Below are 57,671 nucleotides of genomic sequence, written 5' to 3'. Positions count from 1 at the left end.
CCGCGCCGCGCCTGGCGCAATTTGTCGAGGAACTGCTGGGGCTGTTGCAGCAACGTGCCGACGCCATGGCCACGCGCCTGGTCCAGCCGGGCGCCAGCGGCGCTGCGGAGATTGCCGACTTCCTGCTGCTGCAACTGCTCAACCGCAGCGAGCCGCTGGTACGCCACCTGGCGGGCATGAGCGGCCTGCACCCCGAGGCGCTGTACCGGGAACTGACCCAGCTGGCAGGAGAGCTGGCCACCTTCACCGACACTGAAAAACGTGCCAGCCGTTACCCGGCGTACCGCCACGATGCCCTGGCCGAAACCTTCGCACCGCTGTTGCTCGACCTGCGCCGCACCTTGGCCACGGTGATCGATGCGCGGGCCATCCAGATACCGCTGGAAGAGCGCCAGTTCGGCATTCGCGTGGCCGTGCTGCCCGAGCGTGCCTTGCTCGGCTCGGCCACCTTCGTGCTGGCGGTGCACGCGCAGATGCCCAGCGAGGCCCTGCGTGCCGGCTTCCCGCCGCAGGTCAAGCTGGGCTCGGTGGAGAAGATCCGCGACATGGTCAACCTGCAATTGCCCGGCATCGGCCTGCGGCCCTTGCCGGTGGCGCCACGGCAGCTGCCGTTCCACGCCGGCTACAGCTACTTCGAGCTCGACCGCAGCAGCGAGTACTGGCAGCAACTGAACCAGTCGGCCGGCTTCGCCCTGCACGTGGCCGGCACGTTCCCGGGGCTGCAGATGCAGTTCTGGGCTATCCGCAACGCCTGATCGACCCCACAGGTACACGACATGAACGACTCCCTGGACCTCGGGCACGACCCGGACCACACCGTGGTGCTGCTGCCCACCCCCGGTGGTCGGCGCGTGGAGGGCGCGCGGGCGGCGCAGGCTGGCGACGCCCCGCCGCAGGCCCCGCTGGTGCGTGGCGAGGGGCTCAACCCGCTGGTGCGCGCCGCCAACCCCTTGCTCGACCTGGTGGTGCCTCTGCGCAGCCTGACCCAGGCCCCGGACATGCAAGCCCTGCGCGAGCGCCTGGTGCAGGCGATCCAGCAGTTCGAGGCGCAGGCCCGCGCCAGCCGGGTCGACCCGCAGACCCTCGCTGCGGCGCGCTATGCGCTGTGCACGCTGATCGACGAAACCATCTCCAGCACACCCTGGGGCGCTGGGGTGTGGAACAGCCGTAGCCTGTTGGTGACTTTCCACAACGAGGCCTGGGGTGGCGAGAAGTACTTCATGATCCTGCAACGCTTGAGCCTGGATGCGCGCACCCACCTCGACGTGCTGGAACTGATGTACCTGTGCTTGGCCCTGGGCCTGGAGGGGCGCTACCGGGTACTTGAGCGCGGCTTCGACCAGCTGGCGGTGCTGCGTGAGCGCCTGCTCGAGATGATCCGCCAGCAACGTGGCGAACGCGAGCAGGACCTTTCGCCACACTGGCGCGGCGAGGCGTCGGCGCCTGCCTCGATGCTGCGCGGGGTGCCCCTGTGGGTGGTGGCGGCGCTGGCCGCCGTGCTGCTGGCGCTGCTGCAACTGACCGGCAACTGGCTGCTCAACCGCACCTCGGACCCGGTGTTCGCGCAGATGGGCGAGGTTCGCCTGGCCTCGCCATTGAAGGTCGCAAGCCCCGCTGGGCCGCCACCGGTGCGGGTATCGGGGTTCCTCGCCGAAGAGATCGCCCAGGGCCTGGTCAGCGTGCGTGAGACCGCCGACCGCTCGGTGATCACTTTGCGCGGCGATGGCGTGTTCGCCTCGGGCAGTGCCGAGGTGTCGAGCAACTTCCAGGGCCTGATGGCACGTATCGGCGAGGCCCTGGCGACCGTGCCGGGCGAGGTCCTGGTGGTCGGCCACACCGACAACCAGCGGCCTTCGCCGACGGCCAGGCTGTCGTCCAACTTCGACCTTTCCAAGGCCCGCGCCAACAGCGTGGCGCGCCTGCTGGGCGAGCGCGCAGGGCCTGCCGCGCGCTACCGCAGCGAAGGGCGCGGCGAAAGCGAGCCGCTGGTGGCCAACGATTCGGCGGCCAACCGCGCACGCAACCGACGCGTGGATATCACCGTGCTTGTTCCTGCCCAACCGCAATGAGAGCCCAGCCATGTCTTTGCTGATTTCCCTGTTCGATGGTCTCAAGCGTGGCCTGCGCTGGTTGGCGCGCTCCTGGCTGCTGTCGCTGCTTGGCGTGCTGTTACTGGCGTTGTTGGTCTGGTACGAGGGGCCGCTGCTGTCGTTCGATGGGCGTGAGCCGCTGGCCTCGGAGCGCGCGCGTGGCTGGGCGATCGCGGTGCTGGTCGTGTTGTGGCTGGGCTACTTCGGCTGGCGCGCGTTCAGTGCCTGGCGGGCCAACCGCTTGCTGATGGCCGGCGTCGCCAACGCGCAGACGCCCGAGCAGCAGGCGGCGGCCCGCCAGTCGCAAGCCGATGTCGCGCAACTGGGCGAGCGCATGCGCCAGGCCATGGCCGTGCTGCGCAAGGCCAGCCCTGGCTGGTCGCTGGGCGGCCAGTACCTGTACCAGTTGCCCTGGTACATGTTCGTTGGCGCGCCCGGCAGCGGCAAGACCACCGCCTTGACCCATTCGGGGTTGCAGTTCCCGCTCAGCGACACCCTGGGCAGCACCGCCATTGGCGGTATTGGCGGCACGCGCCATTGCGACTGGTGGTTCACCGACGAGGCGGTGCTGCTGGACACTGCTGGGCGCTACACTACCCAGGACAGCGAGCACGAGGTGGACAAGGCCGCCTGGGGCGGCTTCCTCGAACTGTTGCGCAAGCACCGCCGACGTAGCCCGGTCAACGGCGTGATCGTCACCCTCAGCGTCAGCGACCTGTTGCAGCAGAACCAGGCCGAGCGCCTGGCCCAGGCCAAGGCCATTCGCGCCCGTATCGATGAATTGCACGAACGCCTGGGCGTACGCTTCCCGGTCTACGTGGTGGTGACCAAGTGCGACCTGCTCGCCGGTTTCGCCGAGTTCTTCGAGCATTTTGGCCGCGAGGAGCGCGGGCAGGTGTGGGGCATGACCTTCCCGCTGCAACAGGAGGGGCAGGCGGATGTGGCGCTGGCGCGCTTCCCCGCTGAGTTCGATGCGCTGGAGCACCAGTTGCAGGCCCGCGTGCTCGACCGCATGCAGCAGGAACGTGACTTGTCGCGGCGTGCGCTGCTGTATGGCTTTCCGCAGCAGTTCGCGAGTATCCGCGAGGTGCTCGGGGGCTTTCTTGGTACGGTGTTCGAGCCCAACCGCTACCAGGCACCGACCCTGGTACGGGGTGTGTACTTCACCAGCGGCACCCAGGAGGGCAGCCCGATCGACCGCGTGCTGGCCTCGCTGGCCGCCTCGTTCGGCCTGGGGCGCCGGGTACTGCCCAGTGGCTATGCCAGCGGACGCAGCTATTTCATCACCCGCCTGCTGCGCGAGGTGATCTTCAAGGAAGCCGGCCTTGCCGGGGTCAACCTCAGGCATGAGCAGCGGCGGCGCCAATGGCGGCGCGCGGGGCGTGTGCTGATTGCGATCGCAGCACTGCTGGTGGTAGTGGGCATGGGCATCAGCTACCAGCGCAACCTGGCGCTGGTCGAGCGTTCGTCGCAGCGCACCGCCGAGGTGGCGCAACTGGCCAAGGCACTGCCGCGTGAAGGCAGCGTGCTGTCGACCCTGGCGTTGCTCGATGCGGCCCGGGCATTGCCCGCAGGCTTCGCCGAGCGTGGCGACAGCGTGCCGTTGCTCGAACGCTTCGGGCTGTACCAGGGCGACAAGCTGGGTAGCGGCGCGGTCACCTTGTACCGCCGCCTGCTGCGCAGCACCTTGCTGCCGCATATCGTCGGCAACCTGGAAAGCGCCTTGCGCCGTGGCGATGCCAGCAACCAGGATTTTCTCTTCGAAACCCTGCGGGCCTACCTGATGCTCGGCCAGCGCGAGTTCTTCGACGCAGCCTCGGTGCAGGCCTGGGTCGATGTCGACTGGCGTCGTGAGCTGCCGCAGGCCAGCGAAGCGCAGCGCCAGGCGCTGTGGGCGCATGTCGCGGCCTTGCTCGAGGACGAAAGCCTGGAGCCGGTGCAGCTGGATGAGCAACTGGTGGCCAAGACCCGCCTGACCCTGGCCAGCATGTCGTTGCCCCAGCGTATCTATAACCGCCTCAAGCGCCAGGTGGCGCAACAAGGGCTGGCTGAAACCAGCGTCAATGGCGAAGCCCGGCGCGATGTCTCGTCGCTGCTGGTGCGTCGCAGTGGCGCGCCGCTGTCGCGCGGGGTGAGTGGTGTCTACAGCGTGGCGGGTTACCGCGCGTTGCTGGCAAAAAGCGAGCGCGCGGTGCTCGAGATGGCCAAGGAGGGCTGGATTCTCGATCGTCAGGAGGCGCAGGTCAGCCAGGGCGACAGCGCGGGCATGGCCGCGGCCGTGCTGGAGCTGTACTACGCCGACTACATCCGCCAGTGGGAGGCGTACCTGGAGGACGTGCAGCTGGTGCCATTGACCAGCTTGGGCCAGGCCGCCCAAGTGAGCAATGCCCTGGCGGCCGCCGACTCGCCGCTGCGTGCGTTCCTGCAAGCGGCCGCGCGCGAAACCACCTTGCAAGACAGCGCAGCGCAAACCCCGGGTAACCCGGTCGAGCAGCAGTTGCGCGAGCGCCTCGACAGCGCGCGCAAGCGCCTGCAAGGTGCCTTGGGCGACACGCCCCCCTCGGTGTCCGCCGAGCCTGCGGCCAACCCGGTGGACCAGCACTTCGCGGCGCTGCACGCGTTGGTCGGACGTGAAGCGCTGGCGCCGCTGGATGCCACCCTGGCCTTGCTCAAGGACGCGGCGCAGTTCTTCGACGGCGCCGAGGCCGCCCGCCGTGGCGGCCTGCCGGCGCCGAGCGGGGACGTGCTCGGGCGCATCAAGCGCGCAGCCGACGAGCAACCGGCGCCACTGGCGGCGATCTTCAAGGACATCGAGGGCAGCGGCAGCGCCTTGACCCTGGGCAACGAGCGCGAGCGCCTGAACGCCTTGTGGCAGGCCAGTGGCGCGCCCTTCTGCCAGGCGGCCATCGCCGGGCGCTACCCGTTGTCGCGCGGTGCCAGCCGCGACATCACCGCCGATGACTTCGGCAAGTTCTTCGGCCCAGGCGGCTTGATGGACGCGTTCTTCAGCCAGCACCTGGCACCCTACGTGGACATGAGCGCCAGCCGCTGGCGCTGGCGCGACACCGGCGGTGCGGCGCTGAACATCCCCCAGGGCGTGCTCGACCAGTTCCAGCGTGGCGCCCGCCTGCGCGAAATGTTCTTCGCCAGCGGCGCGCGCCAGCCTTCGCTGCGCTTCGACCTAAAGCCGCTCAGCGCCGACCCGGCGCTGGGCAGCGTGACCCTGGACATCGCCGGCCAGCCGGTGGTGTTCGAGCCAGGTGCCAACCCAGGCTTCACGCCAATTGTGCTGCCCAGCGGCAAGGGCAGCGACCTGGTACAGTTGCAAGCCGGCCAGGGCCTGCGTAGCGACGGCCCGTGGGCCTGGCTGCGCTTGCTCGACCAGGGCCAGCTCAGCGCCGAGGGCGAGCGTTTCGTGCTCAGCTTCAGCGTCGGCGGGCGCAAGGTGAGCTATGCCTTGCAGGCCAGCAGCGTGATCAACCCCTTCCGCCGCGATACCTTCGAGCAGTTCAGCTGCCCGACCCGTTTGTAAGGTGCACAGGATGGAACAGCAAGACTCGCGCACCGGCTTTTTCGGCAAGCTGGTGAGCCATGGTGATTTTCTCAGTCGCCGCCTGTCGCCAAGCTTCGTGCGTGGCTGGGATGAGTGGTTGCAGGCGGGCCTGCGCGCCAGCCAGCAACGCCTGGGCCAGGGCTGGCAGCAGGCCTACCGGTGCAGCCCGATCTGGCATTTCGCGTTGTCCGCCGGGGTGTGCGGCGAGCCGGCCTGGGCCGGGGTGATGATGCCCAGCGTGGACCGGGTAGGGCGCTACTTTCCCTTGACCTTGGCCTACGGCGGCCCCGATGTGCCGGTGCTGGAGCGCCTGCGCCACGATGGCCGCTGGTACGCCGAGCTTGAGCGCCTGGCGCTGTCTTCGTTGCAGGAGGGGTTTGCGCTGGCGCCGTTCGACCAGGCGCTGAGCCGCGTTCCAGAGCCTTCGCGCCATGCCGTAGGCGATTGCGCGCCGGCCTGGGGCCAGCCTGCGGCCGCGCCGATGTGGCTGGAACTGGCGGGGCAGGAGGGGCTGGAGCAGGCGATGAGGCAATGGTGCGACATGCTCGAAGGCTTCGCTGGCCAGCGCTCGCTGGCCGGGCATGCGCTGTTCTGGACCGAAGGCTCGGCGCAACTGCCGCCAACCTTGGCGGTGAGCCAGGGCTTGCCGAGCACACAGCAGTTCATCGAGATGCTCGGCGCCTGAACGCGCGGTTTCAGTCGTACTGGACCAGCACCACAGTGGCGTTGTCGCGCCCGCCATAGTCGGCTGCCAGCTGGATCAACTGCTGGCTGGTGGCTTCCAGATTGTGGCGGCACACTCCCTGCAGCAGGCGGGCGATTTCATGGTGCGGCACGCAGCCATGGATGCCGTCGCTGCACAGCATCAGCACGTCCTGCGCACGTACCGGCTGCACGCGGATTTCCGGTTCCACCCGTGGCGACGGCCCGATGGCCTGCAAAAGCACGTTGCGCGCCGGCAGGCGGTCGAAATGGCCAGCGTCCAGGGCCTGTTGGTACCAGGTCTGGTCATGGCTCAACTGTTCCAGGGCGCCGTTGCGGTAGCGATAAAGGCGGCTGTCGCCGACGTGGAAGGCCAGCAACGGGCCGTCGGCATGGGGACGCCAGATACCGGTCAGGGTAGTGCCCATGCCGCTGCCCTCGCTCATGCGTCGGGCACTGTTGTGGGTGTACAGGTGGGCATTGACTGCCTCCAGGGTGTCGTGCAGCACGCCTAGCGCCTGCATCGACGGCGCCTGGCAGGTGGCGTCGGGGTCGTTCGAGGCGTGCTCGATATGGGGCATCTGCCCGGCCAGCCCATCGCGCAGGGCTTGCAGGGCCATGGCGCTGGCCTGCGCCCCAGCCTCGTGGCCGCCCATGCCATCGGCCACGGCCAGCAGTTCGAGCTGGCCGTCGAGCAGGAAGTGGTCTTCGTTGTGCTGGCGCACCGGGCCGGTGTCGCTGTGGCCGAAGGCGAGGGCGCCGCGCAGCGGGCAGGGGGCCGTGGCCTTGTGGTTCTGCGGTTGGCTCATGAGGGCTCACTTGGCTGCAGGAAAGCGCTGCGTTGCGCGGCATCGTCGATATGCTCGGCCAGGGTGTGCAGGAAGGCCTGGCGCGAGGTGCTGGTGGGTAACGCGCGGCGTACGACGATGCGGGCGATGGGGCCGATGGCATAGGTCAGCCGGGTTTCGCAGGCCTGTACGAAGGCCTCGTCCAGGGCCTGGGTGTCGGCCAGGCTGGCCTCGGCGAGGGTGCCGGGCTGTGTGGTCGGCAACGTGGTTTGCGAGGTTTCCAGCAAAGCCTCGGTGGCGGCGCTGAACTGCGCCCGACCACGTTCGGAAGGAATGTGCGGCAGCAGCGCGCTGCGCAGGCTGGCGAAGTCGTCGGCCTGGGCCAGGCTGCGCTTGACCAGCAGGCGTGCCAACGGGCCGATCTGCTGCGACAGCAGTGACTCGAGCTGCGGCCTGACCTGGCGTTTCCACGGCGTGAGGGTGTCGAACGCCTCGCTGCTGGCACTCGCTGCGCGGCCTTGGCTGGGCAGCTCGGCCTGGCTGAACGAGGCCGGCAGCATCAGCCGCGTACAGTCGTCGTCCAGCTCCACGCTGGCCAGTGTCTGTGGCCCGGACAGCGCTTCGAGGGCGACGAGGAACGCCCGGGCCGAGGCGAAGCGCTCGTCCGGGCGCTTGGCCAGGGCCTGGCCGATCAGTAGGTCGAATTGCGGATCCAGGGTTGGGTTCAGGCTCGACGGCGGCACCGGCGACTGGTTGAGGATCTGCTGCATGACCATGGTCGCCGAGCCTGAGAACGGCCGTTCGCCAGTGAGCAACTGGTACAGCACGATGCCCGCCGAGAACACGTCCGAGCGGCCATCGACCAACTCGCCGCAGAACTGCTCCGGCGACATGTAGCTGGGCGTGCCGATCATCGAGCCGGTCTGGGTCAGCACCGAGGTGTCGAGGCGGGCGATGCCGAAGTCGGTGACCTTGACCTGGTCGTCGCTGGTGATGATCAGGTTGGCCGGCTTGACGTCGCGGTGGATCACCCCTTTGGCATGGGCATAGTGCAGCGCCTCGAGCAACTGGCGCATCCAGCCGATGACCTGGGCCAGCCGGCGTGGCTGCTGGTTTTGCAGGCGGGTGTTGAGGGCAATGCCGTCGACGAATTCCATGGCGATGTAGGCGACGCCGTCGTCTTCGCCGTAGTCGTAGACCGCGACGATGTTCGGGTGGCTCAGGCGCCCGGCGGCCTGGGCCTCGTTCTGGAAGCGGCTGACCATTTGCTGCTGCTGGCTGTCGCCGAGCAGTTCCTTGCGGATCGTCTTGAGCGCCACGACCCGCGCGATGTGCGGGTCGAAAGCCTTGTACACGGTGCCCATGGCGCCTTTGCCGAGCACACTGTCGATGCGGTACTTGCCGACGCGTTCGAGCATGATGGCTTCCTGTCAGGCTTCGAGCATTTTCATGGCGCTGACCAGGCTGGTGCGCATGCGTGCGAACGACTGGCCCAGGCGCGCCAGTTCGTCATGCCCATCAAGGTCCATGTCCGGCACGTCGTCCTCGCCGAGGCTGACCCGATTGGCGATGTCGGTCATGGTCTTCAGGCGCCGGGTGACGAACAGGTGGACCATGATGTTCAGCGCGCAGAACAGGAACACGAACACCCCCAGCAGCGAGAGCATGAAGGTGTGCAGCAGTTCGCTGGCCCGTTGCAATGGCACCGCCAGCGGCACCGAGACCAGGCGCGCACCGATGATCTCGTCAAGCTTCCAGCCAAAGCCATTGTGCGGCCCGTAGAGGTCGACCACAGTCTTGGGCGCAGTCTCTGGCGAGGTATGGCAGGCCAGGCAGGCCGGGTCGGTGATCTGGATCGGCTGGGCGACGAACAGCGCCGGGCCGCTGCCGTCGCTGCGCTCGCCGATCAGTTCCTTGGTCTGGGGTTGGTCGCGCAGTTGGTTGACCACCTCGGTTTCCCAGCCGGTGGCCTTGTTGCGTGGGTTGGTGGGGTTCAGCGTGGCTTCCTTGTAGAGGAAGTCCGGGTAGGCCTTGAGCAGTTGCTGCAACTGCTCGGTAGCGGCGAACGAGGGGATCGATTGCGGCAGGAACTCGAACTTCAGGCGGTTCTCCAGCAGCGGCACGATCTGTTCGGAGGTATAGCGGCTGCTGGCCGCTGCCGTACCCATGAGCATGCGGGCCTGGTCCAGGGACTGCTCGCGTGCGCTGTTTTGCAGCAGGGAGTTGGCGAACAGGCTGCTGGCGATGAAGCCGACGACGAAGACGACCAGGAACACGACGTTGAATTTGATGGCCAGTGACGATTTCATGGGGGCTTTTCCTTCGGTGGGCTCAGCGCGTCGCGCCCTTGCGCTCGAAGCGGTACAGCTCGGCTTCCCAGGGCAGCGTGCCGCCGAAGCGCTGCACGATGGCCTGGCGGAAGGCGGGGTCGGACAGGCGCGGCGAGAAGCGCAGGGCCAGGGCGCGGCTGTCGAGCTTCACGGGGCCGAGCAGCAGCGGCGAGACGTCGGCGAAGCTCACCTCGCGGACCTTGTCCAAGGGGTCGCCGGCGCCCTTGCCGGTGGCCACGGCGGGCAAGGGGTCGAAGAACGCTGCGGGCATCGCGCGGATGAACTCGCTGCTGGGGCGGCCAATGGCGGCAGGCGCAGCCTGGCCTTTGAACTGGGCGTATTCCTCACGCGTCAGTTCGGTCTTGCGGTTGTCGTGACGTGCCTCGAGCACACTGACCTTGCCGTCCTCGACGAATACCTCGGTGCCGCTGGCATCGGCGTGGATCACACCAGCGGCCTGGCTGGCATCGAGTTCCAGGCCTGCGGTGCTCAGTAGCAGGCGGCTGGGTCGAGCGCCCTTGAGCGGTTGCAGCTTGAGCCAGCCTTCGAGCAGGGCGATGCGGGTGGCGTTGCCTTTGCGCTCCAGGTAGATGCGTGTACCGGGCCCCAAGGCAACGCGGGTGCCGGCCAGTTGGTCGAGCAGCACGCCTGCGCTGCCTGAGGCGAGGTAGTCGCTGCCTTGCAGGCGGGTACCGGCAGCGGCGTCGTAGAGGGTGGTCGCGCGTATCAACCGAGCCGGTTGCTCGGCCACGGTGATCACCCCAGTACCTGGAGCGGCGAGCAGTGGCGGGACGTTGAGTACGCCCACCAGCAGAACAAGTAGCGAAATTCTGTTCACGGTCTGGCCATCGTATGCAGGTGACGGGCAGTTCAAAGCCCTTTGGTGACCGCAGGGTAACCACCTCAAGGCGTTCTGGAACGTCAATTTTCTCTATGTATTTCAATGGGATGGATTGAACGAAATCATGGAATAAAAGCGTGGCTTGGGGTGTTCTCGTGATAAGCGCGCAGTGATTGCGCCAATGAATAGGTGCGTACGTGGGGGCCGCAACAGTGATCGTTCATGCTGTTTAATTGGAATTGCCTTGGCAGGCGTTAAGGGCTTTATTAATGTATTTATTCCAGTGATGTAACAGATCATGTCTTCATTGCGCGAATAGCAAACTCCCGTCGCCAGGTACTATTGTCTTTTGTTAATAGTCGACATCACCTTGATTAATTAAAATATTTCAAGACCCCGGGGCTAGAATTGACCCCGATGAAGCATTGCTGTGGCCAGGGCCCTGATGTTTAAGCGGTTTCCTGGCTGCGCTCCACTTCATCACCCTTTGGTTTTTTAGCCGCCTGCTTGCAGGCGGCTTTTTTTTGTGTGCGCGATGTAGTTAATCGCCATTGCCTTGTGCGAATAATTCAAACCCCGTGCATGGGTAACTTTCAGCGGCCTGAAAACAACGATGCCGGTGACATCACTGTCACCGGCATCGTTGTTCAGCGCGGCTGTCGATTGGCGATCAGGCCAGCACCTCGCGGGTCTTGCTGGCGGCCTGGGTGTGCCGCAGGGTCGGCAACAGGAAGGCGATGGCCAGCAGGCAGGCGCCGATCAGCAGCACGAAGCCGCCGTCCCAGCCGAAGTGGTCGACGGTGTAGCCCATGGCCGCGCTGGCAGCGACCGAGCCACCCAGGTAGCCGAACAGGCCGGTGAACCCGGCGGCGGTACCGGCGGCTTTCTTCGGCGCCAGCTCCAGCGCCTGCAGGCCGATCAGCATGACTGGGCCGTAGATCAGGAAGCCGATGGAGAACAGCGCGATCATGTCGACGGTCGGGTTGCCCGGTGGGTTGAGCCAGTACACCAGGGTGGCGACGGTGACCAGGGCCATGAACACCACGCCGGTCAGGCCACGGTTGCCACGGAAGATCTTGTCCGACATCCAGCCGCACAGCAGGGTGCCGGGGATGCCCGCCCATTCGTAGAAGAAGTACGCCCAGGAGGTGGTGTCGACGCTGAAGTGCTTGGCTTCCTTCAGGTAGGTGGGCGCCCAGTCGAGCACGCCGTAGCGCAGCAGGTAGACGAAAACGTTTGCCAGGGCGATATACCACAGCATTTTGTTGCGCAGTACGTACTGCACGAAGATCTGCTTGGCCGAGAACTCCTTCTCGTGGCTTTCGTCGTAGCCTTCCGGGTAGTCGTTCTTGTACTGCTCGATCGGCGGCAGGCCCACCGACTGCGGGGTGTCGCGCATCGTGGCGAAGGCGAACATGGCCACCGCCACGGCCACGGCGGCGGGTACGTAGAAGGCGGCATGCCAGTCGTTGGTCCAGCCCAGGCCCAGCAGGAACAGCGGGCCGATCAGGCCGCCGCCGACGTTGTGCGCCACGTTCCACACCGACACCACGCCGCCGCGTTCTTTCTGCGACCACCAGTGCACCATGGTCCGCCCGCTCGGCGGCCAACCCATGCCCTGGGCCCAGCCGTTGATGAACAGCAATACGAACATGATGGTCACGCTGGACGTGGCCCAATGTGCGAAACCGAACACGAACATCACCGCTGCCGACACCAGCAGGCCGAAGGGCAGGAAGTAGCGTGGGTTGGAGCGGTCCGAGACCAGGCCCATGAGAAACTTCGACAGGCCGTAGGCAATGGCGATGGCGGACATGGCCACGCCCAGTTGCCCGCGGGTGTAGCCTTCTTCCTCGATCAGGTAGGGCATGGCCAGGGAGAAGTTCTTGCGCAGCAGGTAGTAGCCGGCGTAGCCAATGAAGATACCGGCGAAGATTTGCCAGCGCAGGCGGCGGTAGGTGCTGTCGACACGCTCCTCGGGCAGGGGCGCGCGGTGTGCGGCAGGGCGGAAGAAGGCAAGCATGGAGTGAAGCTCCGACGTTGTTGTAGGTATGCGAAAGCGAATATTACATTTTCATTACAGAAAAAATATCGCTTTTTGTCGGAGTGGGTGTTGTTTATCGAACTTTGGGGGTGGTTTTTCTGGCCTATTCGCGGGCAAGCCCGCTCCTACAGGGTCAGTGCAATCCTGTAGGAGCGGGCTTGTCGGGACGCCGAACCGCCGCGAACACCGGCGCAGCCGGTGCCATTCAGCTTCAACGGTTTGGCGTTACCCGCCAAATGGTATTGGCCAGGTCATCGGCAATCAGCAGCGCACCTTTCGGGTCGACTGTGACCCCCACCGGGCGCCCTCGGGTCTTGCCGTCTTCACCCCGGAAACCGGTGGCGAAATCGACCGGCTCGCCCGCCGGGCGACCATCGCGGAACGGCACGAAGATCACCTTGTAGCCCACCGGGTTGGGACGGTTCCAACTGCCGTGCTCACCCACGAACACGCCGTCGGCGAAGCGCTCGCCCATCGACGCTTCTGAGAAGTCCACGCCCAGCGCCGCCACGTGCGAACCCAGGCTGTAGTCCGGGGTGATGGCGCTGGCCACCTTTTCCGGGTTCTGCGGCTGGGCGCGGGTGTCGACGTTCTTGCCCCAGTAGCTCCAGGGCCAGCCGTAGAAGCCGCCTTCGCGCACCGAGGTGAGGTAGTCCGGCACCAGGTCCGGCCCCAGTTCGTCACGCTCGTTGACCACCGTCCACAACTGCCCGCTGCCTGGCTGGATAGTCAGCGCCGTAGGGTTGCGGATGCCGGTGGCGTAGGGCTTGTGGGCGCCGCTCTGGGCATCGATCTGCCAGATCATCGCGCGGTCGATTTCCACTTCCATGCCGCGCTCGGTGACGTTGCTGTTGGAGCCGATGCCCACGTACAGGTAGCGACCGTCGGCGCTGATGGTCATGGCCTTGGTCCAGTGGTGGTTGATCGCCGAGGGCAGGTCGGCGAGCTTGCTCGGCGCGCCATTGGCCTTGGTCTGGCCATCCTGGTAGTCGAACACCACCAGCGCATCCTGGTTGGCCACGTACAGCTTGCCGGCGTTGTAGGCCAGGCCGTAGGGCGCGTTGAGGTTCTCGGCGAACACCGTTTTGAGCTCGTAGGTGCCATCGCCGTCGGCATCGCGCAGCAAGGTCAGGCGGTTGCCGCCCTTGACCTGGGTGTTGCCCTTGGCCTTGATCTGGCTGGCGATCACATCCTTGGGCTTGAGCTTGGCGGCATTGCCGCCACGGCCCTCGGCGACCAGGATGTCACCGTTGGGCAGCACCAGCATCTGCCGCGGAATGCGCAGGTCGGTGGCGATGGCGGTGATGCTGTAGCCCTCCGGCACGCGGGGTTTTTCCTGGCCCCATTCGGCGGGCTCGGCGATCTTCATGCTCGGCAGCAGGCCGCGTTCGGGGGCGGGCAGCTTCGGGTCCGGCCCGCGTGACTGGGTGGCGTCGCCTTCGCCGCCGCAGGCGCCGAGCAGCAGGGTCAGACCGAGCAGGGGCAGGGTATGGAGGGCCTTCATGCCGTCACCTCCGAGCGCAGGTTGGTCAGGCCGACCCAGGTCGCCACACAGGCCAGCACGGTGACCAGCACCGACAGCACCAGGCCGACCGGCATCACCGCCCAGGCGTCCTTGGCGTGCTCCAGGGCGTTGTACATGCCCAGCACCCAGGTTGCCAGCAACAGCAGGAAATACAGGGTAGGGCGCCCGGAACGGTGTTGTGCCCGCACCAGGTTGCCCAGCGCGAACAGCAGTGCCAGGCCGCAGAACAGCAGGCCACCGGCGATCAGCCAGGCGGCGAAGTTGGCCCATTGGATCTGGTAGCTCTGGTAATAGGCGATGTCGCTGAGCAGGGCTCCGAGGAACAGCGGCACGCTACCGGCGAGCAGGGTCGCGTGCAGCGGCCCCGGTGTGCAGCGGTAGGTGGGGTGGACGGTCGTGGTCATGGCGGCTTCCTTTCATTCGGCAATGAGAGACCCGCCTGCAAGCGGGCCGCGCCTAGGAAAGGATCGTCGTAGGGCGTGAATAGTTCAGCCCGATCAGTTTTGCGCCAGCATCAGGCAGCCATCGCGCCCCAGGTGATAGCGCTTGAGGTCTTCGGCCAGGGTCAGGTTGCCCCGGTAGAGCGCCTGGGCTTCCTGGCGCACATCCTCGATCGATGGCGTGAGCCGTGGGTCGGCCTGGTAGCGCGCGCTGAAGTGGGTCAGCACCAGGTTCGCCACGCCCGCTACCTCGGCGAAGCGCGCCACCGCTGCGGCGGTGCTGTGGCCGTAGCTGTTGCCGCTGCGTGCCAGCACCGGCTCGGTGAAGGTCGCCTCGTGCACCAGCACGTTCGCGCCCCGTGCGGCATCGGCCAGCAGCCCGGGGTCGTCGTTGTCGCCGCACACCACGATCCGCCGGGCTGGCCGCGAGGCCCGTAGGTACTCGCTGGGCTCTAGCAGGCGCCCGTCGTGGCGCACGGCGCGGCCATGGGCCAGTTCGCCCCACAGCGGCCCACGGGGAATGCCGTCGGCCGTAAGGCGTGGGGTGTCCAGGCGCGGCTCGGGGTTGCGCTCGGTGAACACGAAGGCGCGGCTGGGCACTCGGTGCGACAGGGCCACGGTGTCTACGCTGAGCGTGTCGTCGTGCCAGCCTTGCAGGGTTTCCACGGCATGCAGGCGCAGCGCGAACGGCAGGTGGCTATGGCTGACTGAAAGACCCAGGCGCACCCAGTCGTGCAGGGCGGCAGGCAGGATCATGTCCAAGGGCTGGGTGCGCCCGGACATCCCGGCGCTGGCCAGCAGGCCCGGCAGGCCGAAGCAGTGGTCGCCGTGCACGTGGGTGATGAACACTGCGCGCAGGTCGCGCACCGACAGCGGCGTGCGCAGCAGTTGGTGCTGGGTGCCTTCGCCGCAATCGACCAGGTACCAACCGCTGCCGTTCGCCTCGATCACGGCGGTGGCGCTGACGTTGCGGGCCTTGGTGGGGACGCCGGCGGAGGTGCCCAGGAACAGCAGGTCCATGAAGAGAATTCCTTGCAGGTTTATCGGGGTAGTGTACGGCGTCAGCGGGGCGTTGCCAGGCGCAGGCACAGGGGTAGCCAGAGGGCCCAGAGCGGCGCCAGCAGCAGCGCGGTGGCCAGGTTGCCCAAGGGCAGGCCGACACCGGCCAACGGTGCGCCGGCCAGGTACGCCGCTGGCCCGCCGAACAGCCCCAGCAAGACGCCACGCCAGGCCGGCTGGCGCGCCCAGACCAGGCTATGGCGCATGCCGCTGGCCAGCACCAGCCACAGCAGCGCAAGCCACATCGGCAGGGGCTGCTGGTCGAAGTCGAATACGCCCAGTGCGCCAAGGCTGGCATCCAGCAGGCTGCCCGCCACCCCAACGCGCAGCAGCACGCCCAGCTCCTCACGTCGGCCAGAAACCAGCCCCAGGTGCAGCGCCAGCCCGGCCAGCACCGCCAGCAACAGCCACGGGTGGTGCGGACCGAGCACGCACGCCCACCAGCCGGCCTGTAGCCACAGCGCATTGCCCAGCAACCAGGCCCGGCTCATGTTCAGTGGCCGGGCAGCGGTGCCCGGCGGGCGGCGGGCGCAGCCCAGAGCAATTGCGCCACACCGATGGCGCGCTCCTGGAAACCGCCCTGGCAATAGCACAGGTAGAACTCCCACAGCCGCTGGAAGGCTTCGTCGTAACCCAGCTCCAGCAACGCAGTGCGCGACTGGCGCAAGTTGTCGCGCCAGTACTCTAGGGTGCGTGCGTAGTCCTGGCCGAAATCTTCCATGTGCACCAGGTTCAGCTCGGTCTGGCGGCTGGCGGTGGCCAGCAGCACGCTCAACGACGGCAGGGCGCCACCGGGGAAGATATAGCGCTGGATGAAGTCCACCGAGCGGCGCGCCTGGGCGTAGCGCTGGTCGCGGATGGTGATGGCTTGCAGCAGAATCAGGCCATCTTCCTTGAGCAGCGCAGCACATTGGCGGAAGTAGGTGGGCAGGTAGCGGTGGCCGACGGCCTCGATCATCTCGATCGATACCAGCTTGTCGAAGCGCCCTTGCAGGTCGCGGTAGTCCTGGCGCAGCACCGTGACCTGGGCCTCGAGGCCCAGGGCCTTGACCCTGGCCTGGGTGTGGGCGTACTGCGCCTCGGACAACGTAGTGGTGGTGACCCGGCAGCCGAAGCGCGTGGCGGCATGAATGGCCAGGCTGCCCCAGCCGGTGCCGATCTCCAGCAAGTGGTCGCTCGGTTGCAGTTCGAGCTTGCGGCAGATCAGTTCCAGCTTGTTCAGCTGCGCTTGCTCCAGGGTCTGCTCGGGGCTTTCGAAACGCGCCGCCGAGTACATCAGGGTGGGGTCGAGCAAGCGTTCGAACAGGGCGTTGCCCAGGTCGTAGTGAGCCAGGATATTGCGCCGCGAGCCGCGCCGGTTGTTGCGGTTGAGCCGGTGTAGCAGGCGCAGCGCCGGGCGCCCGAGGCGCGCCAGGCCGCCTTCGAGGCCATCGAGCACCTCGAGGTTGGCGACGAACAGGCGGGTGACCGCGGCCAGGTCCGGGCTGCGCCAGTAGCCTTGGATATACGCCTCGCCCGAGCCGATCGAGCCATTGCTCGCGACCAGCCCCCAGGCGGCTTCGTCGAGCACTTCGACTTCGGCCTGCAAGGCGCTGGTGCTGTCGCCGAAGCTCCATTGCTGGCCCTGCCAGCGCAACCGCAGGTGGCCATGGCACAGGCCGCGCAGCTGCTTGAGCACCGCAGTGCGCGCCAGGTTGCCGAGCAGTGGCGCCAAGGCGCTGGCTTTACTGACGCTCAGGGTGGTGTTCGGCATGCTCGGACTCCTCGGTAAGGTGTTGGCCCAGGCGCGGTTCGCCCTGGCTGGGGTAGTGGTCGTGCCGCGGGGTGCGCTTGAGCAGCAGGCGCAGGGCTTGCCAGTAGATGGCGGTGACGGTGCGCAGGCTCATCCAGGGGAAGGCCAGCAGGTGCTTGCCCAGGGCCTTGGCATCCACGGGCTGGCAGCGCAGGGCGAGGTCGGCGGCGAACACCTTCTGCCCGTCGCGGTGGTTTTCCATGTGAATGCGCAGGTGCTCGGCCTTGAGGGCGAAACGCATGCGGTAGTGCATGTCGGCGGGCAGGAACGGCGAGACATGGAAGGCCTTGGCCACCACGAATTCGCCGGGTGCATCCGCTTGTACCGGCAGCACGTAGTGGAAGCGCTCGCGCCAGGGGGTGTTGCGCACCTCCAGCAGGATCGCCGCCAGCCGCCCGTCGCGGTCATGGCAGAAATAGAAACTCACCGGGTTGAACGACAGCCCCCAACTGCGCGGCTGGGTCAGCAGGAACACCGCGCCTTGCGGCACTTCGTTCAGCACCTGGCCGAGCACCGCGCGCACCGCGTCCTTCAGGGCCATGCCTTGGCGTGTCCAGGCTGGCAGGTAGTCGCTGGGGCGCCAGCTCAGGGGCGCCAGGCGCGAGGCCTTGAGCAGGGGCGAAAGGCTTAGCAGTCGGGCCTGCTCGTCCAGGTCCAGGTACAGCATGCCGATGGGGTAGCGGAAGGCATGCACGCGCGGGCCCCAGCGTTTATGACTGACCCAGCCCTGGCACAGGCGGCTGTTCATGGCCGCTCCCCGAACAGTTCGGCCACGCGCAAGGCGCTGACCACGCCGTCCTCGTGGAAACCATTGGCCCAGTAGGCGCCGCAGAAATAGCTGTGCTGCTGGCCTTGCAGTTCGGCCTGGCGTGCCTGGGCGGCGACCGCTGCCAGGCTGTATTGCGGGTGGGCGTAACTGAAACGCGCCAGCACCTGGGCGGGGTCGACCTGATCGTTCTGGTTCAGGCTCACGCAGAAGGTCACCGGGGCGTCGATACCCTGCAGGATGTTCATGTTGTAGGTCAGCGCCGCCGGCGCCTGCTGCGGCCCACCCAGGCGGTAGTTCCAGCTGGCCCAGGCCTTGTGCCGACGTGGCAGCAGCCGGGTGTCGGTGTGCAGCAGCACATCGTTGCTGGCGTAGCCGATGGCGCCGAGCACCTGGCGCTCGGCCTCACTGGGCGTTTGCAGCAGCGCCAGGGCCTGGTCGCTGTGGCAGGCGAACACCACGCGGTCGAAGCGTTCGTGGCCGGCCGCGCTGGTGAGCATCACGCCCGCTTCGTCGCGGGCTACCCGCGCCACTGGGCAGTTGAGGCGAATGCCACCAGCGAAAGGTTTGCACAACGGCGCCAGGTAGCTGCGCGAGCCGCCTTCGATCACCCGCCATTGTGGGCGCTGGTTGACCGACAATAGGCCGTGGTTGGCGAAGAAGCGTACGAAGAAGGGCAAGGGAATACGCAGCATGTCGGCGCGCGACATCGACCAGATTGCCGCGCCCATCGGTACGATGTAGTGCTCGATGAAGCGTCGGCCAAAGCTGCGTGCTTGCAGGTAGTCGCCCAGGGTCATGCGGCTGACGCTGCCTTGCTGTTCGAGGTCGGTCAGTGCCTGGCGGTTGAAGCGCAGGATATCGCGCAGCATGCCCCAGAAACCCGGCGACAGCAGGTTGCTGCGTTGCGCGAACAGGCTGTCTAGGTTATTGCCGTTGTATTCCAGGCCGCTGGCCGGGTCGTGTACCGAAAAGCTCATCTCGGTGGGCCGCGAGGCGACGCCGAGCTGGTCGAGCAGGCGGATGAAATGCGGGTAGGTCCAGTCGTTGAAGACGATGAAACCGGTGTCCACGGCGTAGCGCTGGCCTTGCCAGTCAACGTCCACGGTGTGGGTATGGCCGCCGACCCGGTCGTCGGCTTCGAACACCGTGACGGCGTGGTTACGCGACAGCAGCCACGCACAGGTGAGGCCGGAAATACCGCTGCCGATAATGGCGATACGCATGCGTGCTAATCCTGTGCGGGGCGTGCCAGCCGTCGGCCCAGCGCCAGGCGCCAGCGCGCGGGCAGGGCGCCGAGCAGGCGCAGGGTAAGGGTGAACAACGCTGGAAAGCGGATTTCCAGCGGGCGTTTCGGTAAGCGGGTGGCGATGTGGCGGGCGGCGCGTTCGGCGCTCCACAGTGCGGGCATGGGGAAGTCGTTGCGTTGGGTCAGGGGCGTGTCGACGAAGCCGGGGCTGACCAGGGTGACGTCGATGCCCTCGGCTTGCAGGTCGATACGCAGCGACTCCATCAGGTAGCGCACGGCGGCCTTGGAGGCGCCGTAGGCTCCAGCCCTTGGCAAGGCCAGCCAGGTCACCGCGCTGGCGACCACCACTAGATGTGGCTGGCGGCCTCGGCGCAGCAGTGGCAGCACCGCTTCCAGGCAATGGCTGACGCCCAGCACGTTGGTGCGCAACAGGCGTTCCACCGTGGCCGCTTCGAACCGGCCGGGTTCCAGGTATTCGCAGGTTCCGGCGTTGAGAATCACCACATCGAGCGCGCCCCAGGCCTGTTCGACGGCGGCGAGCATGGCTTTGACTTGGGCGGGGTCGCTAACGTCGCCAATGCTCAACAGCGCCTGGCCGGGGTAGTGGTCGGCCAGCGCTTGCAACGCCTCGGCACGACGCCCGCCCAATGCCACCTGGTGGCCTTGTTCCAGCAGCTGTTCGGCCAACGCGGCACCGATGCCGCTGCTGGCGCCGGTCAGCCAGAAGCGGCTCATGCCAGTCGCCCCTTGAGCCAACCGATCACCCCGCCGAGCACGGGAATATGCTCGTAGAGCAGGGCGCCGGCGTCGAAGTAGTCCCGGTGTCGGTACACCTGGGTTTCCCAGTGCAGGTGGCTGCAACCGTCGAGGCTGATCGGCCGCCCGCCGTTCAGGCGCGGGTGGCGAAAGTGCAGGGTCCAGCGCAGGTAGCCTTCACCGGGGGCGATTTCGTCGGTAGCGTGGATGTCGTAGCGAATGTCATGGGCATTGGCGTACAACTGCTCGAAGTAGCCGCGCAGGGCCGGCAGGCCATCGAGCTGGTGCAGTGGGTCGCGAAAGTGCACGTCGGGGCTGTACAACTCGCCCAAGCGGTCCAGGGAACTGGCGTCCAGCGTCGCGAAACCGTTGGCGAAGCGGGTGAGAAACGCGGACATGAGCGGCTCCAAGCGGTCTTGTACAAGAAATTTTTTCTGTACAGGTATGCTTGAAGCCTATGCGCAAAATTGTACAAGTCAAATTTCTTGTACAACTTTTGTCGAGCTTATCTTTTGTGTCGAGCTTGCCCTGCGCGGACAAGCTCGACGGCGGCGATCACAGCCAGTAGGTCACCGCCCACCAGCCCAGCCCACCCATGACCACGGTGTAGGGCAATGCCATCCACACCATGCGCCCGTAAGACAGGCGGATCAGCGGCGCGATCGCCGAGGTCAGCAGGAACAGGAACGCCGCCTGGCCATTAGGCGTGGCGACGCTGGGCAGATTGGTGCCGGTGTTGATCGCCACGGCCAGGGTCTCGAAGTGCTCGCGGCTCATGGCGCCATCGAGGAACGCCTGCTTGACCTCGGTGATGTAGATGGTGGCCACGAACACGTTGTCGCTGATGGCCGACAACAACCCATTGGCCAGGTACAGCATGCCCGGCTGCTGCTCCGCCGGCAGTGCCAGCACCGAGGCGATCAGTGGGCTGAACAGCTGCTGCTGGTGGATCACCGCCACCACCGCGAAGAACACCACCAACAGCGCGGTGAACGGCATGGCGTCCTGGAAGGCGCGGCCCAGGCGGTGTTCGTCGGTGATGCCGGTGAACGCGGTAATCAGCACAATGATCATCAGCCCCACCAGGCCGACCTCGGCCACGTGCAGGCCCAGGCAGATGATCAAAATCAACGCGGCGATGCCTTGTACCACCAGGGCCAGGCGCTGTGATGCGGTGCGTGCGGCATCGTCCTCGCATGCGGCGGCGGCCAGCACCTCGCGCACGGCGTCGGGCATCAGCGTGCCGTAGCCGAACAGGCGCAGCTTCTCCAGCAACACGCAGGTCACCAGGCCGGCGACCAGCACCGGCAGCGACACCGGCGCGACCTTGAAGAAGAAATCGGCGAAATGCCAACCCATTTCATGGCCGATCAGCAGGTTCTGCGGCTCGCCCACCAGGGTGCACACCCCGCCCAGCGCGGTGCCGACCGCGCCGTGCATCAGCAGGCTGCGCAAAAAGGCGCGGAACTGCTCAAGGTCGTCGCGGTGCAGGTGGCCGATGTGCTGGTCGCTGTCCAGTGGGGGCTGCTCGTGCGGCTGGGCACCAGAGGCGACGCGGTGGTACACGGCGTAGAAACCCACCGCCGCGCTGATGATCACTGCGGTGACGGTCAACGCATCGAGGAAGGCTGAGAGAAACGCCGACAGCACGCAGAACAGCAGGGCGAGGATGGCCTTGGAGTGCACGCCGAGCAGAATTCGCGAGAACAGGAACAGCAGCAGTTCCTTCATGAAGTAGATGCCGGCGACCATGAACATCAGCAGCAGAATCACCGGGAAGTTGTGCTGCAGCTCTTCATACAGCGCCTGGGGCGTGGTCATGCCCAGCAACAGGGCCTCGATCAGCAGCAGGCCGCCGGGCATCAGTGGGTAGCACTTGAGCGCCATGCCCAGGGTAAAGATGAATTCGATCACCAGCGCCCAGCCGCTCACGACCGGGCCGAGGGTGAACAGCAGCAAGGGGTTGAGCAGCAGGAACAGGCAGATGACGGCCTTGTACCAGCGCGGTGACTGGCCCAGGAAGCTGTGGGCGAGGGCGCTGGTGAGGGTGCGGGGCATGGAATTGTATCCTTATTTTTCAAGCACTGCGGAAAGGTGCCCCAACGTGGCGCGCCGCGCAAGACGGGCAGTCCCGCTTTTGGCACAAGTGCAGCCTGGCGGGTGCGCTATAGTCCGGCGCTGTGAACCTTTTTCCCACAGGAGTGCCGCCCGTGACCGAGTACACCGCGTTCAAGGTCGAACTGACCGACAACATCGCCCACGTCCAGATCAACCGCCCGGAAAAGATCAACGCGATGAACGCAGCTTTCTGGGAGGAGATCATCGACATCTTCCAGTGGGTCGAGGACACCGACGCGGTGCGGGTGGTGGTGCTCAGTGGCGCGGGCAAGCATTTCTCCTCCGGCATCGACCTGATGATGCTGGCCTCCCTGGCCGGGCAGATGGGCAAGGACGTGGGGCGCAACGCGCGCCTGCTGCGCAAGACCATCCTGCGCCTGCAAGGCTCGTTCACCGCCGTGGACAATTGCCGCAAGCCAGTGCTGGCGGCGATCCAGGGTTACTGCATTGGCGGTGCCATCGACCTGGTATCGGCCTGTGACATGCGCTATTGCAGCACGGATGCGCAGTTCTCGATCAAGGAAATCGACATGGGCATGGCCGCCGATGTCGGCACGCTGCAACGTTTGCCGCGTATCATCGGCGACGGCATGATGCGTGAGCTGGCCTTCACCGGGCGGGTGGTCGAGGCCGAGGAGGCGCTGCGCATCGGCCTGGTCAACCGGGTCTACGACAGCCAGGACGCCTTGCTCGATGGGGTCTTTGCCATCGCCCGGGACATTGCCGGAAAATCGCCCATCGCCGTGGCCGGCACCAAGGAGATGCTCAGCTACATGCGCGACCATCGCATCGACGATGGTCTGGAATACATCGCTACCTGGAACGCCGCGATGCTGCAGTCCGAAGACCTGCGCGTCGCTGTGGCGGCCCATATGAGCAAACAGAAACCGACGTTCGCCGACTGATTGGCGCACGCGCCTGAAAGGACCGCAACATGTCGTCACGCTGGACTACCGCAGTACTCGACCCGCAGATCACCGGCGGCTGGGCCGTGGCCCGCAGCCCGGCGGGTTTCCTGGTGGACGACAACGGTGCGTTGTTCCCCCGTGACTGGCTCAAGCGCCAGGACCTCGACGTGTTGTGCGAGCACGGCATCGGCCACTTCGATGGCCAGCCGGTGTTCCTGCTGGAACTGCGCACGGCGGGCGAGGTGAACGGTTGCAGCTGGCGCGGGCTGCGCCAGTTCATGCTCGAAGGCGACTTCGACACCTACAAGCTGCTCGGCTACGCCGCGCAGATCGGCACCTGGGCGCGCGAGCACCGCTTCTGCGGCAGCTGTGGCCAGCCGATGACGCAAATCCGTTGGGAGCGGGCGATGTACTGCCAGCCGTGCGACTTGCGCAGCTACCCGCGCATTTCACCGAGCATGATCGTGCTGGTCACCCGGGGCGACGAGATCCTGTTGGCGCGCTCGCCACGCTTCGTCACCGGCGTGTACAGCACCCTGGCAGGCTTCGCCGAGCCAGGCGAGTCGGCCGAGGACTGCCTGGCACGCGAGGTGCGCGAGGAAGTGGCGGTGGAGGTGCAGAACATCCAGTACGTCGGCAGCCAGTGCTGGCCGTTCCCGCATTCGATGATGCTGGGTTTCCATGCCGAGTACGCGGGCGGCGAGATCGTCATGCAGCCGGACGAGATCGAGGATGCGCAGTGGTTCAACGTGCACGAACTGCCGCCGCTGCCGGCCGGCAGGTCGATTGCGCGGTACTTGATCGACCTCTATGTCGCGCGGCGGCTAGGCCTGCCCGAACCAGTGCTGCCACGCTAGGCGCACGGTCAAGGCCAGAACCACGGTGATGAACACCGGGCGGATGAACTTGCTGCCGCCGCTGATCGCTGTGCGTGCGCCGAAGAACGCCCCGACCATTACCGATAGGCCCATGGCCAGGCCGACCACGTAGTCCACCTGCCCGGAAATGATGAACACCGTCAGCGCCGCGACGTTGCTGACGAAGTTCATGCTGCGCGCCACGCCGCTGGCACGCACCAGGTCGATGGGGTACAGCAGCAGCGTGCTGACGGTCCAGAACGCGCCGGTACCGGGGCCGGCCACGCCATCGTAGAAGCCCAGGGTGAAGCCCTGTGGCAGCTGCCATTTCTTCTTGATCGGTACGTCGGCATCCAGCGGCGCCTTGGGCGTGCCGCCGAACAGCAGGTACAGGCCGCAGGCGAAGACGATCACTGGCAGCATGCGGTTCAACCACTCGGCAGGCAGGTAGTGGGCGATGGTCGCGCCCAGCAGCGCCCCGACCAAGGTGCCCCACAGCGCGCGCCGCCATTTCACAGGCTGGAACAGCTTGCGCCGGTAGTAGGCGAAGCTGGCGGTGGCCGAGCCGAAGGTCGAACTGAGCTTGTTGGTGCCCAGCACCAGGTGCGGCGGCATGCCGGCGGTGAGCAGGGCCGGGGTGGTGAGCAGCCCGCCGCCGCCGGCGATGGCATCGATGAAGCCGGCGACGAAGGCGACGGCAGCGAGAATCAGCAGGACATGGGGTTCTACGGAGAGTTCGAAAGGCATGGCAGTCAGGGCAGGGAAGGCAGGGCGCGGCAAAAGGCCACGCCAGAGCTGCACATGGTAATCCTGGCGGGGTGGTGCCCGCCAGGATTAGACCATGAGACTTATCGGTTACTTGCGGATGAAGTCGAGCAGGTCCTTGTTGATCACCTTGGCATGGGTAGTCGGCATGCCATGGGGGAGGCCCTTGTAGGTCTTTAGCTCGCCGTTGGGCAGCAGCTTGGCCGACAGCGGTCCGGAGTTCTCGTACGGCACGATCTGGTCGTCGTCGCCGTGCATCACCAGCACCGGCTGCTGGATACGCTTGAGGTCTTCGGTGAAGTCGGTCTGCGAGAAGGCGACGATGCCATCGTAATGGGCCTTGGCGCTGCCGATCATGCCCTGGCGCCACCAGTTGGCGATGACCCCTTCCGCAGCCTCGACACCGGGACGGTTGTAGCCGTAGAAGGGCCCGGCCGGCACATCGCGGTAGAACTGCGCGCGGTTGCTGGCCACCTGGGCCTGGAAACCGTCGAACACCGACTTGGGCAGGCCGCCGGGGTTGGCTGCGGTCTGCACCATCAACGGTGGCACGGCAGCGATCAGCACCGCCTTGGCGACCTTGTCCTCGGGGTGGCGAGTGATGTAGCGCACCACTTCGCCGCCGCCGGTGGAGTGGCCCACATGCACGGCACCCTGGGTGCCGAGATGCTGCACCACGGCGGCGGTATCGTCGGCGTAGTGGTCCATGTCGTGGCCGTCCCAGACCTGGCTGGAGCGCCCGTGGCCACGGCGGTCGTGGGCCACCACGCGAAAGCCTTGGGCGAGGAAGAACAGCATTTGCGCGTCCCAGTCGTCCGAGCTCAAGGGCCAGCCGTGGTGGAAGTGGATGACCGGTGCGCCGCGCGGGCCCCAGTCTTTGTAGAAAATGTCGACGCCGTCCTTCGTGGTGACGTATCCCATGTTCGCTGCTCCTGTGTGGTTTTGCGTTGAGGAACGAGAAGGTGTTGCGGGGGCGGTAGGTCGGGCGAAGCGAGCTATGAGAATAGGAGAAATGGCGAGAGGTGCTGGCTAAAACTGTTCAACCTTTCTGGGGCAGCACAGTCGGTTTCCTGTGCTTTGAGTTGGACAAGCCAGATGCAGCCTATTGCCCAGGCGCCGACCGATGTTATAGCCCTCGTCGACAACGCCCAGGTCCAGGCCATGGCCATCGGTATTGAGGGCGTGCAAGGCGAGGGTCAGGGCGATTTCCGTGTCTAGGGTGTCGGTGGTGTCGTAGAACACGCGCACCGGTTTTTGCCCATCGGGCAGGGTGTCGAGGGCCTTGAGCCAAGCGGCTTGCAAGGCCCTGGTCTGCAACGCGGGTTTGAGGCGCTTGCCGTTTTCGTCCTGCATCGAGACCTTGATCGGGCGGTGCAGATAGCCCAGTACGGGTGCGGCGTCGAACTCCTTGAGCTGGTGTTCGGTCCAGCGGACGGGCAGCCAGGGGGACGGTTCGAAATGGCCGGGGCCGCGGTTACTGATGGTTTTCCAGAGGGTGGGGAGTTGCGATTGCCAGTAGGTGGTGGGCATGGTGCTCGGGGCTAGCAAGACTTTATTACCTTTGGCGTGCTCGGCGGCTTTATACCAATCTCTGAATGCCTTGCTCTGGTCCCAATAAAACGCCCACAACTTGCCCAGGTCGGTGTTCTTGTTCTGATTGTTCTCGACTTCGTGGGTGACGAAGGGGCGAATGTAGCGGTCCACTCGGTCCGAGCGGGTGACGAGCAGGCCCGTCATGCTTTCGTAGATCGTCGGAACCACGTGGCCGTTTTGTAATCCCGGTGTGCCGGGTTGGCGATAACCGTTTCGCGTTACGTCACCGTCCCGGCTCGCGATCAAGGCTTGTGGCACCTTGGGGTTATCGTCAAAAAAGGTGAACAATCGCTCGATCATGCCTTGAGCATGGGTCGTGCTTTCATCGTCTTGCCAGAGAAACTGGGTAACACCCAAGGTCGCAGCATTACGCCCTGTATTGATCAGGCCCGCCGCAGTGAAAGTGTCATCGTAGGGAGCCGGCGGCCCTAGCGCGAACACCGGGATCGGCCAATACGCCACTGCTTCACCTGCCGAGTTCTTGAATGCGATACGGACTTTGATTCTTGCGGAGTCTTCCCTGAAGAGTAAGCCTTCTTCGTAGTCCTTTGCGTTCCTCGAGTAGATCGAAGAGAAGTTGTCGTTTTTATCTTTTATGAACTGCCAGATTTTGGACTGGCCATCTTGGTGGATTGCGAGCCCCGCCCCCCGAATTTCCAGGGCGTAGGTCCGAGCCTGGGTGGCCTGCCGCTCGGCGTTTTTGGTTTCTATCTCATTTTTATAAGCGGCAAGCTCTGCTTTCTCATTGGCCACGGCTTTGCCCCACCAGTGAATGGTGAAGATCAGCAATAGCGAGCCGACAATCGCAGCAACGCCCCAGGTCAGGGCGGGTTTCATGTCGCGAAGTACCATGCCAGTTTCCTGTGCTTTGAGTTGGACAATCCAGATGAAGCCGAGCCAGAGCACAATGAGCACCCCGGCGATCAGCAGATAAGGTTTCAGGTTGGGTCGTGACTTAACGAGGGGCTGGTTGTTCTTCATCGGCCAACGTCCTCGCCAGGGGCATTGGTTACCAGGGACGGTGGCGTTAGCGATACCAAAGCAGGAGGTGGAAACTGACCCAGTTCATAATATTCATGACTGGCCTTCACCAGTGCTTGAGCGTCCTCACTCAGTCTCGCCCAACCCGGTAATTTAGTGATTACTGCAAATCTCTCTTCATCAATCTTCCAATCCGCAACCGCCACCAACACCTCCCGCATAGCCGGGTCATCCAGGCAGTGAGCCTGGCCAATACCCGCTTCAGCCGCAACGGCCACGAGTGGTTCGCCAGGGCTGTCACTGTCGGGCGCTGGCCACTGTTGCAGGGCCTGGCGCAAGGCGTCGAAGCCGTTACTGTCCACCTTGGCCCCGCCTCGTGCGGCGGCGGTTTGCCCGAGGTCTTTGAACAGCGTCCCACACTCGGTCAGCAGCTTGAGCAGTTCTTCGCGGTCCAGTTGCGCCCCCGTGGCGTCCTGGCGTGCATAGGTGGTCAGCAACAGGCCTTGGGCGGCACGCAGGGCAATCGCGGCGTCGGTGCGCAATTCGGCGCCGTTGCCACGGGCCTTGGCCTGGCCGTCGGTACGCGGCTCGGTGAGTTTGCCCAGGTTCAGTGCCGTGGCGTGGTGCGTGGTACCGACGCGGGCCCGCAAGGCGCCCGGTGTGTCATCGAACAACAGCTCGTTGAAACCCCGACCCTTGTGCTCCTGGGTCTGGATGCCGGAGAGCGCGCGGTTGCCGGGCAGGCCTGCGGCTTTGCTGAAACGCGGCGGTGTTTGCTCGGCGTTGTACAGCACCGAGGTGACCACCGGACGGTCGATATCGCCGGCCAGGAAGGTGACCAGCACTTCCTGGCCGATACGTGGCAAGAACTGATGGCCGAAGCCACTGCCAGCGCTGGGCATCGCTACCCGCACCCAGGTGGTGCCCTGCGGCAGGCTGTCGCCGCGCTGCCAGTGGAACCTGACCTGGATGCGCGCCAGCTCGTCGGTAAACACTTCTTCGCCCTGCGGCCCGACCACGATCGCACTGAGCGGCCCATTGATAGTGGGGCGCGGCACAGTGATCGGGTGGCGATAAGGAATGCTCTGGCGAATGCAGACAAACTGATTGTCGTAAGCGGCGGGTTCATCCGAAAAGTAGTTGTTACGCCCCCGATGCTCGACCGACACCAGCAGGAACTGGCGCGCCTCTGCCGCGCCGCCTTCATGGTTGAAGTGGTGGGTCAGTTCAAAGCTGTAGCCCGCACGCATGGCCCTGCAGTTGCTGCTGCCGGTGAAGGTCTTGGCCTGGGCTTCAATGGCCTCCAGACGGCGACGGACCAGCGACTCGCCTTCCTCAGGCAGGCGATGGCTGTAGGCACCGAAAAAATCGTAGACCTCGTAGGCGGGGACATCGCCCTGTTCATTGAGGCTGTCCAGTTGGATGGGCAACCGATGTCTTGGCTGCTGGTAATCGAAGGTCTGGATGGCCATCTTGCCCGATTGCAAAGCCCGGTGGCTGCGCCATTGGGTGATCGCGTCACTGGTCTGGGTGACGAAGGCGCTGTGGTAACGGATCTGCGGTTGTTCGGGTAACGCTTCCAGGGCCTGGGATTGATCCGTGATGATCAGGCGGTGCCCGTCTTTGCTGTGATCGAAGTAGAAAAACAGGCCATCCTGCTCCAGCAGGCGCAACACGAAATTCAGGTCGGTTTCGCGATACTGGGTGATGTAGCTGTGGGATTTGAGCGGCTTGAACAGGCGGAACTCGAATGTGCCCAACCCGCCGTAATGCTCGAAAACCGTGCGGATGACCGTTTCAACGGTCTGCTCCTGAAAGATCCGCGAATCCACGCGCCGCGTCAGCATCCACAGCCAGGGGCTCAGTGTCGCGCTGTAACGTGCCAGGCCGCCGTCGCTGCCCAGCAGGTTGAACTGGGTGATGTGGCCATGGATATAGCGCACGTCGCCATCGGCCAGTTCGATGTCCAGTCGGGCGGGTTGGCCCATCAATGACTTGAGTTCGAGCCCGGCATCCTGGCTGATCAGCGCCAGCTCGAACTTGAACAGCGTGGACAACCCTTCATTGCCGCTGAAGTGCTCCAGCAACAGCGCCTGGTCATCTTGGAGGGGGGTGGTGAGTTTGATCAGCCGGCGGTTCTGTGCCGTAAAGAGCTTCGTCAATTCCATCGACGTTGTATTCCTTGGCAAAACGAGCCGCGGAAGTTATCACAGGGCTCGGCGAGCACCGAACCCATCGAGGCGCTAAAGAGTTTGTCAAGCCGTGACGGTCATTCCATTAGCGGCACGTACTGTCGAACCTGCGATCCTATCGAGGTGCTGTGGACGGTCGCCATGAACCTACTGGCGCGTAGCTTCATTGCCCAGTGCGATCAGGCAGGTTTGCGCGCTGTGCGTTTGCGTGGCGCGCTGCCGCTGGCCTTGGCCTTGCCTGTGGTTCTGCGCTTTTTCTTCCACGGCGCGCCCTTGCCACCGGCAGGTACGGGCGGACCGTTGATGACCAGGCGCATACCCGCGTAGCGCTGCACCAGCTTGCCCATCCAGACGGACTGGCGGGTAACGAACTCTTCCAGGGTCATTTCGCCGCTTTGCACCATGTCCAGTGCCTGCTCCCAGATGGCCGTGGTGCCGGGGTCGGCGATGGCGCGGGGCACGGCGTCGATCAGGCTGAAGGCGGCAGGGGTGGCGGACAGGGCCTTGCCGTTCTTCACCAGGTAACCGCGGTCGAGCAGGCCTTGGATGATGCTGGCGCGGGTGGCCTCGGTGCCTATGCCGGTGGTTTCCTTGAGCTTCTGCTTAAGGCGTGGGTCATCCACCAGCTTGGCGACGTTCTTCATTGCCTTGATCAGGTCGCCTTCGGTGAAGGGCTTGGGCGGTTGGGTCCACAGGTCCTTGAGCTGCAGGTCGCGCAGTGAGCAGTCCAGACCCTCGCGCAGTGCTGGCAGCACTTGCGGGGCAGGGGCTTCGCGGCCCTTGGCCGGGGTCAGCGCCTCGGGCAGGGCGCGGCGCCAGCCGGGTTCGGCGATCTGCTTGCCCACCGCACGCAGGGCGTGGCCGGCGCAGTCGAAGTCGGCCTGGGTGCGGTCGTATTCATGGTTGGGCAGGAACTGCGCCAGGTAGCGGGCACGAACCAGGGTATACACCGCCTTGTACTTGGGCGGCAGGCGGGCGGGGTCGCTGGCGGCGGCGGTGGGGATGATGCCGTGGTGGGCGCTGACCTTGGCGTCGTTCCATGCGCGTGAGCGGCGTTGGGGCTCGAGGTGTTGCTGCAGGGGGGCAAGGCTAGCGTCGGCGCGTTGCAGGGCCGACAGAATCGCCGGGGCTTCGGCATGCTGGCTGAGCGGCAGGTAGCCGCAGTCGCTGCGTGGGTAGGTGATGAGCTTGTGGGTTTCGTACAGGGCCTGGGCGATGTCGAGGGTTTCCTGGGCGCCCAGGCCGAGCTTCTTCGAGCACACCTCCTGCAATGTACCCAGGTCGAACGGCAGCGGCGCGACCTCGCGCATGCGTTCGGTCTCGACCTTGAGCACCTGGGCGCTGGCAGCCTGTGACATTTCTGCCGCGGCCTGACGCGCCAGTTCCTGGCGGATGCAGCGGCCCTGGTCGTCACAGGCGTCTTCCGGGGCGCGCCACTGGGCGTTGAAGACGCTGCCCGCGTGTTCGAGCTGGGCTTCGATGGCCCAGTACGGCACCGGCACGAAGTCGGCAATGCTGCGGTCACGGTCTACCACCAGGCGCAGGGTAGGGGTTTGCACCCGGCCCACCGGCAGCACGCCCTGGTAGCCGGACTGGCGCCCCAGCAAGGTGAACAGGCGGCTCATGTTCATGCCGATCAGCCAGTCGGCCCGGGAACGGCCCAGGGCCGAGTGATACAGGCTGAAGGTTTCGTGGCCGGGCCGCAGGCGGTCCAGGGCCTTGCGGATGGAGGCGTCGTCCAGTGCCGACAACCACAGGCGTTGTACCGGCCCACGGTAGCGGCAGTGCTCGAGCAGTTCGCGGGCGATCATCTCGCCTTCGCGGTCGGCGTCGGTGGCGATCACAAGTTCCCGGGCCTGGCCCAGCAAGCGCTTGACGGCCTTGAACTGGCTGGCGGTCTTGGGCTTGACCTGCATCTTCCACTGCTGCGGGATGATCGGCAGGTCGTCCAGGCTCCAGCGCTTGTAGCGGGCGTCGTAGCTGTCGGGTGGGGCGGTTTCCAGGAGGTGGCCGATGCACCAGGTCACGCAGACATCAGTGCCTTGCCAGCAGCCGTCGGCCTTGCGCGTGGCACCGAGGACCTTGGCGATGTCTTTGGCTTGGGAGGGCTTTTCGCAGAGGAACAGGCGCATGGCCGTGGGCGTTTCCTGGGTGAAGGTGGCGCTAGGATACGCAATTGAAGAGGTGTGTTTGCGAAAAAATCATAACAATTATCAAGACTTACCGCTTCGTAGTGTGCAAGGGCAGTATTAACACGGTTACCTGTCAAGTAATTGCGATAAATGATAGTGCGGTTAGTGGCTTATTGCCATTTAGTATAACTATAGTGCTGGATTTTAAAGAACTTCAGCTAGCCTATACGTTCTAATTGGGCCCCCCTGTTAGAGACGCGCACGGCAGCGCCCAAATAAGTGCTGTGATAGAGCGTTCTTTGTTTTCGTTTTAGTCTATTAAAACAACAGTTTGCTTAGGCATTGGATGCCGGAAAAATGGCAGGGACGACCATGAAGATCACAGACACTGCTCTGGCGGATTTCTACGCAAAAAATCCCGAGTTCGACTTGGCTGAGTTTGACTTTATTGCCCAGGACAGTGCCAGGGCCCGTCATAAAAAACTGAAAACAAAGCCACTTCCGAAAAAGGTCGAAAACGCGCTGCGCGCTCATCAACGGTTATTGCCCTTGAGCGGTAGCCAAAATGTGGCGCAATGGCTGGCGGGGCAAGGTTTCCATAGCGCTCACCATATTGCAGCACTACCCAAGCCCGCCTTTATCAAACGTGTCGCGAAGCACTTGGGGAATGCGTTTGCCGAACAACTTCATGACCGCGCCAGCCATGTCAAACATCAGGTGTCGCATGTTTGGGCCAACGTGGTCACGTCCCGGCCGCAGTCGGCCACTACGCGTCCTCGCGTCAGTACGGTGACTGAAGACACCCTCGCAGAACTGCAGGCCCTACCGAGTTACGCCGAGCTGTTCGGCAACCAGAACTTCTGCACCTGCGAAGACTGCAAATCGATCTTCGGGCCCGCCGCCTACTACGTCGACATCATGCGCATCACCGATGCCTACGTGAGCCAGGTCAACCGTGCAAGCATCCCACCCGCCTACCAACTGGCAGCGCGGCGTAACGACCTGTTCACCTTGCCGCTGAGCTGCGCCACTACCAACGACACCCTGGCCTACCTGTCCATCGCCAACCAGGTGCTCACCGATAAACTGGTGGTAGAAACCAAACAGGCGGACATTCCCTGGCTGCTGGCGACCACCACCTATCCATTCGGCACCCCCTTCAATTCACGCCTGATGCAGGTCGAGCTGACCTTGCAGAGCATGGACCTGAGCCTGGCGACCTTGTATGGCAGCACCAGTGACTTTCCTTCGGCAGACCCTCACGCCTTGGCATTGGCGGTAATGGGGCTGTCCCAGGAGCAGGCCGCGTTCGTCGGCCTGCCCTTGGGCAGCGATGCGCAGTTGAAAGTCGCCTGGGGTTTGCGCAGCGACAAGACCCTGGCCAGCTTGTCGGAGCTGGCAGTGTTTTCCAAGCGCTCCGGTTTGCCCCGCGCCGAGGTCGTCGAGCTGACGCGCCAGGGCATGACCCCGGCCGAAGTGGCGGCGGGGCTGGCGCATTCCCTGTGGTTCAACCGTACGCTGGCGGCAGGGGAGTCGGTGCAGATTCAGCTGGGCGATGACAGCCCCGATACCCTGAGCAACCTCACCCCGCAGACCCTGGATGCGCTCAATCGCTATATCCGCCTGGCGCGCTGGAGTGGCCTGGGGTTCACCGACCTGGGCTATGGCCTGCGCAGCCTCGCGTTGGACCTGCTCGACAACGCCACCCTCGCCAGCCTGGCCATGGCCCGTGGCGTGGTGCAGGGCCTGGGGTGGACCTGGGCACAGGCCTCGGCCTTGTGGGCCGACATGCCGACCACAGGGTCGGGTGGGGCGCCTGGCAGCGCTTCGCTGTTCGACCAGGTGTGGAACAACCCCGCCGTGCTGGCGAGCGATGGCCGTGCCTATCACCCGGTGTATGCGGGTAACCCACTGTACAAGGACGCGGTCGCGACCTGGGATGTGGCCGCCGGGACCACCACCTCGAGCGCTTTCGATGTCGCGCGCCTGCGTGCAGGGCTGCGGGTCAGCTCGCCCGACTTGCAGGCACTGGCCGCCATCGCCTTCCCAGGCCTCGATGAGGTGGCGCTGGATGTCGGCAACCTGTCGACCCTGTATCGCCTGGCGTCCTTGGCGCAGGTCATGGGGCTGGGTGTCGAGGATCTGTCGGTGACCGCAGGCTGGGCCGAGGTCGACGTGACCCAGCCTATTGCCCCGCAGGCCGTTGCGCGCTGGCTACTGATTCCGGGTTGGCTGGCGCAATGCAACCTTAGCGTGAACCAAGTCCAGGCCTTCCTGGACCCGCAGTTCGCCGAGCTGGCCGATGACATCGGCCAGGTCACCCACAAAGCGATGCTGTCGATCTGGACCCAGGCCCAGACCAGCTTGTTTACCGCCGGTGCCCTGATCGGCACCACTGTCAGTGCCGAACGGGCGGCCCAGCTATACGAGGCCATCCTCAAGTTGAGCACACCGGTTGCGGTGGAGGTAGGCAACGCCTATCGCCAGCACGTGCCCAATGCCGCGACGTTGGACATGGCCCTGGTGCCGCTGCCGGTCAGCGCCGCTGAGCTTGCGCCGCTGGGCTTGAGCCCCGAAGAGGCCCAGGTGGTGCTGCAAACCCTCAACCGTTTCCATCTCAGCCAGCAGCAAGTGCTCGACAGCGGCCTGGGTACGTTGTTCGGCGTGACGGTCGAGTTGGTTACCGCGCTGGGCGCGATGGTATCTGCGCAGCCGCAGCGTACCGCCTGGATCACCTGCCTGCTGACGCCCAGCGCTGACGGCGACACTACCTGGCAGCGCAGCCGCCAGGCGTTGCAGGACATGGCGCGGCTGTTGCTGGTTTGCCAGGCACTGCCGCTGGAGGTGCCGGTGATCGCGGCGATGGTGGGCATGGCGCCGGTATTTGGCTTGAACTGGGCGACGCTGTTCAGCCTCGACACGCTGCAAGCCATGAGTACCTACCTGCAAAGTCGGCAACGCCTGGGGCTGACCGACGCCACCTACCTGGCGTACCTGTCGATGCCGGCGGACACCACCTGCTCCGAGGGCCAGAAAGCCGCGGCGCTGTGCGTGCTCACCGGCTGGTCGCAGCAAAACCTGTGCGGTGTGCTGGGCGCGCTGGAGGCGACCGACTTGCTGTATGACTACACCGCCGGGCTGTTGCGATTGACGTCGGTCTTCTCCCTGTTGCAACGCGCAGGCTTCGGTGCAACGGCCTACCAGTCCTTGCTCGACAGCCGCCAGTGGACCTTGGCTGGCAACGACGGCGCCACGCACTGGCAAGCCTGGGAGCAGTTGGCCAATGCGGTCGACGGCGCGGCGGCGGCTCACTTCAGCTCAGCGTGGACCGAGGTGGTGGCGGGTATCCAGGCGCAACTGCTGGAGGCCCGGCGCGATGTGCTGGTGCCGAGCCTGCTGTGGTACTACGAGGTCAGCCAGCCACAGATCGTCAGCGCCAATGACTTGTCTGGCTATCTGCTGCTGGATGTGCAGATGGGCGGCAGCAACCAGACTTCCCGGGTGGTGCTGGCCCTGGCCTCGGTGCAGATGTACCTGAACCGGGTGCGCGCCAATATCGAGCCCGGTATCGCCCAGTTGCCGATTCCCGAAGCGTGGTGGCAATGGCTGACCACCTACCGCATGTGGGAGGCTAACCGCCGGGTGTTCCTCTACCCAGAGAACTACCTCGACCCCACCCTGCGTTCTTCGCGCACCTCGTTGTTCCTGCAACTGGAGTCGGACTTGCTGCAGACCAACATCACCCCGCAGCGGGTGGAGGAGGTCTACCGCAACTATGTGCAGGGCCTGGACCGCTATGCCTCGTTGCAGTTCGTCGATGCCTTCCGCGGCACCGTGAGCGACCCACGCCGTGGCGAGATCGATACCCTGTACGTGTTCGCCCGCAGCGCCACCGAGCCCTACGCCTACTACTGGGCCAAGCAGGAGCACGAGGCCAACTGGTCCGAGTGGACCGCCATCGATGTCACGATCAAGTCGCCCTACGTCACGCCGGTGTATGCATTTGGCCGCTTGTTCGTGTTCTGGGTGGAAACCAGCGTGGTGTCCAGCACGGCCATCGAGACACCCAACACGGGCAACACCCAGTCAAGCAATAGCGTGGTGTACAAGGCCGCGATCCGCTACAGCTTCATGGATGCCAAGGGCACCTGGATCGGCGACCAGACCCTGGCCGCCGAGCAGGTGATCTTCGCCGCGCCAAGCAACGTCAAGCTGAGCGCCCAGTCGGGCTATGAACTGTTCAACATCAACAGCCTGTTCTGGCAGAAGTGCAATGTATTGCTGTTTGCCGGTACCGCGCCGATCGGCCCGGAAAACGACGTGCGTATCGATGAAAAGATCGCCGTGTTGTATGGCCCGTTCCTGGAGAACACGTCCAATGACACGCTGATCCCCATTCCGACGGTGCCGCCGCTGAGCGGGCAGGTCAACCCGGCGGTCGCGCAATTCGAGATGGAGGTTTACCGACGCAGCCGCATCGTCAACCAGGCCATCGGCTCGGGGTCCCGTGGAGTGGTCGGCCTACGTGAGCCGATGTTGCTCAACCGCGAGCTGCTCAAGGACTACCTGTTCCAGCGTACCGAGTTCCTCAACCTGGCAGACAACTATTCCACCGGCGTGCCGCCCACCGTACAGCCGCTGTACGACTACGCGATGAACCGCCTCTACGTGCGCCCCACGCTCAACCTGTTTCGCAGCAATTACTACGGCGACTGGAACAACAGCATCGAAACCGCGTTGCTGCGCAGGCCCATGAGCGCCGCCTGGATCGCTTTCCGAGGCCTCGATGAAGCTGGCGCACAGCAACTGATCAACGACCTGCTCAGCGCCGGTTACCTCAGTGCTGGCAGCGCTGCTGGCAAGTATGTGGTCCAGCCCGGGTTCAACAACAACGCCGACTTCCGCTTCCTGTTCAACGGCGATGAAAGCCGCGACGTGGAAATCATCCGGCAGTGGACCAAGCACTGCCTGTTGCAGGCAAGCATCGAGCAGCGCGAAGTACAGGTGGCTACCTTCCTGATGACCGAGCTGAGCCTGGGTGCCGGCGAGCAGGCCCTGAAGGACCTGCGCGCCGCTGGAATACTGGAGGCGGGGGACTACGTGCGCCCCAGCTTCAATTCCACCACCGACTTGTCGCTGATTCTCGATGGTGCGCCCGACCATGCCTCGGTGGAGTTCGTGATTCGCCAGGAGCTGTTCGTCGCCATGGGTGACACGGTGTTGTTCTCCCGGTTGTCGAACCGCCAGTGCTCCACCTTCGTCATCAAGAACCAGCCGTCGCACTTCGTCGGCAACGTCAACAGTGAAAGCTTCCTGGTGACACCGGACACCTCGCGCTCGCCGCCGCTCAACGAGAAGTCCCGGGCCATAGGGATGGCGACTGCGCAGTCGGTCACCGAGTTGTCGTTCGTTGGCAGCCACATCACCCCTGATGAGTCCAAGGCAGCGTTCGTGCTGTTGGCGCAGCACAAGGTGATCGATAGCAAAGGGCGCCTGCTGCAACCCTTCCAGAGCACCGACGACCTGAGCTACCTGTTCCCGGACGAGCCGGCCCCCAGCCGCCAGATCAAGACGGCCCAGGTGCGCGTCGTGCTGGTGGACCTGCCGACCATGACCTTGGTGTCCTACTACGCCGAAGACGATGAAATCATCATCACCGCCCAGTCGTTCATGCGCATGGGCATCTCTCAGGCCCAGGCCAAGCATGTGTTCGACACCTTGGTGGCGCGCCGGGCGATTGGCCCGCAAGGCTACATCTCTTCGCGCTATGACCCGGTGCGCGACCTCGTCGACCTGTTCCCCGATGAGTCGGCCAGCAAGGCGGCGCTGCTGACCGCCGAGGTGGCGCTGATCATGCGCCAGTACTACGACAACACCTGGCGGCGCGACGTGCATGACCTGTACTACCGCTTCACCCGCATGACCACCGGGGCCGTGCCGAAGCTGTCGGCCGCCTTGCAGCAGGGTGGGGTACCGGCGTTGCTGAGCCTGCACCAGCAGCAGGCGCCGATCATCGCGACCACGCCGTTCAGCAGCTATGCCCCGGGCGAGCGGGTACGGCCTCCGGCCCTGAGTGACGCTACCCAGGTGGACTTCGACGGCGTCTATGGCCTGTATTACTGGGAGCTGTTCTTCTTCACGCCGCGGCTGATCGCCGATGCGTTGTTCCAGGCCGGTGACTTCCAGGGTGCGCTGGGTTGGTTGCAGTACATCTTCAACCCCAGTGAACGCCTGACCTCGCTGTCGCCGAGCGACTTCCAGACGCCGGACATCTCTGCTGCGCAGGCTGCCCAGACGTTCGACCTGCTCAAGGGCCACGGGGTGATCACCGAGCAGAACCAGGTGTCCAGCGACTACACCAGCCGCACCGGCCTGGACTACCTGTTCCCCGATGTGCTCGACCCGCTGCTGCGTACGCGCATGATCGAGCAGGTGCGCGCGGTGCTGTTCAACCACCAGACCGCCAGCCTGGCCTGCCAGTTCTGGCGCTTCCAGCCGTTTCGCAACCACACCCAGCAATCGCTGCTGCAGACCCTCACCAGCCCGGTGCAGATTGCGGTCTACAACAGCGACCCCTACGACCCCTATGCCATTGCCCAGCTGCGTATCGGTGCCTTCGAGCGGGCGACGTTCACCAGTTATATCGACCTGCTGGTGGCCTGGGGCGACAGCTTCTTCCAGCGCAAGACCCGCGAATACCTCAATGCCGCCTACCTGTTGTATGTCATGGCCAGCGACCTGCTGGGGCAGCGCCCGGAAAGCGTCGGGCCCTGCACCGACCAGTTGCCAGTGACCTTCAACGAAATCCTCGAGCGCTATGGCAACGATCCCGATGCCATCCCGCAATTCTTGCTGGACATGGAGAACCTGCTGGCGGTTCGCGGCACAGCACTGGCCAATTCCGTGTCGATGACGGGCGGCGCCTTCAATGAAATCGATGCGCTTTTCTGCGTGCCGCAGAACGAAATGCTCCTGGCCCGCTGGGACACCGTCGAAGACCGGCTGTACAAGATCCGCAACAACCTCGACCTGGACGGCAACCCCTTGCTGCTGCCGTTGTTCGCCGCCCCCATCGACCCGATGGCGCTGGTACGGGCCGCCGCCAGCGGTTCAGGCGGCGGCTTTGCCGAACTTGCGGTGCGCGAGCCGACGGCGCAGACCTTGCGCTTCAGCACGCTGCTGATCAACGCCCGCTCGGTGGTAGGCGACTTGCAGATGCTCGGCAGCGAGTTGGAGCAGGCCCTGAGCGGGCAGAGCAGCGAAGCCTTGATGTTGCTGCAATCGACCCATGAGCAACAGCTGCTCAGTGCGCAGTTGTTGTCGTTCGAGCAACGCATCAAGGCCTCCCAGGCCACCTTGGATGCGGTGCAGGCGACGCGGGCGATGACGGCGCAGCGCAAGCAGCATTACGACGACCTGGTGAGCGATGGCATGATCGCGGCCGAGATCCTGTCCATCACCTTGGGCATCGCTTCGCGCGTCAGCGGCTTCGTCGCCATCGGTTTCGAAACCGGCGCCGCGATTGCTGCATTGACGCCCCAGGTGGGGTCGCCGTTCGCCATGACTTATGGCGGCTTGCAGATCGAGGGCAGTTTGCACCGGACCTCGGGCATGTGGCGCCAGACCGCCGAGGTAATGGACACCGCCAAGGACCTGAGCGACACCCTCGGGCAGTTCCAGCGCCTGAAACAGGGCTGGCAGCAGGAGGCCACCCAGGCGGGCCTGGAGCTGACCCAGATCGACCAGCAGATCCTCAACGCCCGCGCTGACCTTGCCAGCAGCAAGGCCGACTACGCGGCCTACCAGCTCAACCTGAAGAACGCCCAGGCGCAGCAGGCGTTCCTGCAGGGCAAGTTCGATAACCCGGACTACTACGCCTGGCGTGTCAGCCGTGCCACGGCCTTGTACTACCAGACCTACCAGCTGGCGCTGCAATCGGTGAATGCTGCGCAGAGTGCCTTGCAGTGGGCCTTGGGCGATACCACCGCCTACCTGACAACCGACCCCTGGGACCCGGCACGGCGCGGCTTGATGGCCGGTGCCAGCCTGAACCTGGTGCTCGACCGCATGGACTACGCGTTCTCGCAAAAGGACGTGCTGCACCAGGAGATCACCTGCAACCTGCACCTCTCGCAACTCAACCCGGCGCAATTGATTCGCCTGCGCGCCGAAGGGGTGGCCGACTTTTCCCTCAGCGAAGCGCTGTTCGACTTCGACTTCCCCAGCCATTACTGCCGCCGTATCAAGGCGATCAGCGTCACCTTGCTGGGGGCCGACGGTGCCTTGCCGGTCAGCGTACACGCCAACCTCACCCAGACCGCCAACAAGATCCTGCGCGAGCCGACCGACAAGGGGCTGCAATACATGCTCAAAGGCACCGGCAACCCGGGCGGCGATGTCTGGGTGGACTGGCGCGCGAACCAGAGTGTATCGCTCAGCCGCAGCGAGGCCGACGAGGGCGCCTTCGTCGAGTTCTACATGGATGGCGAGAAACTGCAGCGTTTCGAGGGCACCGGAGCGGTCTCCAACTGGAATTACCAGTTGCCGAAGAACACCAACCAGTTCGATTTCTCGCAGATCGAAGATGTGCAACTGAACCTGCGCTACACCGCCACCGACGGTGGCAAGACCTGGCGCGAGGCAGTCGAGAAAGCCCTGGGCGGCCAGACCTACAGCACCGCGCTGATGGTCAGCCTGGCGTCCGCCCAGCCCGAGGCCTGGGAGGCGTTTCTCGCCGACACCCACGACCCGTTATGGCAGGCCCTGGACTTCGAGATTCCGGCCGAAATATTCCCGCCCAACACCACCGGGTTGGTGGTGGACAAGGCCTACCTGGCCCTGGTGGTCGCCAGCGGCATCACGCTGCCGACCAGTTCCAGCTTCCTCAAGCTGCAGGCCGGTCAGCAGCCCCAGCAAGCGGTCACCAATGTGGGGCTGGCAGGGCAGGTGGCCTACATGAACGTCCCCCTCAAGCAGATCGCGGGGGCATGGAAGGTGCTGTTCGATCTGCAAACGATGAAATCCAACCCCGGATTGGCCGTATTGCTCGATGGCAACGGTCATGTCAACAGCGCGGCCTTGCTCAACCTCTTCGTGTCGGTGCAGTTCACCGCCACGGTCTTCAAATGAGCCGGTGCCTGCATCACTACTTTGAAAGGAGATCAAGGTGACCGATCAATGCAAGCAAAGCCTGGAACCCGGACAGTCGTTATGCTCGGTGACCCACTGCGAGAGTTACCGTGAGTCCTCGACCATGGCCCGTTGGTGCAAGTGCAAGACCTGGGATGGCAAGCCCATGCCTGACTGCAAGCCAATGGGCGGCAACTTCCCGGTGGAAACCTACAACTGCTACAACAAGACGACCCAGGAACGCAGGAACATCCCCCAGTCGGCATGCCAGGACCTGCGCGACCAGAACCGCGATTGGTCGTGGGAAGCCTGTTATTGCTGTTGCTCGTGCTTCGCCTGGGGCACCCGCATTACTGTGGCCCCGGACACCTACCGCATCGTCCAGACCATCGGCCTGGGCGATCCGGTACTGACCACCCGGGTAGAGGTGGTGGGTGGCAAGCCCATGCTGACCTGGGTCAGCCGCGCCGTGACCTTCTCCGATGGCATGGCGCCGGCGGCGCATCAACCTGCGGTGCTCTTGCAATACGGCGACCAGGGCGAGCTGACCGTTACCCTCGACCAGCCGATGCTACTGGCCAACGGTCTGCTCAAGACCGCCGACCGGCTGACCACCGACGACCAACTGGTGGACCGGGACGGCCAGCCGGTGGCGCTGCATGCGGTCATCCTGGGCAAGTTCACCATCGGCTTCCATTCCCTGACCACCCAGGACTTCGCCCAGGACGTGAATGCCGAGTGGTTCCTGGAGGCCAATGGCGTGATCGCGGGCGACCACATGGTCCTGGCCATGCAAGACGATGAGTCCATGGCCAAGCGCTTCGTCAAAGGCCATGACGACCTGCCACGCCTGGGCTCCAAGGCATATGCCAAGGGCCGCAAGGACTGTACCGGAAATGCGTTGCTCACCGCGCGTGCGCGGGAAATCGCCAACGAAGCCTTCCTGTCGATGGACGAGCTGATCAGCGGCACCTCCCCGGTGCCTTTCGGCGCCACGCCCTACATGACCCAGAAGCAGGCGGCCAACGTGGCGGTCAACGGCACCTTCCGCAGCCTGGGGCAAACCTTACTGGTACCCGATTTCACGTACCTGACCAAGGTCTTCAATGCGTTCTTCCCCAAGGTCAATTTCTACCTGGCCTGGGAAGACACCCACCCGAACATGTTCGCCTTCCAGGCGTATGGGCAGAACACGGTCTACCTGTCCGGGCAACTGCTACGCCTGGAGGGCATGTTCAAGCAGGGCCTGGCGTTCTTGATGGCCCAGGGCGTGGCACGTTTCGAGTCGACGACCTACACCAATGACTCGGGCCTGGTGTGCACGGGGCTGGCGGACTACTTCGGGGCCAACCAGATCCTGCAGACCGTGTTCTACGGCAGCTACGGCAGCTGGGTGAACCCTGGCTTCGAGCAGATCCAGGGGCTGTTCGCGCTGATCGACGAGGCCAACCGCATTGGCCATGAAATGTGCTCGACGCCGTCGATCCCTTGCCGGCTGGAAAGCATCGAAGCCGCCATTATCGGGATGCCGCTGCCGCCTTGTGCGGGTGGGCCGGTGCCGTATTCGCTCAAGCTCGAGAGCGCCAGGTGGACGACCCACGAGGGGGCGATCGCGGTCGAGGCCCACTTCAGCCATCGGCTTGACCTGGTGAGCGCCAAGGACATCGGGCATTACCGCTTGACCTATCAGGACAGCACCTCCCCAGGGGGCGTGCCGATTCCGCTGGCGCTGGTGCAAATCGATATCAACGACCCGTCGCGGCTGTGGGTCATCGTCGATGGGCACGCCAATTTCAAAGGTGTGGTTACCCTGGCCGTTCGTGACCTGTACGCCGACAACGGCTCGACCCTGGACCCTGATGCCTCCAGCGTGACTGTAGGTGGCGCCCCATGACCTCACTGCCATTGGACCCCAGCCAATCCGAGAGCCAGCTGTGTGCCGAGCTGGGCCAGGCGCTGGGCTTGCCAGAACCGGTCAGCGCGACGGTGCTGCAAGCTGCCTTGGCGAGCGACAGCTATGCCCGCAGCCTCCTGGCCAGCCGACGCACGCCGCAGATGTTGCAGATGCTGCTGGCATCGCCACCCAGGCGTACCCAGCCCAAGGACCGGCACAGCACCGTCGAGCTGCTCCAGCGCGGTAGCCAGGCCTTGCTGGGGTGGGCCAAGACGGGGTTCTCCACCACCGACCCGGTGGAGCGGGAGGCTCGTTCCCAGGCCTGCCTGCAATGCCCTCATCGACGCGCGCCGGGGGCCAGCCTGTTGCAGGCCACCCGTTCGGAGCTGGGGGTTTGCGGGCTGTGCGGCTGCCCGCTGTCGCGCAAGGTCTCGATGCTGTCCGAGACATGCCCGGGCGAACTGCCGAACGACCCGGGCATGAATCGCTGGGGGCAGGCCATGAACGTGAATGAACAACTGCACTAACACAAAAGGAGTTGTCATGAGTACATCACAGCCACAATCAGGAGCGTCCGTTGCAGCCGGCATTGCCGGGCTGTTGAGCGGCGCGATTCTCAACCAGCACTACCCCCTGCAGGCTGCGGCGGGTGGCACGGCAAGCGGGGGCGCCGGCGGCGGGTCTGGCTCGGGCGGCGGGGCGAGCGACCAGGGCAACACCCAGGCCAAGACCTGCAAACCCACCCGCAACCCTTGCTGCAAGCCACCGGGCGAAGGCGCTGAGCAGCAGGACCCGCCCGTGGATGCGCCCATGGGTACCCAGGCCAAGACCTGCAAGCCCACGCGCAACCCCTGCTGTAAACCACCGGGAGGAGGCGAGCCGGACCCGCAGAGCACCAAGGCCAAGACCTGCAAGCCGACCCGCAACCCCTGCTGCAGGGCCAGCGAGGAGCTGGTAGGCGACACCGCTGAAGTCCAGGGCACGACTGCCAAGACCTGCAAGCCCACGCGCAACCCTTGCTGCCGGACTGACGCAGAGGGCGGGAGCGACGGCGTCCAGGGCACCACCGCCAAGACCTGCAAACCGACCCGCAACCCGTGCTGCAAACCGGCCTGATCCTGGCCGACACCCTTGGCCACGGGGCAGCGCAACGCTGCTTCGTGGCTTTTCCGTTCGAGGGGACACAATGATCCTGACCCGCCACAACACGGCTGTTTTCCTGGTCAATCACGGGCTGCTCGATACCCGCAGCCTGATCGAACACACCCTGGCCATTCGCAGCCACAGCCAGCGTAACCGTGGCTTCAGCGTCACCTGGCCGAATGGCCAGGGCTATTACGTCAAACAGCACCGACCTGACGCGGGGCCCTGGGAAAGGCGCTCCAGCGTCGCCCATGAGGCTCAGGTGCTGGGGCGCTTGAGCGAACGAGACGAATTGCACGATTGCGTGCCGACGCTGCGTTATTACGACGCCCATCGCCAAGCGTTGGTGGTGGACTGGCTGTCGGACACTCAGGCTGTTCATGAAGTGGCCATTCGCGCCGAGGGCCCTGATCTGCTGGTTGCCAGCCAACTGGGGCAGGCCTTGGCCAGGCTGCATCAAGGGTTGGCTGCAATCCCTTGTGACGAGCTGGCAGGGCAGGTGCCCTGGGTGATTCGCCTGGATCGTCTCTATCCGTTTGCCGGTGAGGACCAAAGCTGGGGGCAGGCGCGCCTGGTGGCGCTGGTGCATGCTCAAGAGGAATGCATGACAGCGTTGGACGCATTGGCCAGCACCTGGCCGCGGACGCAGTTGATACATGGCGACATGAAATGGCAGAACTGTTTGCTGCGTGGTGAGCAGTGCATATTCATCGATTGGGAACTGGCGGACTGTGGCGATCCGTTGTGGGACCTGGCCGGGTTGATGCAGTCCTGGCTCAAACGCTGGATCGACGATCAACATCAGGGCGCCAGCGCTGATTACGCCGTTGCACAGGCGGCGCGGGGCTTCATTGCCTACCAGCAGGTGCTCGCCCAGGTGTGGCATCACTACCGTGTTGTTCGCCAGGCCAGCGCCGAACGCCTGATGGCGCTGTGCGGTGCTCGTTTGTTGCAGACCCTGTACGAAGACCTTGCCGATGAGCCTGAACTGGGCGCTGCCCACATTCTGTTGCTGCAATTGGCGCGTAATCTGCTGGTGGCCCCGCAACATGCGGCGCAGCAGTGGCTGGAGGTGGCATGAGTGCGCTGAACGACGCTTCCCAACCTTGGTGGCTGCGCCTGCGCGGTGCCCTTGAAACCTTGCATTGCGACGCCGAAGGCAGGTTGTTTATCGAGGGCCAGGCCTTTGGTCGCGACCCTCTGGCCATGAGCGCTGGTGACCGCGTGTACCACGACGACCCGCGGATCGTGCGGTTGCAGCAGTACCTGTACCGCCACTACTACACCGGCGCCGTCCGCGACCCCTCACCGCAACCGGCCTGGTATCCGTCGCCGGCGGTGGGGCAGGCCGCGTCCTGGCGGGTGTTGGAGCAGCTGGGAGAAGGGGCGTTGGCGGTACAGCGCGGTACCCGGGTGCGGCGTGTCGAAGCTGGCGAGTACCTGTTCGAGGGTGTACCGGCCCGGGCCACGCGCGGGCACCAAGTCAATGTCCAGCGCTCGGCCTGGACCACGCAACTGGACCCGGCCTTCGTCTACCTGTTCGGCCACACCGCCGCCGATGCCTTCGATGAAGATTGCCTGGTGCGCTATTACCTGGCGCCCGAGCCTGCGCACTTGGCCCAGGTGGTGCAGACGCTCAGCAGCGCGCTGGACCAGGCTTGCCTGCCCTACCTGCTCAAGTACCCCAGCGACCCCGGTGAATGGCTGCGTGACGATGCTGTTGTGCTGTACATCGCCGCACGCCAGGCCCACCAGGTGCATGGCCTGCTGGGCCACCATGCGCAATGGCTACGCCAGCGCTTGCGGGGTCGGGTACCGCTCTGGACCTTGCCGCTGTTGCCGGGGTTGGGGTTTGCCCAGGACCCAACCGATGGCCAGAGCTTTGGTGAAAGTCGCTGTCGTGCCCTGGCCCTGGGGTTGCGGGAAGCGGTTTGCTCTGTCGACGCGATGGCGGTCATTCGCCAGCAATTCGAGGCCCAGGGCATCGATTGGCAGCAGCCGCATTTGAACCTCGACCCTGATGACCGTTTCGGCCTGCACCAGTTGGTGTTTTGCGAGGGGCATGCGCTACCTGTAACGCTGGTCGAGCCTTCTTGCGACGTGCTCGGGGAGGCGACCCGCATTGGCCAGCACTTGTGTGCCGAGGCCTTGTGGGTGGGCGATCGGTGTACCTGGATCACCGACGATGCCGATGACCGTGACGGCCCATTGGCGGCCTTTGCCCGCAGCATGAACGCCAGTCTGTATGACGGCACCCTTGGCGTTGCGGCGTTCCTGGTCCTGTTGGCGGAGCAGGCGTCAGCACAAGGCTTTGTCGACACCGCCCTTGGCGCGTTGCGTCACGCTTTGCACCACCCCACTGCCAACCTGCTGAGCCTCTATGAGGGGCGCCTGGGTACTGTGACGCAGGGGTTGTGGTTGGCGCAGCGCCTGGGTGATGGGGCGTTGGTGGAGCAATACTTGGACGCCGCCGCCAACCTGCTGCAACAACTGAAGGTGCTGCCCGAGGGTCATCAGTCTGCCGACCTGATGCACGGCCTGGCTGGCGCGGTCCTGGGGCTGCTTGGCTTGGCCCGGCAGGCGCCTGCCCTGGCGCCGCAAAGCCTTGCCACGGCCGAGGCCCTGGGTCGACGCCTGGTGCAGCAAGCCCATGTCACCGAATATGGTTGGCACTGGCCCGAACAGGGGCCCTTGGGGTTATGTGGCTTGTCCCATGGCAATGCGGGCATCGCCCTGGCCTTTGCCCAACTGGCCCAGCAGAACCCTGACCGCTGCTGGGACGAGGCGCTGGAGCAGACCCTGGCCTACGAGGCGCACTGGTTCCTGCCCGAGCAGGGCAACTGGCCCTATCTATTCGCCGAGGACGCCCAGCGCCTGGATGACCGCCCGAGCCATTGCGGCATGGCCTGGTGTCATGGCGCACCCGGCATTGCCCTGTCACGCCTGGCCTTGTGGCAACTGACCGGGCAAGAGGTGCACCGGGACGTTGCCTGGCGTGCCTTGCAGAGGGTTCATCAGGACTTGTGCGCAGCATCGCCACAGGCGGGCAGCAGCTACACCTTGTGCCACGGCCCGGCGGGCAATGCCGACATCCTGCTGACGGGGGCTTTGATGCTGGGGGAGCCGAGCTGGGTCGAGTGCGCCCGGCAAGTCGCCCAGCGCGGGCTGGCCGAGGAGGGTGGGCAATGGCGCAGCGGGCTAGGGGTGCGTGACGGCCACTCACTGGGGCTGATGCTGGGGCTGGCTGGCACGGGGTACTTCCTGATGCGTTGCGCGCCAGGGGCCTCGGTGCCGGGGTTGCTGTTGCCGTTGGGGCATGCCGCCAATCTGTGAGGAGTCATAAATTGGGGCTGCTGTGCGGCCCCTTCGCGGCGGTTCGGCGCCCCGACAAGCCCGCTCCTACAGGTCCTGCGCAAACCCTGTAGGAGCGGGCTTGCCCGCGATGGGCTGCAAAGCAGCCCCAAACGTCACGCAACTTCCTGCGAATCACGCACCATGTCCACGTGGGCAATGCCCGCCTCGAGGAACTCCTCGCTGACTACGCGAAAGCCCAAGCGCTCGTAGAACGGTGTGGCATGCACCTGGGCGCTGAGGCGCTGCTGCTTGAGGTCGCGGTGCTGCGCCTCGAGGATCACCGCTCGCATCAATGCATCGCCGACGTTAAGGCCGCGCCAATCCTTGAGCACCGACACCCGGCCGATGGTGCCATCGGGCAGCAGGCGTGCGGTGCCGACCGGGTATTCGCCTTCCAGGGCAAGGAAATGCACCGCCGTCGGGTCTTCGGCATCGAACTCCAGCTCCGGCGGCACGTGCTGCTCGGCGACGAACACGGCGCTACGGATACGATGGATATCGGCGTGGTCTTTGTGCCAGTCGGCCAGGCGTACGCTGATCCTATTCATTGGCGAACCCCAGGCTGCCTTGCTTGACCAGCTGGCACACCAGGGTCAGGGCTTCTTCGTCCTCCAGCCATTGCGCCAGGTTCTCGATGTGCAGGGCATCGGCGGCGCAGATCAGCTTCAGCAGGTCGCGCAGGTGCCCCGACAGCAGGCGGCTCTGGCCGCTGGCGAACAGCAGCAGGTTGTCGTCGACTTCCGACCAGGCCATGCGCGCGCTTGGGTTGCGGATCAGGATGGCGCCTTGCTCCAGGCTGTCGATCAGCTCTTCGTCGCTGAGCTCTTCACCTGCGACCTGCTCGGGGTAGCGCGGCTCGGTCATGAACTGGCCGAACCAGGTCAGCAGCAGGCGCTCGTCGCCCATGTGCTCGGTCAGCAGGGCCTTGAGGCGGTCCAGGGCGTCGTGCTGGATCTGGTGCGGGTCGCTGGTAGGCTGGGCGTCGGCGTCGCTGTAGCGTTCTTCGTCCGGCAGGAACTGGCTGAGGAAGTCGGTGAAGTGGGTCAGCACTTCGGCGGCGCTTGGCGCACGGAAGCCTACCGAGTAGGTCAGGCAATCGTCCACGGCGACACCATGATGAGCCAGGCGCGGCGGCAGGTAGAGCATGTCGCCCGGCTCCAGGGTCCACTCGTCGCTTTGCTGGAAGTCGGCAAGGATGCGCAGGTCGGCGTGCTCAAGCAGCGGGCTTTCGCTGTCGCACATCTGCCCGACCTTCCAGTTGCGCTGGCCGTGGCCTTGCAGCAGGAACACGTCGTAGTTGTCGAAGTGCGGGCCGACGCTGCCACCGGGGGCGGCGAAGCTGATCATCACATCGTCGATGCGCCAGCTGGGCAGGAAGCGGAAGTGCTCCAGCAGCTCGGCCACTTCTGGCACGAACTGGTCGACCGCTTGTACCAGCAGTGTCCAGTCACGCTCGGGCAGTTCGGCGAAGGCGTCTTCCTCGAACGGGCCGCGGCGCAGCTCCCACGGGCGCTCGCCGTGCTCGAGGATCAGGCGCGACTCGACTTCCTCTTCCAAAGCAAGGCCGGCCAGCTCGTCGGGGTCGATCGGGCTTTCGAAGTCGGTAAAGGCCTGGCGCACCAGCAGGGGCTTCTTCTGCCAGTAGTCGCGCAGGAATTCACGGGCCGTCAGGCCGCCCAGCAGCTGCAGTGGAATATCAGGATTCATGTTCAACCTATTGAAAAAAAGTAGTTTTCATCCGGGAATAAAAACGCCCGGCTGAGCCGGGCGTTTCCACGCGGGGTCAGGCTCAGATGCGCTTGGCCTGCGCGGCCGCGTTGCCGATGTAGGTGGCGGGGGTGAGCTGCTTGAGCTCGGCCTTGGCCTCGGCCGGCATGTCCAGGCCGTCGATGAAGGTCAGCAGCGCTTCAGGGGTGATGCCCTTGCCACGGGTCAGCTCCTTGAGCTTCTCGTAGGGGTTCTCGATGTTGAAGCGGCGCATCACGGTCTGGATCGGCTCGGCCAGCACTTCCCAGCATGCGTCCAGGTCGGCGGCAATGCGCGCCTCGTTGACTTCCAGCTTGCCGATGCCTTTGAGGCTGGCTTCATAGGCGATGACGCTGTGGGCGAAGCCCACGCCCAGGTTACGCAGCACGGTGGAGTCGGTCAGGTCGCGCTGCCAGCGGGAAATCGGCAGTTTGCTGGCCAGGTGCTGGAACAGCGCGTTGGCGATGCCCAGGTTGCCTTCGGAGTTCTCGAAGTCGATCGGGTTGACCTTGTGCGGCATGGTCGAGGAGCCGATTTCACCGGCGACGGTCTTCTGCTTGAAGTAGCCCAGGGAAATGTAGCCCCACACATCGCGGTCGAAGTCGATCAGGATGGTGTTGAAGCGAGCGATGGCGTCGAACAGCTCGGCGATGTAGTCGTGCGGCTCGATCTGCGTGGTGTAGGGGTTGAACTGCAGGCCCAGCTCGTCTTCGATGAAGGCGCGGGCGTTGGCTTCCCAGTCGATCTGCGAGTAGGCCGACAGGTGGGCGTTGTAGTTGCCCACGGCGCCGTTGATCTTGCCCAGCAGCGGCACGGCGGCCACCTGGGCGATCTGGCGCTCAAGGCGGTAGACGACGTTGGCCAGTTCCTTGCCCAGGGTGGTCGGCGAAGCCGGCTGGCCGTGGGTGCGCGAGAGCATCGGCACGTCGGCATGCTGGTGGGCCAGGGTGCGGATGGACTCGGCGATCTGGCGCATCAGCGGCAGCAGCACGTCGGCACGGCCGGCGCGCAGCATCAGGGCGTGGGACAGGTTGTTGATGTCCTCGCTGGTGCAGGCGAAATGGATGAACTCGCTGACCTTGGCCAGTTCCGGCAGCTTCGCGGCCTGCTCCTTGAGCAGGTACTCGATGGCCTTGACGTCGTGGTTGGTGGTGCGCTCGATCTCTTTCACGCGCTCGGCGTGCTCGAGTTTGAAGTCGCTGGCCAGGGCGTCGAGCAGGGCGTTGGCTTCGGCGGAGAACGCCGGCACTTCACCGATCTGCGGGTGGGCGGCCAGGCGCTGCAGCCAGCGAACCTCGACCAGGGCGCGGAAACGGATCAGGCCGTATTCGCTGAAGATAGGGCGCAGGGCCTGGGTTTTGCCGGCATAGCGGCCGTCTACAGGGGAAACCGCAGTGAGCGAAGAAAGCTGCATGGGGTGTTCTCGGCAGTCAGGCTTTTGGAAGGGCGCGTATCATACATGAAAATTGCGCCCGAGTCGGGTGGCTGACCAAAGGTCGGGCCTGTTCAAGCGTTATTGGCCCCCTGTAGGAGCGGGCTTGCCCGCGAATGTGGCGGTACGTTCAACATCGCATTGCGGGCAAGCCCGCTCCTACAAGGGGCGGCGGCGCGTCTTTACGTTGGTGCGCGCATCATGTCGTAAAGCTCGTTGAGCAACTTGCGGCGGCTGAACACCAGCTGCCAGCGATGCCCGCCCAGCTGGCGCCACAGGCGCGCGGCGCGGATGCCGGCCAGCAGCAGGGCGCGGATCTTCGAGGCATTGCTGGCCTGTTGCAGGAAACGCATGTCGCCGTGCACCTGGATACGCTGGCGCAGGGTGCTCAGGGTGTCCTGGTACAAGGCTCCGCTGGAAGCGATGACGTTTTCGTGAACCAGGCCGAAGTGCTCGGCCTGGGACTGGATTTGCGGCAGGCGGTTGCCGATGGTGTCGAGCAGGTCACCGCGTTTGTTCAGCTGGCGCTCCAGGCCCAGCATCGACAGCGCGTAGCGCAGCGGCTCGCGTTGCAGGCTGCTGGGGTCGCGCTCCAGGGCGCCGACCAGCGCGCGGTAGCCGTCGCGCAGGTTGAGGTCGTCGCCGCCGAACACCTCGAGGGTGTTCTGCGGGTCGCGTACCAGCAAGCTGCCAAGCATGCAGCCGATGTTGGCTTCACTGGCCTGCCCGGTGCGGGCAATGCGGTCGACCAGTACGGCGGCCTGGAACACGGCGCCCAGGGCGACCAGTTGTTCGTTGAGGTTACTCATGGGCGTGGGCTCCATGGCTCGGCGGTCTCGATCACGCCGCCGCCCAGGCACACCTCGCCGTCGTAGAACACCACCGACTGGCCGGGGGTCACGGCGCGCTGCGGTTCGTCGAACACGGCGCGGTAGCCGCTTTCGGTGCGCTCCAGGGTGCATGCCTGGTCGCTCTGGCGGTAGCGCACCTTGGCGGTTAGCTGGCGCGGGCTGTCGAGGTCGATGGGGTTGACCCAGTAAATTTCCGAGGCCAGCAGCGCGCGGGAGAACAGCCAAGGGTGCTCGTTGCCCTGGCCGACCACCAGCACGTTGCGCGACAGGTCTTTCTCCAGCACGTACCACGGCTCGTCGCCGGCGTCCTTCAGGCCGCCGATGCCCAGGCCCTGGCGTTGGCCGATGGTGTGGTACATCAGGCCGTGGTGCTGGCCGATCACTTCGCCGTCGGTGGTCTGGATCTCGCCTGGCTGGGCTGGCAGGTATTGCTTGAGGAAGTCGCTGAAGCGGCGCTCGCCGATGAAGCAGATACCGGTGGAGTCCTTCTTCTTCGCGGTGGCCAGGCCGTGTTTCTCGGCAATGGCGCGCACCTCGGGCTTTTCCAGTTCGCCCACCGGGAACAGGGTGCGGGCGATTTCCGCACCGCCCACGGCGTGCAGGAAGTAGCTCTGGTCCTTGTTCGGGTCAAGGCCCTTGAGCAGCTCGGTGAGTTCGCCGGTGTCGCGGCGGCGTACATAGTGGCCGGTGGCGATCAGGTCGGCGCCCAGCGACAGGGCGTAGTCGAGGAACGCCTTGAACTTGATTTCGCGGTTGCAGAGGATATCCGGGTTCGGCGTGCGGCCGGCCTTGTATTCCTCGAGGAAATGCTCGAACACGTTGTCCCAGTATTCGGCGGCGAAGTTGGCGGTGTGCAGCTTGATGCCGATGCGGTCGCATACGGCCTGGGCGTCGGCCAGGTCTTCGCGGGCGGTGCAGTATTCGGTGCCGTCGTCTTCTTCCCAGTTCTTCATGAACAGCCCTTCCACCTGGTAACCCTGCTCCATGAGCAGAAGGGCAGAGACGGAAGAGTCCACGCCGCCGGACATGCCGACGATGACGCGGGTCTTGGCGGGGTCTTTGAGTGCTGGGCTGGTCATGGTTACCGATGGGGATCTGGGGGAAAAATTCCGATTCTATCAGGACGCTGGCCGCGCGTCAGTCACGTAGCAGGGTGAGGCTGTGCAGGGGGCCGGTGAGGTAGTCGTCCAGGCAGCGTGGTACCAGCTCGCTGCGCCAGCGCTCGGGGTTGGCCAGCAGTTCGTCGCGGGTCAGCCACACAGTGCGGGTGATGTCGCTGTCCAGCGGGCGCTCGGGGTGATGGCGCAGGGGCCGGGCGGCGAAGCAGATGCGCTGGTAGGTCACGCCGTTGCTGGGGGCGGTGTACAGGTAGATGCCGACCACGCCGGTGAGCTCGACCTCCCAGGCGGTTTCCTCGAGGGTTTCGCGCAGGGCGGCCTGGGGCAGGGTTTCGTTGGCTTCGAGGTGACCGGCGGGCTGGTTGAGGACGTGCTGGCCGGCCTTGAATTCCTCGACGAAGAGGAACTTGCCCTGGTGTTCGACGATAGTGGCGACGGTGATATGGGGTTGCCAGGTCATTTCTTTGAGTCCTTAGGTAACCCCTGTAGGAGCGGGCTTGCCCGCGAATGCGATGGTGCAGTCACTACCGCATTCGCGGGCAAGCCCGCTCCTACAGGGGGCGCGTTTGCTGCTGGAAATGCTTTGTGCAGAAAACACAAACCCCGGTGCGTGGCCGGGGTTTGTGTCGTTACTTCAAGCGAACCTTACAGTGCGGCGATGGCGCTGTTCAGGGTCTGGCTTGGACGCATCACCTTGGCGGTCAGCTCGGCATCCGGGGCGTAGTAGCCACCGATGTCGGCTGGTTTGCCCTGGACGGCGTTGAGCTCGGCGACGATGGTCTCCTCGCTCTCGGTCAGGGTCTTGGCCAGTGGGGCGAAGCGCGCCTGTAGGGCGGCGTCATCGCTCTGGGCAGCCAGGGCCTGGGCCCAGTACAGGGTCAGGTAGAAGTGGCTGCCACGGTTGTCGATACCGCCGACCTTGCGCGAAGGCGACTTGTTGGTGTCGAGGAACTTACCGGTGGCCTGGTCCAGGGTGGCGGCCAGGACCTTGGCGCGCGGGTTGTCGTAGGTGTTGCCCAGGTGTTCCAGGGAAGCGGCCAGGGCCAGGAATTCACCCAGCGAGTCCCAACGCAGGAAGTTCTCTTCAACCAGCTGCTGCACGTGCTTGGGCGCCGAACCGCCGGCGCCGGTCTCGAACAGGCCGCCGCCGTTCATCAGCGGCACGATGGACAGCATCTTGGCGCTGGTGCCCAGTTCCATGATCGGGAACAGGTCGGTCAGGTAGTCGCGCAGCACGTTGCCGGTCACCGAGATGGTGTCCTTGCCTTCGCGGATACGGGCCAGGGAGAACTTGATGGCCTCGACCGGGGCCAGGACGCGGATGTCCAGGCCGGTGGTGTCGTGGTCCTTCAGGTAGGTCTGCACCTTCTCAATCATCACGCCGTCGTGGGCGCGGGCCGGGTCCAGCCAGAACACCGCCGGGGTGCTGCTCAGGCGGGCACGGTTGACGGCCAGCTTGACCCAGTCCTGGATCGGCGCGTCCTTGGTCTGGCACATGCGGAAGATGTCACCCGCTTCGACGCTCTGCTCCAGAATGACCTTGCCCTTGCTGTCGACCACGCGCACGACGCCGTCGGCCTTGACCTGGAAGGTCTTGTCGTGGGAGCCGTACTCTTCGGCCTTCTGCGCCATCAGGCCGACGTTCGGTACGCTGCCCATGGTGGTTGGGTCGAAGGCGCCATTGACCTTGCAGTCTTCGATGGTGGCCTGGTAGATGCCGGCGTAGCAGCGATCTGGGATGATCGCCTTGGCGTCTTGCAGCTCGCCTGCGGTGTTCCACATCTTGCCCGAGTCACGGATCATCGCCGGCATCGAGGCGTCGACGATAACGTCGCTTGGCACGTGCAGGTTGGTGATGCCCTTGTCGGAGTTGACCATGGCCAGGGCCGGACGGTCGGCGTACAGGGCCTGGATGTCGGCTTCGATCTCGGCCTGCTGCTCGGCTGGCAGGTCCTTGATGCGGGCGTACAGGTCGCCGATGCCGTTGTTGGCGTTGAAGCCAACCTGGGCCAGGGCAGCGGCGTGCTTGGCCAGTACGTCGTTGTAGAATTCTTCGACGATGACGCCGAACATGATCGGGTCGGAAACCTTCATCATGGTGGCTTTCAGGTGCACCGACAGCAGTACGCCAGAGGCCTTGGCATCGGCGATCTGCTCGGCGATGAAGGCTTTCAGGGCCTTGCGGCTCATGGTGGCGCAGTCGATGATTTCAGCGGCCTTGACCGAGGTTTTCTCTTTCAGGACGGTGGTGGAGCCGTCCTTGCCGACCAGTTCGATACGCAGGCTGTCGTCAGCCTCGATCAGTGCGGCTTTTTCGCTGCCGTAGAAGTCGCCTTGGGTCATGTGGGCGACGTGCGACTGCGAATCGCTCGCCCAGGCGCCCATCTTGTGCGGGTGCTTGCGGGCGTAGTTCTTGACCGACAGCGGCGCGCGGCGGTCGGAGTTGCCTTCGCGCAGTACCGGGTTCACGGCGCTGCCCTTGATGCGGTCGTAGCGTGCGCGGGATTCCTTCTCGTCGGCAGTGGCCGGCTCGTCGGCGTAGTCAGGGATGTTGTAGCCCTTGCCTTGCAGTTCCTTGATCGCCGCCTTCAGCTGCGGGACCGACGCCGAGATGTTCGGCAGCTTGATGATGTTGGCTTCAGGGGTGGTGGCCAGTTGGCCCAGTTCCGCCAGGTGATCGCCTACCTGCTTCTCGGCGCCCAGTTGCTCCGGGAATGCCGCGAGGATACGGCCAGCCAAGGAGATATCGCGGGTTTCGACGGCGATGTCAGCCGAAGCGGTGAACGCTTCGATGATCGGCAGCAGCGAGTAGGTGGCGAGGGCGGGGGCTTCGTCGGTGAAGGTATAGATGATCTTGGAACGGGTGGGCATGCGGGTTAACTCTCTATGTGCTGAGCGTACTCGAGTCTCGAGGTGCGCAGGGTAGGCGCTTCGCCCTGGCGACGCCATGAGCGGATGGTCGAGAGGCTGCGAGCGGTGATGGTGGATGCATCAGTCGAGCGTCAAATTGCTGGGATGCGGTAACAAACCAGGCTTGGTGGCCTTCGTGGCCGAGGGCGAGCCGCATTTTCCAAGGGTTCGCCCCAATGACCCTGCGGTCAGCGCCGGAGTATACCAAACCCTTTGGGCTAATCAGCAAGGCCAAGTGATATCGAGGCCTATATAAGACCAAAGAAGTACGGACAATGCGGTGCAATGCCGCAGGTGCGCCATTGTGGGGCAGCGCCCGGCTTGCAGGTCGGCGGATGTGGTTTAGGCTCAGTGGATCGCATGATGTCCAACCACACCCGAAAGCGGAGTAGTGCAAGCATGGGATACCAGAAAATCAAGGTTCCGACGGATGGTACCAAGATCACCGTCAATGCCGACCATTCGCTCAACGTTCCCGATAACCCGATCATCCCCTACATCGAGGGCGACGGCATCGGCGTGGATGTCTCCCCCGTGATGATCAAGGTGGTGGATGCGGCCGTGCAAAAAGCCTACGGCGGCAAGCGCAAGATCGCCTGGATGGAAGTGTATGCCGGGGAAAAGGCCACCCAGGTCTATGACCAGGACACCTGGCTGCCGCAGGAAACCCTGGACGCGGTGCGCGACTACGTTGTGTCGATCAAGGGGCCGCTGACCACCCCGGTGGGCGGGGGGATTCGCTCGTTGAACGTAGCCCTGCGCCAGCAGCTCGATCTCTATGTGTGCCTGCGCCCGGTGCTGTGGTTCCAGGGTGTGCCGAGCCCGGTTAAGAAGCCTGGCGATGTTGACATGGTGATCTTTCGCGAGAACTCCGAGGACATCTACGCCGGCATCGAGTGGAAGGCCGGCTCGCCCGAGGCGAACAAGGTGATCAAGTTCCTCAAGGAGGAAATGGGCGTCACCAAGATCCGCTTCGACCAGGACTGCGGCATCGGCGTCAAGCCGGTCTCCCGCGAGGGCACCAAGCGTCTGGTGCGCAAGGCCCTGCAATATGTGGTGGACAACGACCGTGAGTCGCTGACCCTGGTGCACAAGGGCAACATCATGAAATTCACCGAAGGTGCCTTCAAGGACTGGGGCTATGAAGTTGCCCACGATGAATTTGGTGCGCAGCTGCTCGATGGCGGGCCGTGGATGAAGTTCAAGAACCCTCGCACGGGCCGCGAGGTGATCGTCAAGGACGCCATCGCCGACGCCATGCTCCAGCAGATCCTGCTGCGCCCGGCCGAATATGACGTAATCGCTACCCTCAACCTCAATGGCGACTACCTTTCGGATGCCCTGGCGGCGGAGGTGGGGGGGATCGGTATCGCGCCGGGGGCCAACCTGTCCGACACCGTGGCGATGTTCGAGGCCACCCACGGTACCGCGCCCAAGTACGCCGGGCAGGACAAGGTCAACCCAGGCTCGGTGATCCTGTCCGCTGAAATGATGCTGCGGCACATGGGCTGGACCGAGGCGGCCGACCTGATCATCAAGGGCACCAATGGTGCGATCGCGGCGAAAACCGTGACCTACGACTTCGAGCGGCTGATGGAGGGGGCGAAGCTGGTAGGCAGCTCCGGCTTCGGCGACGAGATGATCAAGCATATGTGAGGCCAGAACGAAACCGGCCAGCCCTGAGTGGGGCTGGCCGGTTGCTTCGCGGTCGCTGCGCGGTCAGGCCTGTGCAGTGCTGGTCGCGTTCTGTGCCACGGCCTGCGTGGCGCTAGCACTGTTGATGTTGACCGCGTGCTTGCCCTTGGGGCCCTGAATGATCTCGAAGGTCACGGGCTGGCCGGCCTTGAGGGTCTTGTAACCCTCCATCTGAATGGCAGAGTAGTGGGCGAAAAGGTCTTCGGTATCACCGTCTTCGTTGATGAATCCATAGCCCTTGGCATTGTTGAACCACTTGACTTTACCGCTCGCCATCCTTATGTCCCTCTGCAAAGGACTCCATCACTGGAGTATCATCCACTTCATCCGCATACGAACCTTGCGAAAAATCTGGTTGACTGCGCGGATCTTTATCGACCACGGTGGGCTCTTATTGGTTGTAACACCGTTTTGCCGATAGTCAAGGTCATGCGGCGGTCGCGCCGATCGCGACCTCGAGGCCAACTCATAACCTTAACCTATCGATATGATGAAATTCTTTCCATGCATGCACTCAGGCAGATTCGTCTAACATTCAATCAGGATCGCCCGCAGTCCGATCAGGACGACGGTGCCGGTCTGGCGGTGCAGGAGGCCAAGCCGATCCTGCAGGCTCCACCGATGTACAAGGTGGTTTTGTTCAACGATGACTACACACCGATGGATTTCGTCGTCGAAGTGCTCGAGACGTTCTTCAGTCTGAACCGCGAGCTGGCGACCAAGATTATGCTGACCGTCCATACCGAAGGGCGGGCAGTGTGCGGATTGTTTACCCGCGACATCGCCGAGACCAAGGCAATGCAGGTCAACCAATACGCCAGGGAAAGCCAGCATCCGCTACTCTGTGAAATCGAGAAGGCCCAAGGTGACGGCCTACGCCACGTCACGGCGCCAGCAGTCGGACTCGGGCAACACCTA

Annotated in this window: 41 protein-coding genes and 1 pseudogene (1 of these 42 running past the window's edge); 14 read left to right on the top strand and 28 right to left on the bottom strand. The window is 64.7% G+C overall.

Annotated features, from left to right (window positions below; translation table 11 throughout):
- The 4 genes in view from tssK to tagF are tightly spaced (at most 21 nt apart) and all read left to right on the top strand, a layout consistent with a single transcriptional unit that may run on beyond the window.
- Positions 1-755: the 3' portion of a type VI secretion system baseplate subunit TssK gene (tssK, locus tag ACQKPE_RS03525; protein WP_427663382.1), read on the top strand. It extends 577 nt beyond the left edge of the window; the window shows 755 of its 1,332 coding nt (coding positions 578-1,332); its start codon lies off the left edge, out of view; it ends in the stop codon at positions 753-755.
- Between the two features lie 21 nt (positions 756-776).
- Positions 777-2,069 (top strand): type IVB secretion system protein IcmH/DotU, encoded by a 1,293-nt coding sequence (icmH, locus tag ACQKPE_RS03520; protein WP_427663381.1) that lies wholly within the window; start codon positions 777-779, stop codon positions 2,067-2,069.
- A 10-nt stretch (positions 2,070-2,079) separates the two neighbouring features.
- Positions 2,080-5,622: a type VI secretion system membrane subunit TssM gene (gene tssM / locus ACQKPE_RS03515; protein ID WP_427663380.1), complete on the top strand. Its 3,543-nt coding sequence runs from the start codon at positions 2,080-2,082 to the stop codon at positions 5,620-5,622.
- Positions 5,623-5,632: 10 nt separating this feature from the next.
- The gene (tagF, locus tag ACQKPE_RS03510) at positions 5,633-6,328 is read left to right on the top strand and encodes a type VI secretion system-associated protein TagF (protein ID WP_427663379.1); all 696 of its coding nucleotides are present in this window, start codon (positions 5,633-5,635) and stop codon (positions 6,326-6,328) included.
- 10 nt (positions 6,329-6,338) lie between these two features.
- Here the strand turns inward: tagF and ACQKPE_RS03505 are convergent, their stop codons facing one another.
- The 15 genes and pseudogenes from ACQKPE_RS03505 to nhaB all read right to left on the bottom strand — a co-directional run bounded on the left by ACQKPE_RS03505 (position 6,339) and on the right by nhaB (position 21,993).
- On the bottom strand, positions 6,339-7,154 hold the full coding sequence (locus ACQKPE_RS03505) for a PP2C family protein-serine/threonine phosphatase (RefSeq protein WP_427663378.1): 816 nt from the start codon (positions 7,152-7,154) through the stop codon (positions 6,339-6,341).
- On the bottom strand, positions 7,151-8,551 hold the full coding sequence (locus ACQKPE_RS03500) for a serine/threonine-protein kinase (protein ID WP_427663377.1): 1,401 nt from the start codon (positions 8,549-8,551) through the stop codon (positions 7,151-7,153). Before ACQKPE_RS03500 ends, ACQKPE_RS03505 begins: the two co-directional genes overlap by 4 nt.
- Before the next feature lie 12 nt (positions 8,552-8,563).
- Positions 8,564-9,442: a c-type heme family protein gene (locus ACQKPE_RS03495; RefSeq protein ID WP_427663376.1), complete on the bottom strand. Its 879-nt coding sequence runs from the start codon at positions 9,440-9,442 to the stop codon at positions 8,564-8,566.
- 22 nt (positions 9,443-9,464) lie between these two features.
- Complete coding sequence (locus ACQKPE_RS03490; RefSeq protein WP_427663375.1) at positions 9,465-10,301, bottom strand: hypothetical protein; 837 nt, start codon at positions 10,299-10,301, stop codon at positions 9,465-9,467.
- Positions 10,302-10,951: 650 nt separating this feature from the next.
- Positions 10,952-12,327 (bottom strand): annotated as a pseudogene (gene glpT, locus ACQKPE_RS03485) (glycerol-3-phosphate transporter).
- Positions 12,328-12,559: 232 nt separating this feature from the next.
- Positions 12,560-13,852 carry a PQQ-dependent sugar dehydrogenase gene (locus ACQKPE_RS03480; protein WP_427663374.1) on the bottom strand — a complete coding sequence of 431 codons (1,293 nt, stop codon included), beginning with the start codon at positions 13,850-13,852 and terminating at the stop codon, positions 12,560-12,562.
- The gene (locus tag ACQKPE_RS03475; RefSeq protein ID WP_427663373.1) at positions 13,849-14,277 is read right to left on the bottom strand and encodes a DUF2231 domain-containing protein; all 429 of its coding nucleotides are present in this window, start codon (positions 14,275-14,277) and stop codon (positions 13,849-13,851) included. The genes ACQKPE_RS03480 and ACQKPE_RS03475 overlap by 4 nt, the downstream gene beginning before the upstream one ends.
- A gap of 93 nt (positions 14,278-14,370) precedes the next feature.
- A complete protein-coding gene (locus ACQKPE_RS03470) occupies positions 14,371-15,333 on the bottom strand; it encodes an MBL fold metallo-hydrolase (RefSeq protein ID WP_427663372.1) in 963 nt (320 codons plus the stop codon).
- A 41-nt stretch (positions 15,334-15,374) separates the two neighbouring features.
- Positions 15,375-15,863, bottom strand: a complete 489-nt coding sequence (locus ACQKPE_RS03465; protein WP_427663371.1) for a DUF2878 domain-containing protein — start codon at positions 15,861-15,863, stop codon at positions 15,375-15,377.
- 2 nt (positions 15,864-15,865) lie between these two features.
- Positions 15,866-17,125, bottom strand: a complete 1,260-nt coding sequence (locus tag ACQKPE_RS03460) for a class I SAM-dependent methyltransferase (RefSeq protein WP_427663370.1) — start codon at positions 17,123-17,125, stop codon at positions 15,866-15,868.
- Entirely contained in the window at positions 17,097-17,912 is an 816-nt protein-coding gene (locus ACQKPE_RS03455; protein WP_427663369.1) for a DUF1365 domain-containing protein, read from the bottom strand. The genes ACQKPE_RS03460 and ACQKPE_RS03455 overlap by 29 nt, the downstream gene beginning before the upstream one ends.
- Entirely contained in the window at positions 17,909-19,156 is a 1,248-nt protein-coding gene (locus ACQKPE_RS03450; protein WP_427663368.1) for an NAD(P)/FAD-dependent oxidoreductase, read from the bottom strand. The genes ACQKPE_RS03455 and ACQKPE_RS03450 overlap by 4 nt, the downstream gene beginning before the upstream one ends.
- Before the next feature lie 5 nt (positions 19,157-19,161).
- Positions 19,162-19,914, bottom strand: a complete 753-nt coding sequence (locus ACQKPE_RS03445) for an SDR family NAD(P)-dependent oxidoreductase (RefSeq protein ID WP_427663367.1) — start codon at positions 19,912-19,914, stop codon at positions 19,162-19,164.
- Complete coding sequence (locus tag ACQKPE_RS03440; RefSeq protein ID WP_427663366.1) at positions 19,911-20,333, bottom strand: nuclear transport factor 2 family protein; 423 nt, start codon at positions 20,331-20,333, stop codon at positions 19,911-19,913. Before ACQKPE_RS03440 ends, ACQKPE_RS03445 begins: the two co-directional genes overlap by 4 nt.
- A gap of 157 nt (positions 20,334-20,490) precedes the next feature.
- Entirely contained in the window at positions 20,491-21,993 is a 1,503-nt protein-coding gene (nhaB, locus tag ACQKPE_RS03435; RefSeq protein WP_427663365.1) for a sodium/proton antiporter NhaB, read from the bottom strand.
- A 152-nt stretch (positions 21,994-22,145) separates the two neighbouring features.
- Between nhaB and ACQKPE_RS03430 the strand changes: the two genes are divergently transcribed.
- Both ACQKPE_RS03430 and nudC read left to right on the top strand, forming a co-directional pair.
- Positions 22,146-22,958 carry a crotonase/enoyl-CoA hydratase family protein gene (locus tag ACQKPE_RS03430; protein WP_427663364.1) on the top strand — a complete coding sequence of 271 codons (813 nt, stop codon included), beginning with the start codon at positions 22,146-22,148 and terminating at the stop codon, positions 22,956-22,958.
- Between the two features lie 29 nt (positions 22,959-22,987).
- Complete coding sequence (gene nudC, locus ACQKPE_RS03425; protein WP_427663363.1) at positions 22,988-23,818, top strand: NAD(+) diphosphatase; 831 nt, start codon at positions 22,988-22,990, stop codon at positions 23,816-23,818.
- Here the strand turns inward: nudC and ACQKPE_RS03420 are convergent.
- From ACQKPE_RS03420 to ACQKPE_RS03400, 5 genes are all read right to left on the bottom strand, one after another.
- The gene (locus ACQKPE_RS03420; protein WP_427663362.1) at positions 23,786-24,565 is read right to left on the bottom strand and encodes a TSUP family transporter; all 780 of its coding nucleotides are present in this window, start codon (positions 24,563-24,565) and stop codon (positions 23,786-23,788) included. The genes nudC and ACQKPE_RS03420 overlap by 33 nt on opposite strands.
- Positions 24,566-24,673: 108 nt before the next feature.
- Positions 24,674-25,504: an alpha/beta fold hydrolase gene (locus tag ACQKPE_RS03415; protein WP_427663361.1), complete on the bottom strand. Its 831-nt coding sequence runs from the start codon at positions 25,502-25,504 to the stop codon at positions 24,674-24,676.
- Positions 25,505-25,612: 108 nt separating this feature from the next.
- Positions 25,613-27,157 carry a type VI lipase adapter Tla3 domain-containing protein gene (locus ACQKPE_RS03410; protein ID WP_427663360.1) on the bottom strand — a complete coding sequence of 515 codons (1,545 nt, stop codon included), beginning with the start codon at positions 27,155-27,157 and terminating at the stop codon, positions 25,613-25,615.
- The gene (tssI, locus tag ACQKPE_RS03405; RefSeq protein WP_427663359.1) at positions 27,154-29,325 is read right to left on the bottom strand and encodes a type VI secretion system tip protein TssI/VgrG; all 2,172 of its coding nucleotides are present in this window, start codon (positions 29,323-29,325) and stop codon (positions 27,154-27,156) included. Before tssI ends, ACQKPE_RS03410 begins: the two co-directional genes overlap by 4 nt.
- Positions 29,326-29,528: 203 nt before the next feature.
- Positions 29,529-31,481 (bottom strand): DNA topoisomerase III, encoded by a 1,953-nt coding sequence (locus tag ACQKPE_RS03400; protein ID WP_427663358.1) that lies wholly within the window; start codon positions 31,479-31,481, stop codon positions 29,529-29,531.
- A 357-nt stretch (positions 31,482-31,838) separates the two neighbouring features.
- Here ACQKPE_RS03400 and ACQKPE_RS03395 point away from each other — a divergent pair, with 357 nt between their 5' ends.
- The 6 genes from ACQKPE_RS03395 to ACQKPE_RS03370 all read left to right on the top strand — a co-directional run bounded on the left by ACQKPE_RS03395 (position 31,839) and on the right by ACQKPE_RS03370 (position 46,980).
- Positions 31,839-40,610 carry a neuraminidase-like domain-containing protein gene (locus tag ACQKPE_RS03395; protein WP_427663357.1) on the top strand — a complete coding sequence of 2,924 codons (8,772 nt, stop codon included), beginning with the start codon at positions 31,839-31,841 and terminating at the stop codon, positions 40,608-40,610.
- Positions 40,611-40,647: 37 nt separating this feature from the next.
- The gene (locus ACQKPE_RS03390; RefSeq protein ID WP_427663356.1) at positions 40,648-42,504 is read left to right on the top strand and encodes a hypothetical protein; all 1,857 of its coding nucleotides are present in this window, start codon (positions 40,648-40,650) and stop codon (positions 42,502-42,504) included.
- Positions 42,501-43,031: a hypothetical protein gene (locus ACQKPE_RS03385; RefSeq protein ID WP_427663355.1), complete on the top strand. Its 531-nt coding sequence runs from the start codon at positions 42,501-42,503 to the stop codon at positions 43,029-43,031. The genes ACQKPE_RS03390 and ACQKPE_RS03385 overlap by 4 nt, the downstream gene beginning before the upstream one ends.
- Before the next feature lie 16 nt (positions 43,032-43,047).
- The gene (locus ACQKPE_RS03380; RefSeq protein WP_427663354.1) at positions 43,048-43,620 is read left to right on the top strand and encodes a hypothetical protein; all 573 of its coding nucleotides are present in this window, start codon (positions 43,048-43,050) and stop codon (positions 43,618-43,620) included.
- Between the two features lie 70 nt (positions 43,621-43,690).
- Entirely contained in the window at positions 43,691-44,728 is a 1,038-nt protein-coding gene (locus ACQKPE_RS03375; protein WP_427663353.1) for a phosphotransferase family protein, read from the top strand.
- Positions 44,725-46,980, top strand: a complete 2,256-nt coding sequence (locus tag ACQKPE_RS03370) for a lanthionine synthetase LanC family protein (RefSeq protein ID WP_427663352.1) — start codon at positions 44,725-44,727, stop codon at positions 46,978-46,980. Before ACQKPE_RS03375 ends, ACQKPE_RS03370 begins: the two co-directional genes overlap by 4 nt.
- Positions 46,981-47,114: 134 nt before the next feature.
- Here the strand turns inward: ACQKPE_RS03370 and ACQKPE_RS03365 are convergent, their stop codons facing one another.
- From ACQKPE_RS03365 to ACQKPE_RS03335, 7 genes are all read right to left on the bottom strand, one after another.
- Complete coding sequence (locus tag ACQKPE_RS03365; protein WP_427663351.1) at positions 47,115-47,549, bottom strand: GNAT family N-acetyltransferase; 435 nt, start codon at positions 47,547-47,549, stop codon at positions 47,115-47,117.
- Positions 47,542-48,708 (bottom strand): JmjC domain-containing protein, encoded by a 1,167-nt coding sequence (locus ACQKPE_RS03360; protein ID WP_427663350.1) that lies wholly within the window; start codon positions 48,706-48,708, stop codon positions 47,542-47,544. The genes ACQKPE_RS03365 and ACQKPE_RS03360 overlap by 8 nt, the downstream gene beginning before the upstream one ends.
- An 82-nt stretch (positions 48,709-48,790) precedes the next feature.
- The gene (purB, locus tag ACQKPE_RS03355; RefSeq protein WP_427663349.1) at positions 48,791-50,161 is read right to left on the bottom strand and encodes an adenylosuccinate lyase; all 1,371 of its coding nucleotides are present in this window, start codon (positions 50,159-50,161) and stop codon (positions 48,791-48,793) included.
- A 200-nt stretch (positions 50,162-50,361) separates the two neighbouring features.
- On the bottom strand, positions 50,362-50,988 hold the full coding sequence (hflD, locus tag ACQKPE_RS03350; protein ID WP_427663348.1) for a high frequency lysogenization protein HflD: 627 nt from the start codon (positions 50,986-50,988) through the stop codon (positions 50,362-50,364).
- Entirely contained in the window at positions 50,985-52,109 is a 1,125-nt protein-coding gene (gene mnmA / locus ACQKPE_RS03345) for a tRNA 2-thiouridine(34) synthase MnmA (RefSeq protein WP_427663347.1), read from the bottom strand. The genes hflD and mnmA overlap by 4 nt, the downstream gene beginning before the upstream one ends.
- Positions 52,110-52,167: 58 nt before the next feature.
- Positions 52,168-52,608, bottom strand: a complete 441-nt coding sequence (locus ACQKPE_RS03340; RefSeq protein ID WP_427663346.1) for an NUDIX hydrolase — start codon at positions 52,606-52,608, stop codon at positions 52,168-52,170.
- A 185-nt stretch (positions 52,609-52,793) separates the two neighbouring features.
- Complete coding sequence (locus ACQKPE_RS03335) at positions 52,794-55,019, bottom strand: NADP-dependent isocitrate dehydrogenase (protein WP_427663345.1); 2,226 nt, start codon at positions 55,017-55,019, stop codon at positions 52,794-52,796.
- A gap of 438 nt (positions 55,020-55,457) precedes the next feature.
- On the opposite strand from ACQKPE_RS03335, the gene icd reads away from it, so the two are divergent.
- Positions 55,458-56,714 (top strand): NADP-dependent isocitrate dehydrogenase, encoded by a 1,257-nt coding sequence (gene icd / locus ACQKPE_RS03330; RefSeq protein WP_427663344.1) that lies wholly within the window; start codon positions 55,458-55,460, stop codon positions 56,712-56,714.
- Positions 56,715-56,777: 63 nt separating this feature from the next.
- Here the strand turns inward: icd and cspD are convergent, their stop codons facing one another.
- Positions 56,778-57,029, bottom strand: coding sequence for a cold shock domain-containing protein CspD (gene cspD / locus ACQKPE_RS03325; RefSeq protein WP_427663343.1), 252 nt, complete (start codon positions 57,027-57,029; stop codon positions 56,778-56,780).
- Positions 57,030-57,257: 228 nt separating this feature from the next.
- Here cspD and clpS point away from each other — a divergent pair.
- On the top strand, positions 57,258-57,671 hold a 414-nt coding region (clpS, locus tag ACQKPE_RS03320), incomplete at its 3' end, for an ATP-dependent Clp protease adapter ClpS (RefSeq protein ID WP_427663342.1).

This window comes from Pseudomonas sp. NPDC089554, assembly GCF_050280645.1.
Classification (GTDB): Bacteria; Pseudomonadota; Gammaproteobacteria; order Pseudomonadales; family Pseudomonadaceae; genus Aquipseudomonas.
This window is presented reverse-complemented; position numbering and strand designations above follow the sequence as displayed.

Excerpts from the sequence above, each read along its gene's own strand:
- ACQKPE_RS03335 (WP_427663345.1), bottom strand. The coding sequence starts at position 55,019 with ATGCCCACCCGTTCCAAGATCATCTATACCTTCACCGACGAAGCCCCC.
- ACQKPE_RS03450 (WP_427663368.1), bottom strand. The coding sequence starts at position 19,156 with ATGCGTATCGCCATTATCGGCAGCGGTATTTCCGGCCTCACCTGTGCG.
- purB (WP_427663349.1), bottom strand. The coding sequence starts at position 50,161 with ATGCAGCTTTCTTCGCTCACTGCGGTTTCCCCTGTAGACGGCCGCTAT.
- mnmA (WP_427663347.1), bottom strand. The coding sequence starts at position 52,109 with ATGACCAGCCCAGCACTCAAAGACCCCGCCAAGACCCGCGTCATCGTC.
- ACQKPE_RS03420 (WP_427663362.1), bottom strand. The coding sequence starts at position 24,565 with ATGCCTTTCGAACTCTCCGTAGAACCCCATGTCCTGCTGATTCTCGCT.
- tssM (WP_427663380.1), top strand. The coding sequence starts at position 2,080 with ATGTCTTTGCTGATTTCCCTGTTCGATGGTCTCAAGCGTGGCCTGCGC.
- ACQKPE_RS03465 (WP_427663371.1), bottom strand. The coding sequence starts at position 15,863 with ATGAGCCGGGCCTGGTTGCTGGGCAATGCGCTGTGGCTACAGGCCGGC.
- ACQKPE_RS03380 (WP_427663354.1), top strand. The coding sequence starts at position 43,048 with ATGAGTACATCACAGCCACAATCAGGAGCGTCCGTTGCAGCCGGCATT.
- ACQKPE_RS03440 (WP_427663366.1), bottom strand. The coding sequence starts at position 20,333 with ATGTCCGCGTTTCTCACCCGCTTCGCCAACGGTTTCGCGACGCTGGAC.
- icmH (WP_427663381.1), top strand. The coding sequence starts at position 777 with ATGAACGACTCCCTGGACCTCGGGCACGACCCGGACCACACCGTGGTG.
- cspD (WP_427663343.1), bottom strand. The coding sequence starts at position 57,029 with ATGGCGAGCGGTAAAGTCAAGTGGTTCAACAATGCCAAGGGCTATGGA.
- ACQKPE_RS03505 (WP_427663378.1), bottom strand. The coding sequence starts at position 7,154 with ATGAGCCAACCGCAGAACCACAAGGCCACGGCCCCCTGCCCGCTGCGC.
- icd (WP_427663344.1), top strand. The coding sequence starts at position 55,458 with ATGGGATACCAGAAAATCAAGGTTCCGACGGATGGTACCAAGATCACC.
- ACQKPE_RS03470 (WP_427663372.1), bottom strand. The coding sequence starts at position 15,333 with ATGGACCTGCTGTTCCTGGGCACCTCCGCCGGCGTCCCCACCAAGGCC.
- ACQKPE_RS03360 (WP_427663350.1), bottom strand. The coding sequence starts at position 48,708 with ATGAATCCTGATATTCCACTGCAGCTGCTGGGCGGCCTGACGGCCCGT.
- ACQKPE_RS03370 (WP_427663352.1), top strand. The coding sequence starts at position 44,725 with ATGAGTGCGCTGAACGACGCTTCCCAACCTTGGTGGCTGCGCCTGCGC.
- ACQKPE_RS03500 (WP_427663377.1), bottom strand. The coding sequence starts at position 8,551 with ATGCTCGAACGCGTCGGCAAGTACCGCATCGACAGTGTGCTCGGCAAA.
- tagF (WP_427663379.1), top strand. The coding sequence starts at position 5,633 with ATGGAACAGCAAGACTCGCGCACCGGCTTTTTCGGCAAGCTGGTGAGC.
- ACQKPE_RS03365 (WP_427663351.1), bottom strand. The coding sequence starts at position 47,549 with ATGAATAGGATCAGCGTACGCCTGGCCGACTGGCACAAAGACCACGCC.
- ACQKPE_RS03415 (WP_427663361.1), bottom strand. The coding sequence starts at position 25,504 with ATGGGATACGTCACCACGAAGGACGGCGTCGACATTTTCTACAAAGAC.
- nudC (WP_427663363.1), top strand. The coding sequence starts at position 22,988 with ATGTCGTCACGCTGGACTACCGCAGTACTCGACCCGCAGATCACCGGC.
- ACQKPE_RS03460 (WP_427663370.1), bottom strand. The coding sequence starts at position 17,125 with ATGCCGAACACCACCCTGAGCGTCAGTAAAGCCAGCGCCTTGGCGCCA.
- ACQKPE_RS03480 (WP_427663374.1), bottom strand. The coding sequence starts at position 13,852 with ATGAAGGCCCTCCATACCCTGCCCCTGCTCGGTCTGACCCTGCTGCTC.
- ACQKPE_RS03395 (WP_427663357.1), top strand. The coding sequence starts at position 31,839 with ATGGCAGGGACGACCATGAAGATCACAGACACTGCTCTGGCGGATTTC.
- ACQKPE_RS03340 (WP_427663346.1), bottom strand. The coding sequence starts at position 52,608 with ATGACCTGGCAACCCCATATCACCGTCGCCACTATCGTCGAACACCAG.
- ACQKPE_RS03375 (WP_427663353.1), top strand. The coding sequence starts at position 43,691 with ATGATCCTGACCCGCCACAACACGGCTGTTTTCCTGGTCAATCACGGG.
- tssI (WP_427663359.1), bottom strand. The coding sequence starts at position 29,325 with ATGGAATTGACGAAGCTCTTTACGGCACAGAACCGCCGGCTGATCAAA.
- nhaB (WP_427663365.1), bottom strand. The coding sequence starts at position 21,993 with ATGCCCCGCACCCTCACCAGCGCCCTCGCCCACAGCTTCCTGGGCCAG.
- ACQKPE_RS03495 (WP_427663376.1), bottom strand. The coding sequence starts at position 9,442 with ATGAAATCGTCACTGGCCATCAAATTCAACGTCGTGTTCCTGGTCGTC.
- ACQKPE_RS03445 (WP_427663367.1), bottom strand. The coding sequence starts at position 19,914 with ATGAGCCGCTTCTGGCTGACCGGCGCCAGCAGCGGCATCGGTGCCGCG.
- ACQKPE_RS03455 (WP_427663369.1), bottom strand. The coding sequence starts at position 17,912 with ATGAACAGCCGCCTGTGCCAGGGCTGGGTCAGTCATAAACGCTGGGGC.
- ACQKPE_RS03410 (WP_427663360.1), bottom strand. The coding sequence starts at position 27,157 with ATGAAGAACAACCAGCCCCTCGTTAAGTCACGACCCAACCTGAAACCT.
- ACQKPE_RS03475 (WP_427663373.1), bottom strand. The coding sequence starts at position 14,277 with ATGACCACGACCGTCCACCCCACCTACCGCTGCACACCGGGGCCGCTG.
- ACQKPE_RS03400 (WP_427663358.1), bottom strand. The coding sequence starts at position 31,481 with ATGCGCCTGTTCCTCTGCGAAAAGCCCTCCCAAGCCAAAGACATCGCC.
- ACQKPE_RS03385 (WP_427663355.1), top strand. The coding sequence starts at position 42,501 with ATGACCTCACTGCCATTGGACCCCAGCCAATCCGAGAGCCAGCTGTGT.
- hflD (WP_427663348.1), bottom strand. The coding sequence starts at position 50,988 with ATGAGTAACCTCAACGAACAACTGGTCGCCCTGGGCGCCGTGTTCCAG.